The 54,556-nt window shown below is 69.0% G+C and carries 56 protein-coding genes; 37 read left to right on the forward strand and 19 right to left on the reverse strand.

Translation table 11 applies throughout. The annotated features are described in order from the left end of the window. From FHX60_RS27125 to FHX60_RS27190, 14 genes are all read left to right on the forward strand, one after another. Positions 1-243, forward strand: a 243-nt coding sequence (locus FHX60_RS27125; protein ID WP_311731108.1) for a carboxyl transferase domain-containing protein, incomplete at its 5' end; no start/stop codon positions are given. A 40-nt stretch (positions 244-283) separates the two neighbouring features. Continuing rightward, entirely contained in the window at positions 284-1,180 is an 897-nt protein-coding gene (locus FHX60_RS27130) for a dienelactone hydrolase family protein (protein WP_183285157.1), read from the forward strand. Positions 1,181-1,232: 52 nt separating this feature from the next. Continuing rightward, positions 1,233-2,021 (forward strand): enoyl-CoA hydratase/isomerase family protein, encoded by a 789-nt coding sequence (locus FHX60_RS27135; RefSeq protein ID WP_112777479.1) that lies wholly within the window; start codon positions 1,233-1,235, stop codon positions 2,019-2,021. 322 nt (positions 2,022-2,343) lie between these two features. Further along, a complete protein-coding gene (bioA, locus tag FHX60_RS27140; RefSeq protein WP_183285158.1) occupies positions 2,344-3,762 on the forward strand; it encodes an adenosylmethionine--8-amino-7-oxononanoate transaminase in 1,419 nt (472 codons plus the stop codon). Then, entirely contained in the window at positions 3,752-4,966 is a 1,215-nt protein-coding gene (gene bioF, locus FHX60_RS27145; protein WP_112777481.1) for an 8-amino-7-oxononanoate synthase, read from the forward strand. The genes bioA and bioF overlap by 11 nt, the downstream gene beginning before the upstream one ends. Then, positions 4,963-5,727, forward strand: a complete 765-nt coding sequence (gene bioD, locus FHX60_RS27150; protein ID WP_183285159.1) for a dethiobiotin synthase — start codon at positions 4,963-4,965, stop codon at positions 5,725-5,727. The genes bioF and bioD overlap by 4 nt, the downstream gene beginning before the upstream one ends. A gap of 18 nt (positions 5,728-5,745) precedes the next feature. Continuing rightward, entirely contained in the window at positions 5,746-6,768 is a 1,023-nt protein-coding gene (gene bioB / locus FHX60_RS27155; protein WP_092318330.1) for a biotin synthase BioB, read from the forward strand. 82 nt (positions 6,769-6,850) lie between these two features. Next, complete coding sequence (locus FHX60_RS27160) at positions 6,851-8,893, forward strand: acetyl/propionyl/methylcrotonyl-CoA carboxylase subunit alpha (RefSeq protein WP_183285160.1); 2,043 nt, start codon at positions 6,851-6,853, stop codon at positions 8,891-8,893. Positions 8,894-9,020: 127 nt separating this feature from the next. Continuing rightward, positions 9,021-9,962: a 2-hydroxyacid dehydrogenase gene (locus FHX60_RS27165; protein WP_116603125.1), complete on the forward strand. Its 942-nt coding sequence runs from the start codon at positions 9,021-9,023 to the stop codon at positions 9,960-9,962. A gap of 64 nt (positions 9,963-10,026) precedes the next feature. Beyond that, positions 10,027-10,962 (forward strand): hydroxymethylglutaryl-CoA lyase, encoded by a 936-nt coding sequence (locus FHX60_RS27170; RefSeq protein ID WP_116335878.1) that lies wholly within the window; start codon positions 10,027-10,029, stop codon positions 10,960-10,962. Between the two features lie 26 nt (positions 10,963-10,988). After that, entirely contained in the window at positions 10,989-11,507 is a 519-nt protein-coding gene (locus FHX60_RS27175) for a YbaK/EbsC family protein (protein ID WP_183285161.1), read from the forward strand. Beyond that, positions 11,504-11,932, forward strand: coding sequence for a thioesterase family protein (locus tag FHX60_RS27180; protein ID WP_112777357.1), 429 nt, complete (start codon positions 11,504-11,506; stop codon positions 11,930-11,932). Before FHX60_RS27175 ends, FHX60_RS27180 begins: the two co-directional genes overlap by 4 nt. Positions 11,933-11,942: 10 nt before the next feature. Continuing rightward, complete coding sequence (locus FHX60_RS27185; RefSeq protein ID WP_112777356.1) at positions 11,943-12,203, forward strand: DUF1289 domain-containing protein; 261 nt, start codon at positions 11,943-11,945, stop codon at positions 12,201-12,203. Continuing rightward, a complete protein-coding gene (locus tag FHX60_RS27190) occupies positions 12,173-13,129 on the forward strand; it encodes an MBL fold metallo-hydrolase (protein ID WP_183285162.1) in 957 nt (318 codons plus the stop codon). Before FHX60_RS27185 ends, FHX60_RS27190 begins: the two co-directional genes overlap by 31 nt. A 76-nt stretch (positions 13,130-13,205) precedes the next feature. On the opposite strand, the gene FHX60_RS27195 is transcribed toward FHX60_RS27190, so the two are convergent. The 6 genes from FHX60_RS27195 to FHX60_RS27220 form a co-directional block, all read right to left on the reverse strand. Further along, a complete protein-coding gene (locus FHX60_RS27195) occupies positions 13,206-15,413 on the reverse strand; it encodes a TonB-dependent receptor (protein ID WP_183285163.1) in 2,208 nt (735 codons plus the stop codon). 160 nt (positions 15,414-15,573) lie between these two features. Next, a complete protein-coding gene (locus tag FHX60_RS27200) occupies positions 15,574-15,972 on the reverse strand; it encodes a hypothetical protein (protein ID WP_183285164.1) in 399 nt (132 codons plus the stop codon). Continuing rightward, positions 15,962-17,257 (reverse strand): GTP-binding protein, encoded by a 1,296-nt coding sequence (locus tag FHX60_RS27205; RefSeq protein ID WP_112777353.1) that lies wholly within the window; start codon positions 17,255-17,257, stop codon positions 15,962-15,964. Before FHX60_RS27205 ends, FHX60_RS27200 begins: the two co-directional genes overlap by 11 nt. A 236-nt stretch (positions 17,258-17,493) precedes the next feature. Further along, the gene (dksA, locus tag FHX60_RS27210) at positions 17,494-17,913 is read right to left on the reverse strand and encodes an RNA polymerase-binding protein DksA (protein WP_010813282.1); all 420 of its coding nucleotides are present in this window, start codon (positions 17,911-17,913) and stop codon (positions 17,494-17,496) included. A 610-nt stretch (positions 17,914-18,523) separates the two neighbouring features. Then, a complete protein-coding gene (locus FHX60_RS27215) occupies positions 18,524-19,615 on the reverse strand; it encodes a CobW family GTP-binding protein (RefSeq protein WP_183285165.1) in 1,092 nt (363 codons plus the stop codon). A gap of 28 nt (positions 19,616-19,643) precedes the next feature. Beyond that, positions 19,644-20,165: a Fur family transcriptional regulator gene (locus FHX60_RS27220; protein ID WP_183285166.1), complete on the reverse strand. Its 522-nt coding sequence runs from the start codon at positions 20,163-20,165 to the stop codon at positions 19,644-19,646. Between the two features lie 105 nt (positions 20,166-20,270). Here FHX60_RS27220 and FHX60_RS27225 point away from each other — a divergent pair, with 105 nt between their 5' ends. The 5 genes from FHX60_RS27225 (at position 20,271) to FHX60_RS27245 (ending at position 25,104) form a co-directional block, all read left to right on the forward strand. Continuing rightward, positions 20,271-21,170 (forward strand): alpha/beta fold hydrolase, encoded by a 900-nt coding sequence (locus tag FHX60_RS27225; RefSeq protein ID WP_183285167.1) that lies wholly within the window; start codon positions 20,271-20,273, stop codon positions 21,168-21,170. 285 nt (positions 21,171-21,455) lie between these two features. Further along, complete coding sequence (locus FHX60_RS27230) at positions 21,456-22,442, forward strand: tripartite tricarboxylate transporter substrate-binding protein (protein ID WP_092317866.1); 987 nt, start codon at positions 21,456-21,458, stop codon at positions 22,440-22,442. 235 nt (positions 22,443-22,677) lie between these two features. After that, positions 22,678-23,214, forward strand: coding sequence for an ATP-dependent protease subunit HslV (gene hslV / locus FHX60_RS27235; protein WP_183285168.1), 537 nt, complete (start codon positions 22,678-22,680; stop codon positions 23,212-23,214). A gap of 55 nt (positions 23,215-23,269) precedes the next feature. Beyond that, the gene (gene hslU, locus FHX60_RS27240; RefSeq protein WP_012351484.1) at positions 23,270-24,601 is read left to right on the forward strand and encodes an ATP-dependent protease ATPase subunit HslU; all 1,332 of its coding nucleotides are present in this window, start codon (positions 23,270-23,272) and stop codon (positions 24,599-24,601) included. A gap of 209 nt (positions 24,602-24,810) precedes the next feature. Next, positions 24,811-25,104, forward strand: coding sequence for a hypothetical protein (locus FHX60_RS27245; protein ID WP_092317863.1), 294 nt, complete (start codon positions 24,811-24,813; stop codon positions 25,102-25,104). Between the two features lie 84 nt (positions 25,105-25,188). On the opposite strand, the gene FHX60_RS27250 is transcribed toward FHX60_RS27245, so the two are convergent. Beyond that, positions 25,189-25,800: a response regulator transcription factor gene (locus FHX60_RS27250; RefSeq protein WP_183285169.1), complete on the reverse strand. Its 612-nt coding sequence runs from the start codon at positions 25,798-25,800 to the stop codon at positions 25,189-25,191. Continuing rightward, a complete protein-coding gene (locus FHX60_RS27255; RefSeq protein WP_183285170.1) occupies positions 25,797-27,191 on the reverse strand; it encodes an ATP-binding protein in 1,395 nt (464 codons plus the stop codon). The genes FHX60_RS27250 and FHX60_RS27255 overlap by 4 nt, the downstream gene beginning before the upstream one ends. A 186-nt stretch (positions 27,192-27,377) precedes the next feature. Here FHX60_RS27255 and FHX60_RS27260 point away from each other — a divergent pair, with 186 nt between their 5' ends. Further along, the gene (locus FHX60_RS27260) at positions 27,378-27,866 is read left to right on the forward strand and encodes a copper chaperone PCu(A)C (RefSeq protein WP_092317854.1); all 489 of its coding nucleotides are present in this window, start codon (positions 27,378-27,380) and stop codon (positions 27,864-27,866) included. A 38-nt stretch (positions 27,867-27,904) separates the two neighbouring features. On the opposite strand, the gene FHX60_RS27265 is transcribed toward FHX60_RS27260, so the two are convergent. After that, entirely contained in the window at positions 27,905-28,840 is a 936-nt protein-coding gene (locus tag FHX60_RS27265) for a LysR family transcriptional regulator (RefSeq protein ID WP_112777345.1), read from the reverse strand. A 93-nt stretch (positions 28,841-28,933) separates the two neighbouring features. Between FHX60_RS27265 and FHX60_RS27270 the strand changes: the two genes are divergently transcribed. Next, positions 28,934-29,500 carry a DMT family transporter gene (locus tag FHX60_RS27270; protein WP_183285171.1) on the forward strand — a complete coding sequence of 189 codons (567 nt, stop codon included), beginning with the start codon at positions 28,934-28,936 and terminating at the stop codon, positions 29,498-29,500. Here FHX60_RS27270 and FHX60_RS27275 read toward each other — a convergent pair. Next, entirely contained in the window at positions 29,437-29,703 is a 267-nt protein-coding gene (locus FHX60_RS27275) for a cysteine-rich CWC family protein (protein WP_183285172.1), read from the reverse strand. The genes FHX60_RS27270 and FHX60_RS27275 overlap by 64 nt on opposite strands. 394 nt (positions 29,704-30,097) lie before the next feature. On the opposite strand from FHX60_RS27275, the gene argB reads away from it, so the two are divergent. The 5 genes from argB (at position 30,098) to metW (ending at position 34,762) form a co-directional block, all read left to right on the forward strand. Continuing rightward, a complete protein-coding gene (argB, locus tag FHX60_RS27280) occupies positions 30,098-31,015 on the forward strand; it encodes an acetylglutamate kinase (RefSeq protein ID WP_039008462.1) in 918 nt (305 codons plus the stop codon). Positions 31,016-31,087: 72 nt separating this feature from the next. Beyond that, positions 31,088-32,038: a pyrimidine 5'-nucleotidase gene (locus FHX60_RS27285; protein ID WP_183285173.1), complete on the forward strand. Its 951-nt coding sequence runs from the start codon at positions 31,088-31,090 to the stop codon at positions 32,036-32,038. Further along, positions 32,035-32,697: a nucleoid occlusion factor SlmA gene (gene slmA, locus FHX60_RS27290; protein ID WP_112777343.1), complete on the forward strand. Its 663-nt coding sequence runs from the start codon at positions 32,035-32,037 to the stop codon at positions 32,695-32,697. Before FHX60_RS27285 ends, slmA begins: the two co-directional genes overlap by 4 nt. 275 nt (positions 32,698-32,972) lie before the next feature. Continuing rightward, positions 32,973-34,154, forward strand: coding sequence for a homoserine O-succinyltransferase MetX (gene metX / locus FHX60_RS27295; protein ID WP_183285174.1), 1,182 nt, complete (start codon positions 32,973-32,975; stop codon positions 34,152-34,154). Next, on the forward strand, positions 34,151-34,762 hold the full coding sequence (gene metW / locus FHX60_RS27300; RefSeq protein WP_116308494.1) for a methionine biosynthesis protein MetW: 612 nt from the start codon (positions 34,151-34,153) through the stop codon (positions 34,760-34,762). The genes metX and metW overlap by 4 nt, the downstream gene beginning before the upstream one ends. Positions 34,763-34,793: 31 nt before the next feature. On the opposite strand, the gene FHX60_RS27305 is transcribed toward metW, so the two are convergent. Beyond that, on the reverse strand, positions 34,794-35,222 hold the full coding sequence (locus FHX60_RS27305) for a VOC family protein (RefSeq protein WP_183285175.1): 429 nt from the start codon (positions 35,220-35,222) through the stop codon (positions 34,794-34,796). An 85-nt stretch (positions 35,223-35,307) separates the two neighbouring features. Between FHX60_RS27305 and FHX60_RS27310 the strand changes: the two genes are divergently transcribed. Beyond that, positions 35,308-35,874: a TetR/AcrR family transcriptional regulator gene (locus FHX60_RS27310; protein WP_512698857.1), complete on the forward strand. Its 567-nt coding sequence runs from the start codon at positions 35,308-35,310 to the stop codon at positions 35,872-35,874. Positions 35,875-35,896: 22 nt separating this feature from the next. On the opposite strand, the gene FHX60_RS27315 is transcribed toward FHX60_RS27310, so the two are convergent. Further along, positions 35,897-36,811, reverse strand: a complete 915-nt coding sequence (locus FHX60_RS27315; protein ID WP_112777339.1) for a LysR family transcriptional regulator — start codon at positions 36,809-36,811, stop codon at positions 35,897-35,899. Positions 36,812-36,922: 111 nt separating this feature from the next. Between FHX60_RS27315 and FHX60_RS27320 the strand changes: the two genes are divergently transcribed. Beyond that, entirely contained in the window at positions 36,923-37,810 is an 888-nt protein-coding gene (locus FHX60_RS27320; protein ID WP_112777338.1) for a DMT family transporter, read from the forward strand. A gap of 122 nt (positions 37,811-37,932) precedes the next feature. Next, a complete protein-coding gene (locus FHX60_RS27325) occupies positions 37,933-38,781 on the forward strand; it encodes an acyl-CoA thioesterase (RefSeq protein ID WP_183285177.1) in 849 nt (282 codons plus the stop codon). Positions 38,782-38,791: 10 nt separating this feature from the next. Here FHX60_RS27325 and FHX60_RS27330 read toward each other — a convergent pair whose 3' ends face one another. Then, positions 38,792-40,051, reverse strand: a complete 1,260-nt coding sequence (locus FHX60_RS27330; RefSeq protein ID WP_092317819.1) for a muropeptide transporter — start codon at positions 40,049-40,051, stop codon at positions 38,792-38,794. Between the two features lie 98 nt (positions 40,052-40,149). Here FHX60_RS27330 and FHX60_RS27335 point away from each other — a divergent pair, with 98 nt between their 5' ends. Both FHX60_RS27335 and FHX60_RS27340 read left to right on the forward strand, forming a co-directional pair. After that, entirely contained in the window at positions 40,150-41,118 is a 969-nt protein-coding gene (locus tag FHX60_RS27335) for a M48 family metallopeptidase (protein ID WP_112777336.1), read from the forward strand. Between the two features lie 92 nt (positions 41,119-41,210). Next, positions 41,211-43,289, forward strand: a complete 2,079-nt coding sequence (locus tag FHX60_RS27340; RefSeq protein ID WP_183285178.1) for a S8 family peptidase — start codon at positions 41,211-41,213, stop codon at positions 43,287-43,289. A gap of 70 nt (positions 43,290-43,359) precedes the next feature. Here FHX60_RS27340 and argC read toward each other — a convergent pair whose 3' ends face one another. Continuing rightward, positions 43,360-44,307, reverse strand: coding sequence for an N-acetyl-gamma-glutamyl-phosphate reductase (argC, locus tag FHX60_RS27345; RefSeq protein ID WP_183285179.1), 948 nt, complete (start codon positions 44,305-44,307; stop codon positions 43,360-43,362). A 171-nt stretch (positions 44,308-44,478) separates the two neighbouring features. On the opposite strand from argC, the gene FHX60_RS27350 reads away from it, so the two are divergent. Next, positions 44,479-44,775 (forward strand): type II toxin-antitoxin system MqsR family toxin, encoded by a 297-nt coding sequence (locus tag FHX60_RS27350; protein WP_183285180.1) that lies wholly within the window; start codon positions 44,479-44,481, stop codon positions 44,773-44,775. Positions 44,776-44,788: 13 nt separating this feature from the next. Further along, on the forward strand, positions 44,789-45,190 hold the full coding sequence (locus FHX60_RS27355) for a type II TA system antitoxin MqsA family protein (RefSeq protein WP_183285181.1): 402 nt from the start codon (positions 44,789-44,791) through the stop codon (positions 45,188-45,190). 11 nt (positions 45,191-45,201) lie between these two features. Here FHX60_RS27355 and FHX60_RS27360 read toward each other — a convergent pair whose 3' ends face one another. Beyond that, positions 45,202-45,978: an exodeoxyribonuclease III gene (locus tag FHX60_RS27360; protein WP_092317801.1), complete on the reverse strand. Its 777-nt coding sequence runs from the start codon at positions 45,976-45,978 to the stop codon at positions 45,202-45,204. 27 nt (positions 45,979-46,005) lie between these two features. On the opposite strand from FHX60_RS27360, the gene pyrE reads away from it, so the two are divergent. Both pyrE and FHX60_RS27370 read left to right on the forward strand, forming a co-directional pair. Then, positions 46,006-46,710 carry an orotate phosphoribosyltransferase gene (gene pyrE, locus FHX60_RS27365; RefSeq protein WP_183285182.1) on the forward strand — a complete coding sequence of 235 codons (705 nt, stop codon included), beginning with the start codon at positions 46,006-46,008 and terminating at the stop codon, positions 46,708-46,710. A gap of 89 nt (positions 46,711-46,799) precedes the next feature. Continuing rightward, positions 46,800-48,107, forward strand: coding sequence for a patatin-like phospholipase family protein (locus FHX60_RS27370; RefSeq protein WP_183285183.1), 1,308 nt, complete (start codon positions 46,800-46,802; stop codon positions 48,105-48,107). A gap of 21 nt (positions 48,108-48,128) precedes the next feature. On the opposite strand, the gene FHX60_RS27375 is transcribed toward FHX60_RS27370, so the two are convergent. The 4 genes from FHX60_RS27375 to FHX60_RS27390 all read right to left on the reverse strand — a co-directional run bounded on the left by FHX60_RS27375 (position 48,129) and on the right by FHX60_RS27390 (position 51,751). Next, on the reverse strand, positions 48,129-48,938 hold the full coding sequence (locus FHX60_RS27375; protein WP_183285184.1) for a polyphosphate kinase 2 family protein: 810 nt from the start codon (positions 48,936-48,938) through the stop codon (positions 48,129-48,131). A gap of 99 nt (positions 48,939-49,037) precedes the next feature. Next, positions 49,038-49,904, reverse strand: a complete 867-nt coding sequence (dapF, locus tag FHX60_RS27380) for a diaminopimelate epimerase (RefSeq protein ID WP_183285185.1) — start codon at positions 49,902-49,904, stop codon at positions 49,038-49,040. A 42-nt stretch (positions 49,905-49,946) separates the two neighbouring features. Continuing rightward, complete coding sequence (locus FHX60_RS27385) at positions 49,947-50,840, reverse strand: lipid A biosynthesis lauroyl acyltransferase (RefSeq protein WP_112777328.1); 894 nt, start codon at positions 50,838-50,840, stop codon at positions 49,947-49,949. After that, positions 50,837-51,751, reverse strand: a complete 915-nt coding sequence (locus FHX60_RS27390) for a lysophospholipid acyltransferase family protein (RefSeq protein WP_112777327.1) — start codon at positions 51,749-51,751, stop codon at positions 50,837-50,839. The genes FHX60_RS27385 and FHX60_RS27390 overlap by 4 nt, the downstream gene beginning before the upstream one ends. A 278-nt stretch (positions 51,752-52,029) precedes the next feature. Here FHX60_RS27390 and metK point away from each other — a divergent pair, with 278 nt between their 5' ends. Both metK and FHX60_RS27400 read left to right on the forward strand, forming a co-directional pair. Next, positions 52,030-53,193 carry a methionine adenosyltransferase gene (gene metK, locus FHX60_RS27395; protein ID WP_183285186.1) on the forward strand — a complete coding sequence of 388 codons (1,164 nt, stop codon included), beginning with the start codon at positions 52,030-52,032 and terminating at the stop codon, positions 53,191-53,193. A gap of 866 nt (positions 53,194-54,059) precedes the next feature. Further along, the coding region (locus tag FHX60_RS27400) for a transposase (protein ID WP_183285187.1) at positions 54,060-54,556 on the forward strand (497 nt) is incomplete at its 3' end.

Raw genomic sequence — 54,556 nt, forward strand, 5'->3', positions numbered from 1 at the left:
ACGGTGCGCCGGGATGGCATCGAAGCCAGGGGCGGCCAGTGGAGCGCGCAGGAGGAAGACGCCTTCAAGCAGCCGATCCGCGACCAGTACGAGCACCAGGGCCACCCGTACTACGCCAGCGCGCGGCTGTGGGACGACGGCGTGATCGATCCCGCGCAGACGCGCACGGTGCTGGGCCTGGGCTTGTCGGCCAGCCTCAATGCGCCGATCGACGAGATGAAGTTCGGCGTGTTCCGCATGTAAGCATGTCTGTCTCCGCCGACCTGTTATTGCCTGCCTGCTGATGCGCCGCACCCCCCGCCTGTTTCACCGCCTTGCCCTGGCCACGGTGCTTGCCGTGCTGGCACCGCTGTGCGGCCATGCGCAGATGGCGAACGGCAACGGCCAGTCGGCGGCGCGCGTGCGCTTCCAGGAACAGGTGGTGATGCTGCCCAAGGCCGCGATCCCGTCGCGCATCGACCTGGAAGCGACGGTGTTCAAGCCGGCCGGCGCCGGGCCGTTCCCGCTGGTGGTGATCAACCACGGCAAGGCGCCGGGCCGGCCCGGCATGCAGGGGCGCGCGCGCTTTCCGGCGCAGAGCGTGGAGTTCCTGCGCCGCGGCTACGTGGTGGTGCTGCCGATGCGGCAGGGCTTTGCGCGCTCGGGCGGTGCCTATATCGGCGGCAGCTGCGACATCGAGACCAACGGCATGTTGCAGGCCGACGATGTCGTCGCCACGCTCGACTACATGGCGACGCAGCCCTATGTCGACATGGAACGCATCGTCGTGATCGGGCAGTCGCACGGTGGGCTGACCACCATGGCGTTCAGCACCATCGCCTATCCCGGCGTGCGCGGCGTGGTCAACTTTGCCGGCGGGTTGCGCAACCTGAACTGCCCCGACTGGGAAGAGCGCCTGGTCGATGCCTTCGCCGCCTACGGCAGTGTGGCGCGCTACCCCTCGCTGTGGGTCTATGGCGAGAACGACAGCTACTGGCCGGTGCCCTTGCCCGGCCGTATGTTCAACGCCTTCAAGGCGCGCGCCAGCGGGCCCGCGGCGCAGGCCCGGCTGGTCGACGTGGGCGAGTTCGGCGCCGACTCGCACCGCCTGTTCAGCGTGCGCGAAGGCATCCCGGCGTGGCTGCCCGAGGTGGGCGAGTTCTTCCGCTCGCTGGGGCTGCCCTTCGATCCGGACACCTGAGCCGCATCATCCCTATCCCCACTATCCGCCAAATCCGCCAACGGAGCGAACCATGGAATTCACTGCCCTGACCGTCAATATCGCCAACCACGTCGCCACCGTCACGCTGAACCGCCCCGACGTGCGCAACGCCTTCAACGAGACCGTGATCGCCGAGCTGACCGGCGCCTTCCGCGCGCTGGGCGACATGGACGAGGTGCGCGCCATCGTGCTGGCCGGCAGCGGCCCGGCCTTCTGCGCCGGCGCCGACCTGAACTGGATGAAGAAGATGGCGGGCTATTCCGACGACCAGAACCGCGCCGATGCGCTGACGCTGGCGCAGATGCTGCATACCATCTGGTCGTGCCCGCGCCCGGTGATCGCGCGCATCCAGGGCGACACCTATGCCGGCGGCATGGGCCTGGTGGCCGCGTGCGATATCGCGGTGGCGGCCGAGCATGCGCATTTCTGCCTGTCCGAGGCGCGCCTGGGCCTGCTGCCCGCGACCATCAGCCCGTACGTGATCCGCGCCATGGGCGAGCAGGCCGCGCGCCGCTACTTCATCACCGCCGAGCGCTTCGACGCGGCCGAGGCGCTGCGCCTGGGCCTGCTGCACGCGGTGGTGCCGGCCGAGGCGCTCGACGCCAAGGTCGCCGAACTGACCGCCGCGCTGGTGGCCAACAGCCCCAACGCCGTGCGCGAGAGCAAGCGGCTGGTGCAGGATATCGCCGGGCGCGTGATCGACAACGACCTGCTGGCCGACACGGCCGACCGCATCGCGAAGATCCGCGCGTCGGAAGAGGGGCGGGAAGGGGTGAAGTCGTTCCTGGAGAAGCGCGCGCCGTCGTGGCGGCCGGCTTGAGTTCAACGCAGCATGCTGGTCTGCTTCTCTCTCCCGCGCTCGGGACAGGGAAGTGCGGTCGCGGCATGGGAAAGCGCGACCCCGATAAATAAAGACTGCGTGCGATTGCGTGGAGATGGCGGCACGCTGGCCACAAGCGCGGCGCTTCTTGCCGGCAACGTTCGCCAAATCCCGTCAAAGCTGCGCTAACGGGAAAAATCCTGGGGCATTGCCAAGCCCCGGAAGTCCTCCCTACCATGACCCTCCCAATCCGTCCGCCACCATCGCGCCGACCGGCCCTGCCGGGGGCGCCAGCGCGGGCGGCCAACCAAGGAGGGCTATCTTGGACCACCTGTCCCTTTCCCCAGGCAGCGGTGCACCCGGCCTCGGCCAGCGCAGCCGCGCCGCCGTCTGGCATCCGTGCACGCGCCTGCGTCCTGACGATGACGCCGTGCCGCTGGCGATCGTGCGCGGCGAAGGCCCGTGGCTGCACGATGCCGACGGCCAGCGCTACTTCGACGCCACCAGTTCCTGGTGGGTCAACCTGTTCGGCCATGCCAACCCGCGCATCAATGCCGCGCTGGCAAGCCAGCTGGAGACGCTCGAGCACGTGATGCTCGCGGGCTGCACGCACGCGCCCGCGGTGGAGCTGGCCGAGCGCCTGTCGGCGCTGACGGGCGGCGCGCTGGGCAATGTGTTCTACGCCTCGGACGGCGCCTCGGCGGTCGAGATCGCGCTGAAGATGAGCTTCCATTACTGGCGCAACACCGGCCTGACGGCCAAGCGCGAGTTCGTCTGCCTGCGCCACGGCTACCACGGCGAAACCGTGGGCGCGCTCGCCGTCACCGACGTGGAGATCTTCCGCGATGCCTACGACGCGCTGATCCGCCGCGCGCATGTGGTGATGTCGCCCGATGCACGGCAGGCCCGGCGCGGCGAGACCGGCGCCGACGTGGCGGCGCGCGCGCTGGCGGAGCTGGAGGCGCTGCTGCGCGAGCGCGCCGGCGCCATTGCCGCGCTGATCGTCGAGCCGCTGGTGCAGGGCGCCGCCGGCATGGCGATGCATGAGCCGTGCTACCTCGATGGCGTGCGCGCGCTGTGCGACCGTTACCGCGTGCACCTGATCGCCGACGAGATCGCGGTGGGTTGCGGGCGCACCGGCACCTTCTTCGCGTGGGAACAGTCGCGCGGCACCGAGGCGGCGCTGCCCGCGCATGCCTGGCCCGATTTCCTGTGCCTGTCCAAGGGCATCAGCGGCGGCTACCTGCCGCTGTCGCTGGTGCTGTCGCGCCCGGAAATCCAGCGCGCCTTCGTCGCCGACGAGCTCGCGCGCAGCTTCCTGCATTCGCACTCGTACACCGGCAACCCGCTCGCCTGCCGCGCGGCGCTGGCCACGCTGGACCTGTTCGCGCAGGACGATGTGCTGGCGCGCAACCGCGACCGCGCGCAGTGGCTGGCCGACGGCATGGCCGCGCTGGCCGCCGACGCGCGCGTGCGGCATGTGCGCCAGCGCGGCCTGATCTGGGCCGCCGATGTGCGCGACGACGTTGCCGGCGCCGACTTCGCCGCGCGCTTCCACCATGCCGCGCGCGCGCGCGAGCTGCTGGTGCGCCCGATCGGCAATACGCTTTATGTGATGCCGCCCTACGTCTTCGACGCCGCGCAGGCGCGCTGGCTGGGCGAACAGATGCTGGCCACGCTCGACGACGTGACCGCGCAAGTGACCGGGACCGCGGGCAAGGAGGTGCGCCATGCTGCTTGAACAACTGAAGCAGGCCGCCGAACAGCGCCATGCGCTGGCGCTGACGCGCCGCCGCCGCATTGCCCACAGCGCGTGCGCGCCGCACCAGGCCGTGGGCGAGGACGGGACCGAGGCTGAATCGCTGCTGACCTTCTGCAGCAACGATTACCTCGGGCTGGCCAACCATCCGCACGTGATCGCCGCGCTGGTGGAAGGCGCGCAGCGCTACGGCGCCGGCAGCGGCGCCTCGCACCTGGTCAGCGGCCATTCGCTCGCGCACGCGCAGCTGGAGGCCGAACTGGCACGCTGGTTTGCGCCGCATATCGCGCAGGCGCGCACGCTGTACTTCTGCACCGGCTACATGGCCAACATGGCGGTGCTGACCGCGCTGGGCGCGGCCGGCGCGACGCTGTTCTGCGAGTCGCTCAACCATGCCTCGCTGATCGACGGCGCACGGCTGGCGCGTGCCGAGGTGCAGCGCTACCCGCATTGCGACACCGCTGCGCTGGAAGCGCTGCTCGCGGCCAGCACCAGCGCACGCAAGCTGATCGTCACCGACAGCGTGTTCAGCATGGACGGCAACGTCGCGCCGCTGCGCCAGCTGCTGGCGCTGGCCGAGCGTTATGACGCGTGGATCGTCGTCGACGATGCCCACGGCTTCGGCGTGCTCGGCGAGCGCGGGCATGGCGTGCTGGAAGCGCTTGGACTGTCGTCAGAACGCTTTGTCTACATCGGCACGCTTGGCAAGGCTGCCGGCGTGGCGGGCGCTTTCGTCGCCGCGCACGAGACCATCATCGAGCATCTGGTCAACACCGCGCGGCCGTATATCTACACCACGGCCGCGCCGCCCGCGGTCGCGCATGCGCTGCTGGCCAGCCTGGCCATCATCGAAGGCGACGAGGGCCAGCAGCGCCGCGCGCAACTGGCGCGCTGCATCGCGCTGCTGCGCCAGGGCCTGGCCCAATTGGCCGCGATCGCGGGCTGGACCCTGGGCGACAGCCAGACCGCGGTGCAGCCGCTGATCGTCGGCGACAACGGTGCCGCGCTGGCGCTGTCGGCCACGCTGGAAGCCGACGGCATCCGCGTCGGCGCGATCCGTCCGCCGACCGTGCCCGAGGGCACGGCGCGGCTGCGCATCACGCTCTCGGCCGCCCACACCGAAGCCGATGTGCGCCGCCTGCTCGATGCGCTGAGCGCCGCGGTGGCGCAGCGGGAGGCCGCATGAACCCGCGCGCGCCCGTGCCTCCCGTGGCTCCCGTGGCTCCCTTTGCCTGCTTCGTCACCGGCACCGATACCGGCATCGGCAAGACCCACGCCAGCGCCACGCTGCTGCATGCGTTCCGTGGCGCCGGCTACCGCACCGCAGGCATGAAGCCGGTGGCCAGCGGCAGCGAATGGCGCGACGGCCACTGGCACAACGACGACGTGGCGCAGCTGCGCGCCGCCAGTTCGGTCGCGGTGCCGCTGGGCCAGACCTGCCCGTTCCTGCTGCGCACGCCGTGCTCGCCACACCTGGCGGCGGCGCAGGAAGGCGTGCGCATCACGCGCGCGCCCATTCGCGACGCCTTCGACGCGCTGCGCCGCCAGGCCGACGCCGTGGTGGTGGAGGGCGTGGGCGGTTTCAACGTGCCGCTCGACGCCGGCGCGGTGCGCTGGAACACTGCCGACCTCGCCGTGATGCTGGGCGTGCCGGTGGTGATGGTGGTCGGCATCCGGCTCGGCTGCCTGAACCACGCCGTGCTGACCGCCGAAGCCATCCGCGCGCGCGGCCTGCCGCTGGCCGGCTGGATCGCCAACCGGGTCGACCCGGACATGCTGCTGGCCGACGAGAACATCGCCACGCTGCACGCGTCGCTCGACGCGCCGTGCCTGGGCGAGCTGCCGTGGCAACTGGCGCCCGCCGCCGCGGCGGACCGGCTCGACCTTGCGCCGCTGTTGACGGCCGCCACCCGATACCAGGCCGAGGCCGCCGGCCTGGCTGCCTGAACAAAAATTCCATTGATCATGACCCAAGCCCACACCGTTACCACCATCTCCGCCGAATCGCTGCGCCAGACCGCGCGCCAGCATGCCTTGCCGGACGACGCCAAATGGCGTGTCGATGACGTCGCCGCGCTGTTCGCGCTGCCGTTCAACGACCTGCTGTTCCGCGCCCAGCAGGTGCACCGCGAACACTTCGATGCCAACACCGTGCAGCTGTCGACGCTGCTGTCGATCAAGACCGGCGGCTGCGAGGAGGATTGCGGCTACTGCCCGCAGAGCGCGCACCACGATGCCGGCGTCAAGGCCGAGAAGCTGATGGCGCTGGAGGAAGTGCTGGATGCCGCGCGCGCGGCCAAGGCCAATGGCGCCACGCGCTTCTGCATGGGCGCCGCCTGGCGCAGCCCCAAGGACCGTCACCTGGAGCCGGTGATGGACATGGTGCGCGAAGTCAAGGCGATGGGCCTTGAGACCTGCGTCACGCTGGGCATGCTCAAGGCCGAGCAGGCGCAGCAGCTCAAGGAAGCCGGCCTGGACTACTACAACCATAACCTCGACACCTCGCCCGAGTTCTACGGCAAGATCATCACCACGCGTACCTACCAGGACCGGCTCGACACCATCGGCCATGTGCGCGATGCCGGCATCAACGTCTGCTGCGGCGGCATCGTCGGCATGGGCGAGTCGCGCGAGGCGCGCGCCGGGCTGATCGCGCAGCTGGCCAATATGGACCCGTATCCGGAGTCGGTGCCGATCAACAACCTGGTCCAGGTCGAGGGCACGCCGCTGGCCGGCACCGAGGCGCTGGACCCGTTCGAGTTCGTCCGCACCATCGCGGTGGCGCGCATCACCATGCCGCAAGCGATGGTGCGGCTGTCGGCCGGCCGCGAGGCCATGGACGAAGCGCTGCAGGCGCTGTGCTTCATGGCCGGCGCCAATTCGATCTTCTACGGCGAAAAGCTGCTGACCACCGGCAACCCGCAGGCCGACCGCGATCGCGCCCTGCTGGCCCGCCTCGACATCCGCGCCGAGGGCTACGCGGGGTAACCCGGGCTACCGCGGCAGGAAAGTGCCCGCTGGACGGCGCGCCGCCGTAATATCCCGTTTACCGGGATAACAAGGAGCGCGCATGTTCAGCAAGATCCTGATTGCCAACCGCGGTGAAATCGCCTGCCGCGTGGCCGCCACCTGCCGCCGGCTGGGCATCCGCACCGTCGCTGTGTATTCCGATGCCGACGCCGAGGCGCGCCACGTCGCCTTCTGCGACGAGGCGGTGCATATCGGCGGCGCCGCCGCGCGCGACAGCTACCTGCGCGCCGACCACATCATCGAGATGGCGAAGGAGAGCGGCGCCCAGGCCATCCACCCGGGCTACGGCTTCCTGTCCGAGAACGAAGCCTTCGCCGAGGCCTGCGCCGCGGCGGGTCTGGTCTTTATCGGGCCGCCGGCGTCGGCGATCCATGCGATGGGCAGCAAGAGCGCGGCCAAGCAGTTGATGGAAAAGGCGTCGGTGCCGCTGGTGCCGGGCTACCACGGCGAGGACCAGGACCCGGCGCTGCTGCGGCGCGAGGCCGACCGCATCGGCTATCCGGTGCTGCTCAAGGCCAGCGCGGGCGGCGGCGGCAAGGGCATGCGCGTGGTCGAGTCCGGCGACGGCTTCGAGGCCGCGCTGGCGTCGGTCAAGCGCGAGGCGTCGGCCAGCTTCGGCGACGACAAGGTGCTGGTGGAGAAGTACCTGACGCGCCCGCGCCATATCGAGATCCAGGTGTTCGCCGACACCCACGGCAATTGCGTCTACCTGTTCGAGCGCGACTGCTCGGTGCAGCGCCGCCACCAGAAGGTGCTGGAGGAAGCGCCGGCGCCGGGCATGACCGAGGAGCGCCGCCGCGCCATGGGGGAAGCGGCGGTGGCCGCGGCAAAAGCCGTCGGCTACGTCGGCGCCGGTACGGTGGAATTTATCGCCGATTATTCCAACGGCGAGGACGGCTCGTTCTACTTCATGGAGATGAACACGCGCCTGCAGGTCGAGCACCCGGTGACCGAGATGATCACCGGGCAGGACCTGGTCGAATGGCAGTTGCGCGTCGCTGCCGGCGAGCCGCTGCCGCTGGCGCAGGAGCAGCTGCGCATCGACGGCCATGCGCTGGAGGCGCGCATCTACGCCGAGAATCCCGACAAGCAGTTCCTGCCGTCCACCGGCACGCTGCGCTTCCTGCGCACGCCGCCGGCGGTGCAGTTCATGCGTGGCGACGGGGTTGACGCAAACCCGCACGGCCCGGCCGGCGTGCGCATCGACGCCGGCGTGCGCGAGGGCGACACCATCAGTCCGTTCTACGACCCGATGATCGCGAAGCTGATCGTCTGGGGCAAGGACCGCGACGAGGCGCTGGCGCGCATGCGCCAGGCGCTGGCGGCGTACCACGTGGTAGGGCTGTCGACCAACGTGGCCTTCCTGCAGCGGCTGGTGAAGTCGGAAGCGTTCCGCACCGCCGACCTCGACACCGGGCTGATCGAGCGCAACGAGGCGGTCCTGTTCCCGCCGCCCGCGCCGGTCGGCATGGAGCTGATCGCGCTGGCGGTGGCGGCGCTGCTGGCGCGCGAAATCCAGCAGCGCCGCATCGACGCCGCTGACCAGCACTCGCCGTGGACCCACGCCGGCGCCTGGCGGCTCAATGGCGGCGTGTCGCGCACGCTGCGCTTCGGCTATGGCGAGCAGGTGCTAGACGTGAAGCTGGACAGCAATGCACGCGGCAGCACGCTGATCTACGCCGACCAGGCCGCGCCCTTTGCCTATACCTGCCAGGCCGGCGATCTCCGCGTCAACCTCGGCACGCGGCGCACGCACGGACAGGTGCATGCCGATGGCGATACCTTCCACGTCTTCTACGCCGGGCGGCATGTGAGCCTGGCCTGGCTCGACCCGCTCGCGCATGCCGGCGAGGCCGAAGGCGAGGGCGGCAAGCTGACCGCGCCGATGCCGGGCAAGGTCATCGCCGTGATGGTCGAGGCCGGCAGCACGGTCGCGCGCGGCGCGCCGCTGCTGGTGATGGAGGCGATGAAGATGGAGCACACCATCAGCGCGCCGGCCGACGGGGTGGTCAGCGAGGTGCTGTACGGGGTCGGCGAGCAGGTCGCCGAAGGGGCGCAACTGCTGGCGTTCGAGAGCAAGTGACGTTGGCAGCCGCAGGCGTCGCTGCCGGGCCGCAAGTCGGGTGCGATCACCGTTGCATCCGCCAGCCGGGGTCCGGTTCCTCTGCCAGAATACGCTTTTACCCCACCAGAATTCTGCTGGAGACAAGATGAAGTTGCAGTTGTACGTGCCCGATGGCCGCTACGACCCGTGGATCGCGGGCTTTGCCGAAGCGCTGCCGGAAGCGCAATGCGTCACGTGGGAGGACAGCCGTGGCGAGCCGGCCGATTACGCCGTGGTCTGGCGCCCGCCCGTCGACATGCTGCGCGGCCGCACCGACCTGAAGGCGGTGTTCAACCTCGGTGCCGGTGTCGACGGCATCCTGCGCCTGCGCGACGAGGATCCGCAGGCACTGCCGGCCGGCGTGCCGATCGTGCGGCTGGACGACGCCGGCATGGCCGCCCAGATGGCCGAGTACGTCACCTCCGCCGTGCTGCGCTATTTCCGCAGGCTGGACGATTACGCCGCCCAGGCACAGGCCGGCAAGTGGAAATTCCTCAAGCCGCACCGCCGCGAAGACTTCACCATCGGCGTGATGGGCATCGGCACGCTGGGCACGCATATCGCGCGCACGCTGGCCGGCTTCGGCTTCCCGGTGCGGGGCTGGAGCCGCACCGCGCGCGCCGTCGAGGGCGTGGTGGGATTCCACGGCGATGCCGGCCGCGCGCCGTTCCTGGACGGCCTGCGGGTGCTGGTCAATGTGCTGCCGCTGACGCCGCAGACCGAGAACATCCTGAATGGCGAACTGTTCGGCAAGCTGGCCCAGGGCGCCTACGTGATCAATGTCGCGCGCGGCCAGCACCTGGTCGAAGCCGACCTGCTCGCGGCGGTGCAGGCCGGCCAGGTCGCGGGCGCCACGCTGGACGTGTTCCGCACCGAGCCGCTGCCCGCCGAGCACCCGTTCTGGCAGGAGCCGCGCATCACCATTACCCCGCATATCTCGGCGCTGACGCTGCGCGAGGACAGCATCGCGCAGATCGCCGGCAAGATCCGCGCGCTGCGCGCCGGCCAGCCGATCGCGGGCGTGGTCGACCTGCAACGCGGCTACTGACCGGCTACACCAGCCCGCCATACGAGCCAACCATACCCCACCGAATAAAGGACAGGAGACAGCCATGACCATGCCGAACTACGTGAAGATCGTTGAAGTGGGTCCGCGCGACGGCCTGCAGAACGAGAAGGCAATGGTGCCGACCGACGTGAAGGTCGCGCTGATCAACCAGCTCACCGACGCCGGCTTCGTCAATATCGAGGCCGCCTCGTTCGTGTCGCCCAAATGGGTGCCGCAGATGGCCGACGGCGCCGACGTGATGGCGCGCATCCAGCGCCGTGCGGGCACGCTGTATTCGGCGCTGACGCCGAACATGAAGGGCTTCGAGGGCGCGATCGCGGCCGGGGCCGACGAGGTGGTGATCTTCGGCGCGGCCAGCGAGGCGTTCTCGCAGAAGAACATCAACTGCTCGATCGCCGAGTCGATCGCGCGCTTTGCGCCGGTGGCGGCCGCGGCCAAGGAGCAGGGCGTGCGCCTGCGCGGCAGCATCTCGTGCGCGCTCGGCTGCCCGTACCAGGGCGAGGTGCCGGTCAGCTCGGTGGTCGACGTGGTGCGCCGCATGCGCGAGCTGGGCTGCGACGAGATCGACATCGCCGATACCATCGGCGTGGGCACGCCGGTGCGCGTGCAGGAAGTGATGCGCGCCGCGGCGGCGGAGTTTGCGCTGGACCGGCTCTCCGGCCATTTCCACGATACCTACGGCCAGGCCCTGTCCAACATCCTGGCCAGCCTGGAAGTGGGCGTCGCGATCTTCCATGCCTCGGTCGCGGGCCTGGGCGGCTGCCCCTATGCCAAGGGCGCCACCGGCAATGTCGCCACCGAAGACGTGCTGTACATGCTGCACGGCATGGGCATCCACACCGGCATCGACCTGGAAGCGGTGGTGCGCGCCGGCGACTACATCTCGCAGGCGATCGGCCGCGCCAACAGTTCGCGCGTGGGCCGCGCCCTGCTGACCAAATGGGCCGCCGCCAGCGACGCGGCACCGGCCTGCGTCTAAGCGCGCGGCCGCAAACAGGAGACTGCATGACGATGCCTGACGAAGCGCTGCCCGAGTCCGCGCAGCGCGTGGCCGACCTGCTGGCGGGGCTGGGCCACGACCGGCCCGTGGTGATGCTGCCCGCCACCGGCAAGACCTCGGCCGAGGCCGCGGCGGGGCTGGGCTGCAGCGTGGCGGAAATCGCCAAGTCCATCATTTTCCGCCGCGTCGCCGACGGCGCGCCGGTGCTGGTGATCGCCAGCGGCAGCAACCGCGTCGACGAGGCCAAGGTGGCCGCGCGCGTGGGCGCGCTGGGCAAGGCCGACGCGCGCTTCGTGCGCGAGAAGACCGGCTATGCCATCGGCGGGGTCTGCCCGATCGGCCATGCGGTGGCGCCGGTGATGCTGCTGGACCAGGACCTGTTCCGCTATGACAGCCTGTGGGCCGCGGCCGGCCATCCGCATGCGGTGTTCAACCTGACGCCGCACCAGCTGCAGCAGATGACCGGGGCCGAAGTGGCCGATGTCGCGATCCCCGCGGCGGGCACCCCCGGAGCCGCGGCATGAGCCCGGACCTGCGCCCCGGCCTGGCGTTCACCTGGCAATACACGGTGCCGCCCAAGGCCACGGTGCCGCGCCTGTATGACGATATCCCGGGCTGCCCCGAGATGCCCGACGTGCTGGCCACCGGCTACCTGGTCGGCATCATGGAGTGCGCCTGCCTGCAGATGCTGCGCGAGCACCTGGACTGGCCGCGCGAGCAGTCGCTCGGCACGCTGGTCAGCTTCTCGCACCTGGCGCCCACGCCGCCGGGCATGACGGTGACGGTCAGGGGCGAGCTGGTCGAGGTCGACGGGCGCCGCCTGCGCTTCCAGTTGAGCGCGTGGGACGGCGAGGACAAGATCTCGGAGGGCGTGCACGAGCGCCACCTGATCGACGCCGGCCGCTTCAACCAGAAGGTCGCGGCCAAGGCCGCGCGCGCGGCCGGCTGAGCGCTGTCCGATGGCCACCATGCCCGCGCCCGTCCCCTCCGCGGCTGAACTGGCGGTGCAAGCCGAGCTCGCGCTGCGCGCGTCGCCGGTGCCTTCGCCATGCCGCAACATCTGCCACATGGACCCGTTCAGCGGCTACTGCGCGGGTTGCCTGCGCACGATCGACGAAATCGCCGGCTGGTCCTCGGCCAGCGACGAAGACAAGCGCCACGTGTGGGCGCAACTGCCGCAGCGCGCAGCATGGCTGGCGGGCGAGGAGGCATCCCCTTGAGTGCAAGCCCGGTCCCGCAGTTGCCGCCATCCATGCGCGTGTTCGAGCGCGGCTGGCTGTCGGCCAACAACATCCTGTTCGCCGACGGCGACGATACGGCGCTGGTCGACACCGGCTACGTCACCCACGCGCCACAGACGGTGGCACTGGTGGCGTCCGCGCTGAAGGGCCGGCCGCTGGCGCGCGTGATCAACACCCATCTGCACTCCGACCACTGCGGCGGCAACGCCGCGCTGCAGGCACGCTGGCAGCCGCGCACCGCGATCCCCGCGGCCGAGGCCGATGCCGTGGCCGCGTGGGACACGGATGCGCTCAGCTACAAGGCCACCGGCCAGCAATGCGACCGCTTTGCCTTCGACAGCGTGCTGAACGACGGCGACACGCTGCGCCTGGGCGGCATCGACTGGCTGGTGGTGGCGGCCCCCGGGCATGACCCGCACGCGGTGATGCTGTTCGCGCCGGCCGAGCGCATCCTGATTTCCGGCGACGCGCTGTGGCAGAACGGTTTCGGCGTGATCTTTCCCGAACTGGAGGGCGAGAGCGGCTTTGCCGAACAGGCGGCGGTGCTGGCGCGCATCGCGCAGCTCGACGTGCGCGTGGTGATCCCGGGCCACGGCAGCGTGTTCACCGACGTCGCCGCGGCGGTCGAGCGCGCGCAGGGACGCCTGGCGTACCTGAGCGCCGACCCGGCGCGCAATGCCGCCCATGCGGTCAAGGTGCTGGTGAAATTCAAGCTGCTCGAGGCGCAGCGGATGACGCTGGCGGCGTTGGCCGCCTGGATGGAAGCGGCGCCGTTGATGGCCCACATGCGTGAGCGCTTTATGCCGGGGCAGCAGATGGCGGAGCTGTGCGCGCAGACGGTGGGGGCGCTGGCGCGCGTCGGGGCGGCGCAGGTCGAGGGGGAATGGGTGGTGAATCGGGATTGAATGCCGTGGCCGCTGGTTTGCGCCCCTCTCCCGCAAGCGGAAGAGGGAGCACACAATTGGCGCTTGCAGGCTAGCCTCAGAACGACGTCCTGAACCCCACCTTCACACTCCTGCCCGCCAGCGGCGCGATATCCCGCAGGATCGATGCCGCGTTGCGCGCGTCCTGGTTGGTCAGGTTGTCCCCGCGCAGGTACACCAGGGTTTGCGTGCCCGCCACCTTGAACTTGTAGGTCAGCGCCAGGCTCAGCAGCGTATAGGCATCGGTCGGCGTGTCGTTGTTGGGCACGCGCGTCTGCTTGGCCGCATACGTGACATCCACGCGCGCACCCCACGGCCCGGCCCCGTACACCAGCGCGCCGCCAAGGCGCAGCGGCGCCAGCCGCGGCAGCGGCTCGCCGGTGTCGCGGTTTTCCCCGCGCACGTAGTCGGCGCGCGCCTCGAAGTCCAGCGTGTCGCTGCTGGTCAGCATCTTCTGCAGCAGGCGCGTCTTGCCTTCGGCCTCGAAGCCGTACAGCGTCGCCGGCACGCCCAGGTACTGGAACTCGGGCAGCGCGTCCGGGCTGCCGACGGCGACCACGTCGCCGGCTTCGTCGCGCGCGCGGCCGGTGGCGCTGAGCGCGAGGTAGTTGGCGAAGCGGCTGTAGTAGCCCGACACGCTGGCGCTGTGCGCGCCTGACTTGAAGCGCACGCCCAGGTCGATCGAGGTGGCGCGCTCCTTGTTGGCGTTGGGATCGCCGACTTCCCAGGCACCGGTGGCGACGTGGGGGCCGTTGGCGTACAGCTCGTAGAAGGTGGGCGCGCGTTCCGTGTAGGACACGTTGCTGGTCAGCGACCACGCCGGGTTCATCTTGTACAGCAGGCCGGCCGAGGCGCTGGTGGCGTTGAAGCTGCGGCTGGCATCGGCGAAGCGGTCGTTGCCGTTGGCGCTGGCCTTGACGCTGCTGTGGTCGAGCCGGCCGCCGAAGTTCAGCTTCAGGTCGCCGCCGGCGGTCAGCGGCATTTCCTCGAACAGGAACAGCGCGGCGTTGTCGGTGTTGGTGCTGGGCACGAAGGCCTCTTCGCCCAGCGCCGAGAAGTTGGTATGCCCGAACTGCGTGCCGATCACGCCGGTCAGGTTGCCGATCTTCGCGTGTCTGGCCTCGAAGCGCGCGTCCCAGCCGCGGTTCTTGAAGATGGTGCCGGTCTCGCCGTCCTCGATTTCGCGGTGCTCGTAGTCGGTGAAGCTGACCTTGCCCTTGACCGACTCGAACCAGCCGCCGGTGTTGCCGGCCAGGTTGCGCGCCTCGCCTTCCAGCGCGAAGCGGTCCTGCTTCATCTTCAGCCGCACCGCGTCCTCGGCGGGCGTGCCGTAGTCGTTGCGGTAGGCGCTGTAGTTGGCGCCGAGGAAGCCGTCGGCCCAGGTGTAGGAGCCGCCCAGCGAGCCGCCCTGCTGGTCGGCGCTGGTATTGGGCAGGCGCCCGTAGGGTTCGGCCTCGCCTTCGGGCAGCGGCTCGGCGTTGCGCAGGCGGTCGCTGCGCGCGTAGCCGGGGATGCGCAGGTCGCTGGTCTTGCGCGCGAAGGCATCGGCGTGGACGGCAAACCTGCCGTTGCCGGCCTCGATCAGCGCGCTGGCGTTGCGTGCCTGGTCGCCGCCGGCGGTGGCGCTGGCATCGACCGCGCCGCCGACGCCTTCGATCGGCTCCTTGGGGATGCGGTTGTCGATCACGTTGACCACGCCGCCGATGGCATTGCCGCCGTACATCAGCGCCGCCGGGCCGCGCACGACTTCGATGCGCTCGGCCACCAGCGGGTCCACCGGCACGGCGTGGTCATAGGACAGCGTCGAGGCGTCGACCGTGGTGCCGCCGTTCTGCAGCACCTTGATGCGGTCGCCGTCGAGGCCGCGGATCACCGGCCGGCTGGCGTTGGGGCCGAAGTATGTGGACGACACCCCGGGCAGCTTGTCCAGGGTCTCGCCCAGCGTGCTGGCCTGGCGCACCGCCAGCGCGTCGCCGCCCAGCGTGGAGACCGGCGCCACCATCTCGTTCAGGTCGCTGCCCAGCGGGTTGGCGGTGACCACGACTTCGCGCAGCGTGGCGCCGGCCGGGGTGGCTGGAGCGGCAGCAGGGACGGCGGCGGGGGCGGCTTCGGCGGCCGGCGCCGTGGCGGTCTGCGCCAGTGCGGCGGGCGCCACCAGGGCGGTGGCCAGCGTGGCGGTCAGGGAGGCGGCAAGTGCTGCCAGCGGAGTCAGGCGCGGGGTGGCAGGCTGGGTGTGACGGCGGGCGGTGTAACGGTTCTTCGACATGGCGCGCGGAGCAAGGCAGTGGCAATCGGCCCGGCTGGCACGGCGGTGTCCGGCCAGGCGCGGCACGCCCGTGATGGGCATGGCAGCGCGGCCGGCAGGGCGCGTGTTCAGCTCGGAATGCGTAAGACGGCGGGGGCGCGGCGCTGGCCGCGTTCCCGGATCAGGCGAGGGCGATGGCCGGCGCCGGCGGGGCGCGCGATTGGAAGGGCTGGGCTGAGGGCAGGTCGGGCCAGCGCCAGGCCAGGCTGGCGGGCTTGACCGGCTTGCCGAAGGCAAGCTGCAGCGGTGGCAGCTTGCCGCAATGCGTGTCGGCGACGGTGGCGCCATCGAACAGCACGCACGAGTGCCCGCTGAAGGCCTGCGACAGCGGGTGCGGGTCATTGTCGGACGCGGCGGCGTTTGCCGCCGCGGGGGCACTGGCCGGCGCCGGCAGGCCGCCGTGGACGATGCGGTGGGTCAGCCCGGCATGCTGCGCCAGCAGCAGGCACAGCGCCAGCCACAGCGCGGACCAGAGGCCCGGGCCGTGCGCGCGCAGGCGGGCGAACCCGTCAGTGCGCATGGGGGTGGCCACCCTGGCGGCCGTGATTGTGATCGTGGCCGGGATCGCCGCAGCCGCAGTCGTCGCCATGGTCGTGGTCGTGGCCATGGGCGTGATCGTGGTCGTCGTCGAAATCGTCGACCCAGGTCGGGAACGGGTCCGGACAGGCGGCCCAGGCTTCCACGCCGGCGGCCATCTCGGCATCGCTCAGCAGGCAGGCGTCGAGACGGGCCTGCAGCGCGGCATGGTCCAGGTCCAGGCCGATCAGCACCAGTTCCTGGCGGCGGTCGCCGAACGGCGCCGGGGCGCCGGCGTCGTGCATGTCGGCTTCGACTTCCGCGCGTTCGGCGGCGTCGGCCGGCCATTGCGCCGGGTCCAGCGCCGCCCACCAGGCGCCGGCGCCGCCATGGCGGCAGACGCCGCCGGACTGGTTCCAGTCGCCCGCGGTCTCCATCCGGCTCGCCAGCCAGAACAGGCCTTTGGAGCGCAGCACGCTGCCATGCTCGCGCAGCCATTCGGTATGAATCAGGTCGGCGAAGCGTTGCGGGTCGAACGGACGGCGGCGGCGGTAGACCAGCGTGGACACACCGCTGGCGGCGTCCGCCGCGGGCGCCTCGCCACGCAGCGCGGCAAGCCAGCCGGCGCCATTGGCGGCGGCTTCGAAATCAAAGCGGCCGGTGCCCTGCACGCGCCCGGGCGGCACCTCGCCGAAACGGGCTTCGACGATGTCGGCGCGCGGGTTCAGCGCCTGCAGCGCCGCGCGCAGCCGCGCCAGCTCGGCGGCGCCGACGAGGTCGGCCTTGTTCAGCACGATCACGTCGCAGCCTTCGATCTGCGCGACCAGCACTTCGGCCACGGTGCGGTCGTCGTCCTGGCCCTGCGCCAGGCCACGGTCGGCCAGGAACTCGGCTTCGTTGAGGTCGCGCAGCACGGTGGCGGCATCGACCACGGTCACCAGCGTGTCGGGCTGCACGGCCGCGACGGGCCCCGCGCCATGCTCGGCCTCGAACAGGAAGCCTTCGGCAATCGCCAGCGGCTCGTCCAGGCCGTCGGCTTCCACCAGCAGCGCGTCGAAACGGCCGGTGGCGGCCAGCCTTGCGGCTTCGGCGAGCAGCGGCTCGCCCGAGGGCAGCAGCGCGGCCTCGCAACCGGGCGGCAAGGGCGCCAGCGCTTGCCCGTCCTGCGCGCCGCAGACCAGCACGCCGACACGCCCGCGCGCGCCATGCGCGAGCAGGTGGTTCAGCAGCGTGGTCTTGCCGGCGCCGGGAAAACCGGACAGCACGGTGACGGGCAGGCGATCAGCCATGGCAGCAGCAGGGAAAGTGGAGGGGGCAACGCAGCGCGCAAGGGTCGCGGGCGCGCTGTTGCAACAAGGTTGCGAATTTACCAGAAAGGCCGCGGCGGCAACAGCCGGATGATTCTCAATGGTAGGCCGTGGCCATGGCGCGACAAGGGCCCGGGGTGGGGCCCAAAAAACAAACGGCCCGGGTACCCGGGCCGTCATGTTGCGCAGGCTGCGCCGGCTGGCCGGCGCGCCGTGCTTCAGTCGCCGAACAGCTTCTGGCGCAGTTCGCGGCGTTGCTGCGCTTCCAGCGACAGCGTCGCGGTGGGCCGTGCCAGCAGGCGCGGCACGCCGATCGGCTCGCCGGTTTCCTCGCACCAGCCGTAGTCGCCGGACTCGATGCGCTGCAGCGACTGCTCGACCTTCTTCAGCAGCTTGCGCTCGCGGTCGCGCGTGCGCAGTTCCAGCGCGTGTTCTTCCTCGATGGTGGCGCGGTCGGCCGGATCCGGCACGATCACGGTTTCGCGCAGGTGTTCCGTGGTCTGGTCAGCGTTCTTCAGGATTTCGTCGCGCAGCTGTTCAAGGCGGTGCTTGAAGAAAGCGAGCTGCGCTTCGTTCATGTAATCCTTGTCGCTCATCTTCAGGATTTCAGCTTCAGTCAGAAGTTTGTTGCTGCTCATGGTTGCTGCTGATTCTCTTGTTGATGCGGCCGGCGGCGTCTCAGTCCGCGCGGGTGCGCTGTCCGCGCGCTTGCGCGCCACGGTTGTTTCACTCTGGCTGGCTGCAGTCTTGCTGCTTCGCGGGCCTCCCTTCCTTGCGCCCGCTTCGGCGTTCGCCGTACTGCCGCGGGGAGCGGGCGCGGCCTTCACAGGCTGCGCCTTGAGCGTCTCTGCCGCTGCACTACCAGTCTTGCTGCGGCTTTCTTTGGTCTTCGTTGCGGCTGTCATGGGGACACCTCTCTCTCGCGTCAGTCAGTGACGGCGCGCGTCGGGGTACCCCAAGCGGAACAGGCGGTCTCCGCACGAAGCACTGCGACCGCACCTGCTGGCGGCCTGCCTCATGCTGACGACAACCGCCGCCCTGCAAGTCCACCGGCGAGCGGTGGACCGGACACCGGCGGCGGGAAAAAGGTGCGCCACCGGTATCAAATCCGGCCTATTGTACTTGAACAAATTTTTCGGAGATATGGGGAAAACCGGCTGGCGCTTCGGTATTTCCCCGGTACCCCGAACGGGGGGCAGCCGCGCGGCGGTGTCGGAAGGGATGCCGCCCATGAGACGGCAGGCGCACTCAGGCCAGGCAGTTCTCCAGGCCCTTGAGGATGGCGTCGCGGGGCAGGTCCACGCCGATGAACACCATGCGCGTGCCCGGGGTCTCGTCTTCCCACTTGGCACCGATGTCGCTGCCCATCAGCTGGTGAACGCCCTGGAACACCACTTTGCGGTCCACCCCCTCCATATATAGTACGCCCTTGTAGCGCAACAGTTTTTCCCCGTAGACCGCCAGGATCCCGGACAGGAATTCTTCCAGCTTGCCGTAGTGGAACGGCTTGTCGCTGCGGAAGACGAACGACGCGATGCGGTCGGTATGGTGGTGGTGGTGATGGTGGTCGTGCGCATGGCCATGTCCATGGCCGTGATCGTGATCGTGGTCGTGGCCACAGTCGGCGCCGCAATGGTCGCCGTGTTCATGGTCGTGGTCGTGCGCGTGGTCGTGTTCCTCGGCGCGCAGGAATTCCGGGTCGATCTCGAGCTTGGCGTTCAGGTTGAAGCCGCGCAAGTCGAAGATGGTGTCGATCGGGGCCTCGCCGAAATTGACCAGGCGGATCGGCGCGCGCGGGTTCATGTGCAGCAGGCGGTGACGCAGCTCGGCCACATCGGCTTCGCTTACCAGGTCGGACTTGGTGATGAAGATGGCGTCGGCAAAGCCGACCTGGCGCTGCGCCTCTTCCTGCTTGTCCAGCTGCAGGTGGGCGTGCTTGGCGTCGACCAGCGTGATCACCGCGTCGAGCAGGTAGCGCGAGGCGATTTCCTCGTCCATGAAGAAGGTCTGCGCCACCGGGCCGGGGTTGGCCACGCCGGTGGTTTCGATCACCACGCAGTCGAAGTCGATCTCGCCGGCGTCGCGGCGCGTCAGCAGCGTCGACAGCGCCTGCACCAGGTCGCCGCGGATGGTGCAGCAGATGCAGCCGTTGCTCATCTGCACGATCTGCTCGCGGCCATCCTGCACCAGGATCTCGTTGTCGATGTTCTCTTCGCCGAACTCGTTCTCGATCACGGCGATCTTCATGCCGTGCTGCTCGTTCAGGATGCGCTTGAGCAGGGTGGTCTTGCCGCTGCCGAGAAAGCCGGTCAGGATCGTGACCGGGATCAGTTTGGACATTGTTGGTTCTCCGGGAAATGAGTGCCGGTCAGTGGGCGGCGCGCGCACGCTTGCCGCATTCGGCGCAGACGCCGTTCACGGTCAGTTCGACATGTTCGATGGCAAAGCCGCTGGGCACGCGCGGCGCGGCCGGCTGCGCCGGGGCGGCGGCATCGTCCAGGCAGAAGGTGCGGTCGCAGCGGGTGCAGTGGAAATGGCTGTGCTGGCGATGCTCCTGCGCGCGCGCGGCCTCGTGCTCGACCAGGCTGAAGCGGAACACGCGGTCGTTGCCGGCGCGCTTCTGCGCCACGCCCTGGTCCACCAGCCAGTCCAGCACACGGTAGACGGTGACACGGTCGATGGTCTCGCCGGCCTCGGGCAGCCGGTCGATCACGGCCTGGTGCGTCAGCGCCTCGTCGCTGCCGATCAGGCAGGCCAGGATGCACAGCCGCGGCTGGGTCACGCGCGCGCCCAGCCGGCGCAGGCGTTCATGGGCGGCCTCCAGGGCCGCCGGGGTCGGGATTGCCGGTTCCGGCGCCAGGGCCGGCCGGTCCGGACTGGGACGGGTCATGGCCGGATTTAACCATAGCCCTACGGTTGTTGCAATTCAGTTGCGTCAGCCGCGACGGCGGATTGCGCCTATGATCGGCACAGGACCACCTGAGCGGAGACCCCCATGCTGAATGACGCGAGCGCCCTGCTGTTCCCGAATTTCGAACCGTTCCGGCAACAGGTCGGCGAGGTCGAGATCGCCGGGGTGCGGGGCGGCTCGGGGCCGCCGCTGCTGCTGTTGCACGGCCACCCGCAAAGCCACCTGATCTGGCACCGGGTGGCGCCCGCGCTGGCCGACCACTTCACCGTGATCGCCACCGATCTGCGCGGCTACGGCAGCAGTGCGGCGCCGCCCGGCAATGCCGGTCACGAGCGCTACAGCAAGCGCACCATGGCGCAGGACCAGGTGGCGCTGATGGCGGCGCTCGGTTTCCATCGCTTTGCGCTGTGCGGCCATGACCGCGGCGCGCGCGTCTCGCACCGGCTGTGCCTGGACCATCCCGAGGCGGTCAGCCGTGCCATGCTGCTCGACATCGCGCCCACGCTGGCCATGTACGAGCGCACCAGCATGGCGTTTGCCGCCGCCTACTGGCACTGGTTCTTCCTGATCCAGCCGGCGCCGTTCCCCGAGACCCTGATCAACGCCGAGCCGGATTTCTACATCCAGAAGCTGATGGGGCTGCGCCACGCCGGCCTGGCCGCGTTCGCCCCCGACGCCATGGCCGCCTACACCGCGGCGATGCGCGACCCGGCCCGCGTGCACGCCATGTGCGAGGACTACCGCGCCGCCGCCACCATCGACCTCGAGCACGACCGCGCCGAGCGCGAGGCCGGGCGCCGCCTGGCGCTGCCGCTGCGCGTGCTGTGGGGCGAGCACGGCGTGGTGGCACGCTGCTTCGAGCCGCTGGCGCTGTGGCAGGAAGTGGCCGCGGACGTAAGCGGGCGCGCGCTGCCCTGCGGCCATTACATCCCCGAGGAAGCCCCTGAGCCGCTGCTGGAGGAAATGCTCGGCTTCTTCCGCTAGCCCGGCCAGGGTGTCGCCAACGCAGCCTTTATGGGCGATTGCTGCCATATCTTCCCCGTTTCCCGCCATATGCCGCGGATTGCAGGCGGGTTAGCCCCTATACCTGCCTATTGTCTGCTGTTGTTAACATCAAGATCCGCCCTTGCCGTTTACGGTGGGGCAGCGCTGTCAGCCGGCATGGTCCAAGCGCGGCCAGCGAGACCGCGCGGGTGCGCCCGCAAGCGGGCGCCGGGCCGGCGGCAGCGCATTGCAGACGGGTATCACCGGGAACCAGGAGAAGAGAGCATGAAACGAGTGGCAAAGATGGTCGCGGCCGCTATGGCAGTCAGCGCGATGGGTGTGGCGACGGGCGCGTACGCCCAGGAATATCCGGGCAGCAAGCCGGTGACGGCGGTGGTGCCGTTTGCCGCGGGCGGCCCGACCGACAAGGTCTCGCGCGAACTGACCATGATCATGTCCAAGCACCTGGGCGCGACCATCGTGATCGAGAACCTCGGCGGTGCCGGCGGCACCATCGGCGCCAAGAAGGTGGTCCAGGCCAAGAACGATGGCCACACTGTGCTGATCCACCATATCGGCATGTCCACGGCCCCGGCGCTGTATCGCAACCTCGGCTTCGATCCGCTCAAGGACTTTGAAATGGTCGGCGAGATCGCCGACGTGCCGATGGTGCTGGTGGGCAACAAGTCGCTGCCGCCCAACACCTTCAAGGAGCTGCTGCCGTATATCAAGGCCAACGCCAGCAAGCTGTCGCTGGCCAATGCCGGCATCGGCTCGGCCTCGCACCTGTGCGGCCTGCTGTTCCAGAGCGCGATCCAGACTGAGCTGACCACGGTGCCGTACAAGGGCACGGCGCCGGCACTGACCGACATCCTGGGCGGCCAGGTCAACCTGATGTGCGACCAGACCACCAATATCGCCGGCCAGCTCAAGGCGGGCGCGCTCAAGCCGTACGCGGCCATGCAGTCGCGCCGCGTGGAAGCCTTCAAGGACATTCCGACCGCCGCCGAGCAGGGCCTGCCGGGCGTCGAAGTGAAGATCTGGCACGCCATGTACGCACCCAAGGGCACGCCCAAGCCGGTGATCGACAAGCTGTCGGCGGCGCTGCAGAAGTCGGTGGCAGACCCGGCCTTCCGCGCCAAGATGGCCGAGCTGGGCGCCGAGGCCGTGCCGGCGCAGCGCGCCACGCCGGATTCGCTGCGCACCTTCCTGGGCGCCGAGATCAACAAGTGGACCCCGGTCATCAAGAAGGCCGGCGTGTACGCGGACTGATCTAGCGGACTGCTCTGAAGGAGTGATTGATGCGGCGCGCCGGCCTGCTGGCCGGTGCGTCCCGCCCGAGGGCCATGCGTTGCGCATGGCCCTTTTTGTTTCCGGATCGCCGCGACCAGCGAGGGCGGGCATCCTATATTGGTCAGACTGCCGCCGCCGGCGAGGTGCGCGACAGGCCTTGAAACCGTGCGGGGGCGTCGCCAACTACGGTCCTGACATATTCACGGAAGCCACCATGGAACAGTATCACGGCACTACCATCGTCAGCGTCCGCCGCGGCAATCAGGTCGCGCTGGGCGGTGATGGTCAGGTCACGCTCGGCAATATCGTGATGAAGGGCACCGCGCGCAAGGTGCGCCGCATCTACAACGGCAAGGTACTGGTCGGGTTTGCCGGCAGCACCGCCGACGCCTTCTCGCTGCTGGACCGCTTCGAGGCCAAGCTCGAGAAATACCAGGGCAACCTGACGCGCGCCGCGGTCGATCTCGCCAAGGACTGGCGCTCGGATCGCGCGCTGCGCCGACTGGAGGCCATGCTGATCACCGCCGACCGCGACACCACGCTGGTCATCACCGGCAACGGCGACGTGCTGGATCCCGAAGGCGGCATCGCCGCGATCGGCTCGGGCGGCGCGTATGCGCAGTCGGCGGCCAAGGCGCTGATGGAGAACACCGAGATGGCGCCGAAGGCCGTGGTGGAGAAGGCGCTGACCATCGCCGGCGAGCTCTGCATCTACACCAACACCAATTTCGTCATCGAGACGCTGGAATAAGCCGCCGGCACCCGCGGGGGCCGCCCCCGCACCGCGCCCCAACTGAACGGATACCATGTCGCACACCATGACCCCGTCGGAAATCGTTTCCGAACTCGACAAGCACATCATCGGCCAGAACAAGGCCAAGAAGGCCGTGGCGGTGGCGCTGCGCAACCGCTGGCGCCGCCAGCAGGTGGCCGAGCCGCTGCGCCAGGAAATCACCCCCAAGAATATCCTGATGATCGGTCCGACCGGCGTCGGCAAGACCGAGATCGCACGGCGCCTGGCCAAGCTGGCCGACGCGCCCTTTATCAAGATCGAGGCGACCAAGTTCACCGAGGTTGGCTATGTCGGCCGCGACGTCGACACCATCGTGCGCGACCTCGCCGAGATGGCGATCAAGCAGACGCGCGAATCCGAGATGAAGAAGGTGCGCACCAAGGCCGAGGACGCCGCCGAGGACCGGCTGCTCGACGTGCTGCTGCCGCCGCCGCGCGATATCGGCTTCTCGCAGCCGGAAGAGAAGGATTCCAACACGCGCCAGGTGTTTCGCAAGAAGCTGCGCGAAGGCCAGCTCGACGACAAGGACATCGAGCTTGAAGTCTCCGCCGGCATGCCCAGCATGGACATCATGGGCCCGCCGGGCATGGAAGACATGACCGAGCAGATCCGCACCATGTTCGCCGGCCTGGGCCAGGGCAAGAAGGCGCGCCGCAAGATGAAGGTCAAGGAAGCGTTCAAGCTGCTGATCGACGAAGAGGCCGCCAAGCTGGTCAACGACGAGGAGCTCAAGCACAAGGCCATCGCCAACGTCGAGCAGAACGGCATCGTGTTCCTGGACGAGATCGACAAGATCGCCAGCCGCAGCGATATCGGCGGCGGCGAGGTGTCGCGCCAGGGCGTGCAGCGCGACCTGCTGCCGCTGGTCGAGGGCACCACGGTGAACACCAAGTACGGCATGATCAAGACCGACCACATCCTGTTCATCGCCTCGGGCGCGTTCCACCTGTCCAAGCCGAGCGACCTGATCCCCGAGCTGCAGGGCCGCTTCCCGATCCGCGTGGAACTGGAATCGCTGTCGGTGCAGGACTTCGAGGCCATCCTGACGCAGACCGATGCCAGTCTGACCAAGCAGTACCAGGCGCTGCTGAACACCGAAGAGGTCAACCTGGTGTTCGCGCCTGACGGCATCCGCCGGCTCGCCGAGATCGCGTTCTCGGTCAACGAGAAGGTCGAGAACATCGGCGCGCGCCGGCTCTATACGGTGATGGAGCGGCTGCTGGAAGACCTGTCGTTCCACGCCAGCAAGTCGTCCGGCGAGACCGTGACCATCGACGCGGCGTACGTGGAAGAACGGCTGGGCGACCTCGCCGGCAACGAGGACCTGTCGCGCTACGTGCTGTAAAGCCCGCAGCCGGCCCAATGAAGGCGCACCGCGGTGCGCCTTTTTTCATGTCCGTGCGTTTCCAGCTGCCACATCCCGGTAAGGCTCGTAAGCATTGGTAAGCCCGCTGGCCGGCGCTGGCGGGCGATGCGACCCTTGCGCACCTTGACGGTCGATTGACCGGTGCGGGAGCCACCGCATCCCCCTCAACCACTGGCAGGAGAAATCACATGGTCCATTACAAGACCCGCCGGGTCGTGCTTGCCACGGGCGGCCTGCTGGCCGCGCTGGCCGCCGCCACGGCCTTCCTGTGCGTCCGTCCGGCGATCCCGGCGGCCGAAGCCGCGCAATCGGGCACCCTGGGCGCGGCCGCCGCCGCGGCGGCAACGCTGGCGCTGGATTCGGGCGCGCTGTTCACGCTGGCGGACCGCCATGCCGGCGATGCCATGCGCATCGCCGACAGCGGCGCGCCGCCGGACGGCGCCGAGGGCCTGGACTGGGACTACGTCCAGCTGCGCCTGTAAGGGCGGCGTCATGCCACGCCATGCAAAAGGCCGCGCACGTGCGCGGCCTTTTGCATGCTGGGTCGGTTCAGCGCTTGCGCGTCTTCAGCGAGATACCGGCCGCTTGCCGAGCTTGCGCTGCAAGGTGCGCCGGTGCATGTTCAGCGCCCGCGCGGTGGCGGAGATATTGCCGCCGTGCTCGGCCAGCACGCGCTGGATATGCTCCCACTCCAGCCGCGCCACCGACAGCGGCACCGGTTCTTCCAGCGCGGCCTGCGCCGCGTCTTCCGACACGCCCGCCATCAGCGCGGTCAGGATCGAATCGACATTGGCCGGCTTGGCCAGGTATTCGTCGGCGCCCTGCTTGACCGCTGCCACCGCCGTGGCGATGCTGGCGTAGCCGGTCAGGATCAGGATGCGCGCGTCGGGCAGGGCCTGGCGCAGCGGCGCCACCAGCTGCAGCCCGGACTCGGCGGGGGCGGTGCTGCCGGCTTCGGGCGGTGGCTCCAGGTGCAGGTCCAGCGTGACGTAGGCAAAGTCGGTGCGCGCCGCCAGCGCCAGCGCGGTGCGGCCGTCATGCGCCACCGCCACGGCATAGCCGCGGCGCGTCAGCGCGCGCGCCAGCGCGCCGGCAAAGACTTCGTCGTCGTCGATCACCAGGAAGGGCGTGCCGGCCGGCGCGGTGGCTTCGGGTACCGGGGTGAAGGGTTCGGTCATAAGGCAGAAGGCACGGTGGCGGCGGCAGCCGCCGAGCTGGAAAGCGTGGAGAGCGCGGGCAGGCGCAGTTCGGCGACGGTGCCGCCGCCCGGGCGGTCATGCCAGGCGAGTTCGCCGCCCATCTGCCGGGCGGCGCTTTGCGCCAGGTACAGCCCGATGCCCTGGCCGCCGTGCTGGCTGGCCACCGGGGTCTCGCCGAGCTGGCCGCGCAGCGCTTCGGGGATGCCGTCGCCATGGTCGGCGACGCGGAACGACAGCCACGGCGCGGTGTTGCCCGGGGCCATGGCGATCTGCAACTGCAGCGGCTGCGCGCCGCGCCCGGCGGCCTGCTGGCTGCGCGCGGCGTTGTCGAGCAGGATGGTCAGGATCTGGCCCACGCGCGCGGTTTCCACCTCCTGCGCGCCTGCGCCCGGCGTGGCCACGGCCTGCAGGCTGGCATTGGGATGGCGCAACTGCCAGCGTTCGGCAAAGGCCGGCAGCCAGCCGTCGATGCGCTGCGGCGCCAGCGTGGCCGGGTCTTCGCGTAGCCGCGCCAGGGTCGAGCGGCACAGCGCCAGCTGCTGCTCCATGGTCTGCAGGTCGGGCAGGTAGCCGCTGATGGCGGCGGCGCCGCGACCGGCGTCGGAGGCATCGGCGCGCAGCTCGCCGGCAATCACCGCCAGCGTCGCCAGCGGCGTGCCGATTTCATGCGCGACCGCGGCGGCCTGGCCGTTCAGGTCTTCGACGCGCGCTTCGCGCAGCAGTTGCTCGCGCGCCAGGTTCAGTTGTGCCTCGCGCTGGCGCAGCACCCCCGACAGGCGCGCCACGAACAGCGCGATCATCACCGCGCTGGCGACAAAGTTCAGCCACATGCCGGCCAGGTGGTAGGTCACCGCGTTGTCCGGGTTGTGCAGGTCCAGCGGCACGTATTCGATCAGCAGCACCGTGTAGCAGGCCAGCGCGTACAGCGCCAGTGCAATCACCTGGCGCCACGGCAGGATGGCGGCGGCGATGGCCAGTCCCGGCAGGTAGAACGAGACGAACGGGTTGGTGGCGCCGCCGGTATAGAACAGGATCGCCGACAGCGCGGTCAGGTCCACCAGCAACTGGCCCATCAGCTCGGCCTCGCCGGGCGCGCTGTTGCGCCGCGTGTGCTGGCGCAGCCGCAGGCCGGTGAGCAGGTTGAACAGCGCCTGCAGCCCCAGCACCACCAGCAGCGGCGTGTAGGGCAGGCGGATGCCGGCAATCGGCTCGCACACCAGCACGGTCAGCGCCTGTCCGCCCAGCAGCGCCCAGCGCAGCCAGAACAGCCGGCGCAGCGTCACCTGGCCGTGGCGCGCCGAACTGCCGGCCGGCAGGGGCGACAGGAACGGGAATTCAGGCAGGCGGGTCACGGCTGGGGCGGGGCGCATGGCGCGAGTGTATCAATGCCGCCGCGGGGCGCCGGCGCGTGCGACACCTTGCCGCATTGGCGGGCCGCCGCGGCGGCTGCCAGACTGGCTGGTTGCGCGGTCGAGCGCGCGTGGCCGGCGGCCACGCCGGCCTCAGGCAGGGCCGTCCTCGCCATGGTCTAATGTCTGCTTTCAGGAGAGCCTTTGATGCAAGCCAAGTTCCGCCCGGCCACGCTGGCCGCTTCCTTCGCCCTGGCCGCCACGCTGGCATCGGGCGCCGCGCTGGCCCAGGTCGATGTCAGCAACGCCTGGGTGCGCGGCACGGTGCCGACCCAGACCGCCTCCGGCGCCTTCATGGTGCTGCACGCGCACCAGGACGCGAAGCTGGTCGGCGTGTCGTCGCCGGTGGCGGCGGCCGAGCTGCACGAGATGAAGATGGAAGGCAACGTGATGCGCATGCGCCAGATCAAGTCGCTGGACCTGCCCAAGATGCAGAACGTCGAACTGAAGCCGGGCGGCTACCACGTGATGCTGATGGACCTGAAGGCCCAGCTCAAGCCCGGCGACACCGTGCCCATCACGCTGAAGATCGAGCAGGGCGGCAAGGTGGTCGAGCAGAAGGTCACGGCCGAAGTGCGCAGCATGGTGCCGGCTGCCGCCGGCGGCCACGCCGGCCACGGCGACCACAAGCACTGAGCAACAACTGACGCGGCGGGGCGGCTGGCTCCGCGCCGTCAGCCGCGCAGGCTGATCGGCTCGTCCGCCTCCGGGCTCGACGCCGCCGCCAGCACGCGCTCGCGCAGCCAGGCGTGGGCGGGATCGGCCTCGGTGCGCTCGTGCCAGATCATGCTGAAGGTGAAGTCGTCGAGCGCGAACGGCGGCGCGAACACGGCGTAGCGCGGGTCGTCCTCGAGCGCTGCCAGGCTGCGCCGGGCGGTGGTCAGCACCAGGTTGGTCCCGGCGATCAGCGCCGGCGCCACGCTCCAGTGCGGCACCACGCAGGCGATCTTGCGCCGCCCCCCCAGTTTGGCCACGGCCGTGTCGATGGCATCCATGCGTTCGCTGTGCGTGGCGACCAGCACGTGCGAGCGCGCCAGGTAGGCCACCTGGTCGAGCCGGCCGGTATCGCGCACGGTCGCGGCATCGACCGCGCAGGCATAGCTTTCGCGAAACAGCTCGGCCGACTGCACGCCTTCGGGCTGGTGGCTGAACACCCCCAGCGCCATGTCGATCTCGCCATCGGACACCTGCGCGGTCATGCCTTCGCGGCTGGCCTGCGACACCACCAGGTCGATATTGGGCGCGGCCTTGCGCACCGCGCGCAGCAGCCGCGGCAGCACCACCAGCGCGCCGTAGTCGGACATCGCCAGCCGGAAGCTGCGCCGCGCGGTCGCCGGCTGGAAGCCGCTCGGCCCCAGCAGGATGCGTACCTGCGCCAGCGCCTCGGCCAGCGGCCCCGACAGCTCGTGCGCGCGCGCGCTCAGCACCAGACCGCCCTTGCCGCGCACCAGGATCGGATCATCGAGCAGTTGCCGCAGGCGCCCGAGCGCATGGCTGACCGCCGGCTGGCTCAGGTGCAGCCGCAGCGCGGCGCGGGAGATATGGCGCTCCGCCAGCAGCGCTTCCAGCACCACCAGCAGGTTGAGGTCGATTCCGCGTAGGCTATTCATTCGGCGAATATTAAACGTACGAAAGCAGAATTGGAAATTCGCAAAGCGATATTTCAAACTGCTGGCATCGCATCTTGCCCTATGGAGCGCGCCATGTCAGGCACCCAGCTGTCGTTTTCGATCCCGTCATCGCTCTGGCTGCCGCTTGGCACCGCCGTGCTGGCCGGTGCCGCGATCCCGTTCCAGGCCGGAGCCAACGCCACGCTCGGGCGCATGCTCGGCCATCCGCTGTCGGCGACGCTGGTGTCGCTGGTGGTCAGCCTGGTGGCCCTGCTGCCGGTGCTGTGGCTGATGCGGGTGCCGCTGCCGTCGCCGGCGGCAGTGGCCCAGGCGCCGGCCTGGCTGTGGAGCGGCGGGGTGCTGGGGGTGTTCTATATCTCGGCCGCGCTGATCATGGCGCCCCGGCTGGGCGCCGCCGGCTTTATCGCCGCGGTGGTGGCCGGGCAGGTGCTGGCGGCACTGCTGGTGGACCAGTTCGGCCTGGCCGGGTTTGCGGTGCGCGCGCTGACGCCGGCGCGGGTGGCCGGGGCCGCGCTGATCGTGGCCGGGATGCTGGCGATGCAGTGGGACAGCGGGGCGGCAGCCGGGCCGGCGCGTCAGCCGGCCGCCGGATCGGGAGCGGAATCGGGCGCGGAATCGGGGGTGGAATCCGGCGCCTGAGCCGCCTGTCGCCGGGCCGCCAGGCAGGCCGGACACAGGCAGTGCTGGCCCGGCACGATCTGCCGCGCCGGCAGCAGCGGCTGGCTGGCGCACCAGCACTCGGGCAGCCCCGCCACGTAGCCGCAGACGAAGCCGGCGCCGCAGCGGCTGCAATGTTCGACCGGGCGCAACTGCCCGGTCAGCACCGCGGCGGCGTCGCTCATGGCTGCCTCCGCGGTGCTGGCGGGATGGACAGATTTCGGTCAGGCGAGCGGCGGATGACGGCGGACATGATGGCAAGGATTCGGGAACACTGCGCCGCGGCACCGGCCAAATCGCTGAGAGGTGGCCGGGAAGCGGGCAAGGAAGCGAGCCGGGAACGCGGCGCGCCTGTTGCATGGACGGAACGCGCTGGTGCCCCGCAGGCCGCTTGCGGCCGGTTCGCCGCGCCCCGTTGGGCCGGCGCGCTTTCGCCCCGCGCGGTTTCTTGTAAAATCGGCGCCTGCCGTGGCCGGATGGCGCACTTTCGGGCGATCCCCGGGGGCGATCCGTCGGGCTTCCCCCCCGGGGACGCAGCGGCTTAGCCATCATACCTGTTGATACTCACGGATGTCCCCCATGAACGCCGACAACCCTGGGCCTGCCGCGACCGCGGTGGCCGCCATCGCTCCCGCACTGAAGGCCGAGATCCTCGCCGAGGCCCTGCCGTATATCCGCAAGTTCCACGGCAAGACCATCGTGGTCAAGTACGGCGGCAATGCCATGACCGAAGAGAAGCTCAAGCACGGCTTCGCGCGCGACGTGATCCTGCTGAAGCTGGTCGGCATGAACCCGGTGGTGGTGCACGGCGGCGGCCCGCAGATCGACGAGGCGCTGAAGAAGGTCGGCAAGGTCGGCACCTTCGTGCAGGGCATGCGCGTCACCGACGAAGAGACCATGGAAGTGGTCGAGTGGGTGCTGGGCGGTGAAGTCCAGCAGGACATCGTGATGCTGATCAACCAGTACGGCGGCCAGGCCGTGGGCCTGACCGGCAAGGACGGCGGCCTGATCCGCGCCAAGCGCCTGCAGATGCCCGACCGCGAAAACCCGGGCGCGTTCATCGACATCGGCTACGTCGGCGATATCGAGGCGATCAACCCGGCGGTGGTCAAGGCGCTGCAGGACGACGCCTTTATCCCGGTGATCTCGCCGATCGGCTTCTCCGACGACGGCCAGGCCTACAACATCAACGCCGACGTGGTCGCCGGCAAGATGGCCGAGATCCTCAAGGCCGAGAAGCTGGTGATGATGACCAACATCCCGGGCGTGATGGACAAGAAGGGCAACCTGCTGACCGACCTGTCCGCGCGCGAGATCGAGGAACTGTTCGCCGACGGCACCATCTCGGGCGGCATGCTGCCGAAGATTTCGTCGGCGCTGGACGCGGCCAAGAGCGGCGTGCATTCGGTGCACATCATCGACGGCCGCATCGAGCATTCGCTGCTGCTGGAAATCCTGACCGAGCAGGCCTTCGGCACCATGATCCGCTCGCACTGAGCGGACCCCCGCAGCGGCGCCGGCCCCGGCCGGCCGCTCCGGCATATCCCACCACCCTCCGAGCTGCCCGGCGTGCCTTCCAGTCTTCCCTCACCGCGCCGTGTCCGCGCTCGCCTCCGCCGCCGTCCCGCGGGCGATACCTCGGGCGGCACGGTCTGGCTGTTCGATCTCGACAATACGCTGCACGACGCCTCGCACGCGATCTTCCCGGCGATCAACCGGCTGATGACCGCCTACGTGGCGCGCGTGCTCGGCTGCGACGAGGCCACCGCCAGCCGCGTGCGCGTGGACTACTGGCAGCGCTACGGCGCCACGCTGCTCGGCATGATCCGCCACCACGGCGTCGACCCGGCGGATTTCCTGCGCGCCGCGCATGAATTCCCGGCGCTGGCCGAGATGGTGCGGGTACGGCGCGGACTGGCCACGCACCTGCGGCGCCTGCCCGGGCGCAAGATCCTGGTCACCAACGCACCGCAGGACTATGCGCGCGCGGTGCTGGAGATCGCGGGCATCCGGCACTGCTTCGAGCGCGTGGTGGCGATCGAGCAGATGTGGGTGCACGGCCACCTGCGGCCCAAGCCGGACCGCCGCATGCTGCGCCGGCTGCTGGCGCAGGCGCGCATCGCGCCGCATCGCGCGGTGTTGGTGGAAGACACCGTGTCGCATCTCAAGCGCTACGCCGGCACCGGCATCCGCACCGCGTGGGTGACCGGCTACCTGCGCACGGTCGCGCCTTCGCGTCCCCATGTGGTGCCCGCCGCGCCCGCCGCCGCACATGACGACGGCAGCCGCCGCGACGCCGCGGTGCGCTCGACGCTGCAGGCCGAGGACCGCCGCCATGCCGGCCACGCGGTGCAGGAGCGCTCGGTAACGCTGGTGGCGGCCGAGACCCAGGCGCCGCAGGCGCAGCCCGGCAACGTGCCGCGCGTGCGCGCGCGCGTGCCGAACCGGCCGGCCTATGTGGACATAAAAGTACAATCGATGCATCAACTCCAACGACGAATGCGGAGAACCGGGTCATGACGCAAAGCAACGGGCGCGAACCAGAGGCGGTCATCACGGGCAGCGCGCAGGACGCCGACCAGCAGCCGGCGCTGCCGGCGCGCAAGCGTCCGCGCCCCGGCGAGCGCCGCGTGCAGATCCTGCAGACGCTGGCCACCATGCTGGAGCACCCGCGCGGGGAGAAGATCACCACCGCCGCGCTGGCCGCGCGCCTGAGCGTGTCCGAGGCCGCGCTGTACCGGCATTTCGCCAGCAAGGCGCAGATGTACGAGGGGCTGATCGGCTTTATCGAGCAGACCGTGTTCGGCCTGATCAACCAGATCACCGACAAGGAAGAGCACGGCCTGCGCCAGGCGCACGCGATCGTGCGCATGCTGCTGTCGTTCGCGGAAAAGAACCCCGGCATGACGCGCGTGCTGACCGGCGAAGCCCTGGTGGGCGAGCACGAACGGCTGCAGGAGCGCATCAACCAGGTGGTGGACCGCATCGAGGCCTCGCTGCGCCAGTGCCTGAAAGTGGCCGTGACCCAGGCCGCGTTTCCCGCGGATGCCGATATTCCCGCGCGCGCCGCGCTGATCATGGCGGCGGTGCAGGGCCAGTGGCACCGCTATGCCAAGAGCGGTTTCCGCAAGTCGCCGTCGGACCATGCCGAGGCGCATCTGCGCGTGCTGCTGGGCTGAATGCAACCTGCCGTGCCGATTGCTCTATAATTGCCCGGTCGCGCCGATTTGATGACTGGCTTGCGGGCGCGCGGCAGCCAAGGACAGGGTCCGATGGCTTGCCACTATAAATGCGGCTAAAGAGGTTGGGTCGGCGCCCCATGCCACCACGGCAGTGGATGGCGCCGGCACGCGGAATCCCTCAAGGAATCCAGCGAATCCCGACTTGGCTGCGACGCTTGATACGCAAATGCCGGTCGGGTTTTTTTATGCCCGTTCGCCACGGGCCGGATTCCATGACTGATGTCGCCCTGCCGACCGCCGCGCCTGCCGCGTTCGACCTGCCGCCGGATTCGGTCGGCGTGGTCGCGCCGCAGCGCATGCACTTTGCCGAGCCGCTGAAGCTGCGCAACGGCTCGTCCATCGCCGGCTACGACCTGATGGTCGAGACCTACGGCACGCTCAACGCGGAGCGCTCCAACGCCGTGCTGGTCTGCCACGCGCTCAACGCCTCGCACCATGTCGCCGGCGTCTATGCCGAAGACCGGCGCGACGTGGGCTGGTGGGACAACATGGTCGGTCCCGGCAAGCCGCTCGATACCAACCGCTTCTTCGTCATCGGCGTCAACAACCTGGGCTCGTGCTTCGGCTCGACCGGGCCGATGAGCCTGAACCCGGCCACCGGCGCGCCCTATGGCGCGGCCTTTCCGGTGGTTACGGTGGAAGACTGGGTCAATGCGCAGGCGCGCGTGGCCGACGCCTTCGGCATCACGCAGTTTGCCGCGGTGATGGGCGGCAGCCTGGGCGGCATGCAGGCGGTGGCCTGGAGCCTGATGTACCCGGAGCGCCTGCGCCACTGCATCGTGATCGCCTCCACGCCCAAGCTGTCGGCGCAGAACATCGCCTTTAACGAAGTGGCGCGCAGCGCGATCCTGTCGGACCCGGACTTCCACGGCGGCAACTACTACGCGCACGGGGTCAAGCCCAAGCGCGGCCTGCGCGTGGCACGCATGATCGGCCATATCACCTACCTGTCGGACGAGGACATGGCCGAGAAATTCGGCCGCGAGCTCAAGAGCGAGGACATCCGCTTCTCGTTCGACGTCGAGTTCCAGGTGGAAAGCTACCTGCGCTACCAGGGCGACAAGTTCGCCGAGTACTTCGACGCCAACACCTACCTGCTGATCACGCGCGCGCTCGACTACTTCGATCCCGCGCTGGCCCATGGCGGCGACCTGACGCGCGCGATGGCGCAGACGCAGGCCAGCTTCCTGGTGGCCAGCTTCGGCACCGACTGGCGTTTCGCGCCCAGCCGCAGCCGCGAGCTGGTCAAGGCGCTGCTGGACAACAAGCGCCCGGTCTCGTACGCCGAGATCGACGCGCCGCACGGCCACGACGCCTTCCTGCTCGACGACCCGCGCTATCACAACCTGATGCGCGCCTACTACGACCGCATCGCCCAGGAGATCGGCGCATGAACGCCCTGGCCAATCCCAATATCCTGGCGCTGCGCCCCGACTTCCGCGCCATTGCGCGCTGGATCGAACCCAATTCCACCGTGCTCGACCTCGGCTGCGGCGACGGCAGCCTGCTGCGCGTGCTGCAGGACGAGCTCGAGGTGCAGGCCTACGGCATCGAGATCCGCGACGAAGGCGTGCTGGCCTGCGCGCAGAAGGGCGTGCATGTCATCCAGCAGAACCTGGAAGGCGGGCTGGCGCTGTTCGAGGACAAGAGCTTCGACACGGTGATCCTGTCGCAGACGCTGCAGACCATCCACAACACCGCGCAGGTGCTGCGCGACACGTTGCGGGTGGGGCGCGAGTGCATCGTCTCGTTCCCGAACTTCGGCTACTGGCCGCACCGGCTGTCGGTGTTCCGCGGCCGCATGCCGGTGTCGGAATCGCTGCCTTACCAGTGGTACAACACCCCCAACGTGCGCGTGCTGACCATCAGCGACTTCGAAGCGCTGGCCCCCAAGGTTGGCCTGCGCGTGATCGACCGCGTCGTGATGCACGAGGGCGTGACCGTCAACTGGGGCGTCAACTGGCGCGGCAGCCTGGCGGTGTACCGGGTCTGCGCCGCCTGAGCCGGGTGAGCGGGGCGAGCGGAGTGAGCGCCTAGCCCGGCAGCGCGCCGGCCTGGTATTGCGCCGCGAACTCCGCCGACGGCGGGATCGGCTTGATGATGTCGATCAGCACGCCGTTGGGATCGGCGGTGATGAAATGCCGCTGGCCGAAGGCCTCGTCGCGCAGCGGCTGCAGGATCGGCAGCCCGGCCGCGTGCAGCCGCTCATGGACGGCATCCGGGTCCTCCACCTCGAAGTTCAGCAGCAGTCCCTGCGCGCGCTGGCCGCGGGCGGGCGCGGGTATGGTCTGGTGGCTGCCGTCGAGCACGGCGAGGTTGACCGACGGTTCGTCCGCCCGCTGCAGGTGGACGTACCAGTCGCTGGCGAACAAGGCCGTGAAGCCGAAATGCTGCTGGTAGAACGCGGCCGTCCCGGCCACGTCGGCGGTCATGATGACCGGGTAATAGCTGGTGACTTTCATGCGGGGCTCCTGGTCAAAAAATACATGCAGACTGTATGTAAATCGATATTAAGATACAGGCTGCATGTTTGCAAGGAACCCGAACGTGGCCCGCACCAACCGTGAACGCACCGAAGCCACGCGCCAGGCCCTGGCGGATGCCGCCCGCGCCCTGTTCATCAGCCGCGGCTACGCCGAGACCTCGACGCCCGACGTCTGCGCCGCCGCCGGCATCACGCGCGGCGCGCTGTACCACCATTTCGCCGACAAGCGCGACCTGTTCCGCCACGTGCTGGCCGCGGAAGCCGCGGCTGTCGCCGCCGATATCGAAGCCGCCACACCGCCGGGACGGGATCCTGCCGAGGCGCTGCTCGGCGGGGCGCAAGCCTATCTGCAGGCGATGACGGTGCCCGGACGTACCCGCCTGCTGCTGGTGGAGGGGCCGGCGGTGCTGGGATTGCGCGAGATGCTGGCCCTCGACGAGGCCAACGCGGCCCGCACCTTGCGCGAGGGGCTGGAGGCGGCGGGCGTGGACGCCGGCGGCGTGGCGCCGCTGCTGTCGGCGGCCTTCGACCGCGCCGCGCTGGAGATCGAGGCCGGCGCCGATGCCGGCCGCGTGCGCGACGCGATGCTGTGGCTGCTGCAGCGGGTGCTAGGGCAGGCAGAGAGGTAGCACCCCGCGCACCAGCGGATCCTCAACGCGGCGCGTCGCCGGCGCTGGCAGCCAGGTGGTCGACAAAGGCCCGCACCTTGGGCGGGACGTGCCGCGTCGGCGTGTACACCGCGTACGCCGTGCCGATGTAGGGTTCGAGGATGTCCCAGTCGCCCAGCACGGTGACGACCCGGCCCCGCTCCAGCGCATCGCCCAGCGAGAAATCCGGCACCAGCCCGATGCCGGCATCGCGCTCGACCATGCTCATGATCGCCAGGCTGTTGTTCAGGGTCAGGCGCGGCGGGATGCGGACCTCCACCTTGTCGCCGCCGGCGTGGTGGCGCAGCGTCCAGCGCTCGCCGAAGTTGCCGTAGCCGAGGTAAAGGCAGCGCGCGGCGGGCAGCTCGGCCGGCGTGGCCGGCGCGCCATGGCGCGCCAGATAGCCGGGCGAGGCCACCAGCCGGTAGCGCACCTCGCGCAGCGGGCGCGCCGCCAGGCCGGGGGCCAGTTCGCGCGCGATGCGCACGGCCACGTCGAGACCCTCTTCGACCAGGTCGACCATGCGGTCGGCCAGCGTCAGCTGCAGGTCCAGCCCCGGGTATTTCGCCAGCAACGGCGGCAGCCGCGGCGCCAGCCAGGCTTGCCCGAACGACACCGGCGCGCTCACGCGCAGCACGCCGTGCGGCGCGCCGCCGTGTTCGCCGGCGAGCGCGGTGACTTCGCGCGCGGCGGCGCTCATGCGCGCGCAGGCGGCGTAGACCGACTGGCCCAGCTCGGTCAGCGCGAACGCGCGCGTGGTCCGCTGCAGCAGGCTCGCGCCAAGCCGGGCCTCGAGCCGGGAGACATGGCGGCTGACCGCCGACGGCGTCATGCCAAGATCCTGCGCGGCAGCCGAGAAGCTGCCGCACTCGACCACGCGCGCAAACACCGCCATCGCATTGAGTGGCGCATCCAGCATGCCGTATCTCCTGTCTTTGACCTGTCGTCAAATACTAATTGAGTTGCCGCCACATTGTTGACTTCCGTGACGAGTGGAACAATGCGGCCATTGGCTAAACCGGAGTTCCTCATGCATTCGCAACAATCCAAGCCGGGTGGCACCTGGCGCATGGCCGCCGCCATGGTGCTGTCGGGCACCATCGGCTGGTTCGTGGTGACCAGCGGCCAGCCGCCGCTGGATGTGGTGTTCTTCCGCTGCCTGTTCGGCGGCGCCGCGCTGCTGGGCGTGCTGACCTTGCAGCGCGGCTGGGTGCGGATGTCCCGTGCCCAGGCCGGCTGGCTGGTGCTGGGCGGCATCACGCTGGTGCTCAACTGGCTGGCGCTGTTCTCGGCGTACGCGTACAGCGGCATTGCCATCGCCACGGTGGTCTACCACACCCAGCCGTTCTTCCTGCTGCTGCTGACGTCGGTGCTGCAGCGCGAGCCGTTCCCGTTCGCGCGGCTGCCATGGCTGGTGCTGGCCTTTGCCGGCGTCATGCTGATCACCGGGCTGGAGCCCGGCGCCGGCGGCGCGTCGATGCTGGCCGGCATCGGCCTGGGCCTGCTGGCAGCATTGCTGTACGCCGTGACGACGCTGGCCACGCGGCGGCTGCAGGCAATCCCGCCGGGACAGATCGCCGGGCTGCAGATGGTGCTGGGGGTGCTGATGCTGGCGCCGCTGGCGCATCCGGCGGCGGGCAGCTATGGCGGCGCCACCTGGGCAGCGCTGCTGGCGCTCGGGCTGGTGCATACCGGCGTGATGTACACGCTGCTGTATGGCGCCTTCCAGCGGCTGTCGGTGGTGTCGATCGCCACGCTGTCGTTTATCTACCCGCTGGTGGCGATCGTCATCGACGTGATGGTGTTCGGGGTGGTGCTGGGGCCGCTGCAGGTGGCCGGCATGGCGCTGGTGCTGCTGGGCGTGGTTGCCAACCAGCTCGGCTGGGCGCTGCCGTTGCGGCGGCGGGCGCAGGGATGACGCGAGGCATGGTCGGGCACGGCCGGGCACACGGCTGCGCTTGACCGGAGTGCTGACTACGGTTAGTGTAGGCAGCTAGCGAACGATCGTTCTATTCCAACGAGACCAGCCCTGCTTCCGCCATGTCCACTGCGCCCCAGATCCACGCCTGCGCTGCCGCCAGCCAGCTCCATCCCTTCGACGACGCGCTGGCGCTGGTGCCGGCCGGCGAGCACCGTTTCCAGGGCCGCACCACGCCGGCGTACTGGAACATGATCGGCCCGTTTGGCGGCATCACGGCCGCCACGCTGCTGCAGGCGGCGATGGACCACCCGCAGCGCCTGGGCGAGCCGGTCTCGCTGACCGTCAACTTTGCCGGCCCCATTGCCGAGGGGCCGTTCGAGATCGAGGCGCGTCCGGTCCGCACCAACCGCTCGACCCAGCACTGGACCCTGGAACTGCGCCAGGGCGATGCCGTGGCCACCACCGCCACCGCGATGTTCGCGGTGCGGCGCGACACCTGGGCCTGCGGCGAAGCCGTGATGCCGGAGGTGCCGGCCGCCGACGCGCTGCCGGCCATGGGCGGGTTTGCGCCGGTGCGCTGGCTCAAGGCCTACGACATGCGGCCGGTGCGCGGCGCCAAGCCCATCGCCGAGGCCGGCACCGAACACCCGGACAGCCTGACCCAGTTCTGGCTGCGCGACGCGCCGGCGCGCACGCCGGACTTTGCCGCGGTGGCGGCGTGGGCCGACAGCTTCTACCCGCGCATCTTCCTCAAGCGCGCGGGCTTCGTGCCGGCCGGCACGGTGTCGATGACCACGTATTTCCATGCCGATGCGGCCACGCTGGCAGCGCTGGGCGACAGCCATGTGCTGGCCAGCGCGCAGGCGCAGGTGTTCCGCCATGGTTTCTTCGACCAGCGCGCGCAGCTGTGGAGCGCCGCGGGCGAGCTGATCGCCAGCTCGCACCAGGTCGTCTACTACAAGGAATAAGTCAGGCCGCTCAGGCCACCGCTTCGCGCGCCTGCGCCTCGTAGCGGTGCACGGTGTGGCGCATGGCCCAGAGCAGCATCACGCCGGGCAGCGCCACCGCCACGGTGCCGAGATAGAACGGCGCCCAGCCCCAGGCCTCGACCATATAGCCCGACGTCGGCCCCACGTAGACCCGGCCCACCGACGCCAGCGCCGACAGCAGCGCGTACTGCGTGGCCGAGAACGAGCGGTTGCACAGCGTCATCAGCAGCGCGACGAAGGCCGCCGTGCCCATGCCGCCGCACAGGTTCTCGACCGCGATGGTCGCGCCCATGGTCCACAGGTGCGGCGGGGTTACCGCCAGGATCCAGTAGCCCAGGTTCGACACGGCCTGCAGCACGCCGAACAGCATCAGCGAGCGGTACAGGCCCAGCCGCACCATCAGCGTGCCGCCGAACAGCGCGCCGAGGATGGTGGCGGCCAGCCCCAGGGTCTTGTTGACGATGCCGACCTCGCCCGCCGAGAAGCCCGCGCCGCGGATCAGGAAGGTGGTCGACAGGCTGCCGGCGAAGGCATCGCCAAGCTTGTACAGCACGATCAGCAGCAATAGCCACCAGGCGCCCGGGCGCGCGAAGAAGTCGCGCAGCGGGCCCACCACCGCCTCTTCCAGCGAGCGCGGCGCGCGCGCGGGCACGTCGGGTTCCGGCGCCCACAGCAGCGTCAGGATGCCCACGCCCATCAGCGCCGCCATCAGCAGGTAGGTCTGCTGCCAGCCCAGCACGCGGTCCGCCAGCCACAGCGCCAGGCCGCCCGAGACCAGCATCGCCAGCCGGTAGCCCAGCACCTTGACCGCGGCGCCGGCGCCGCGCTCGGCCGGGCGCAGCACGTCGGTGCTGTAGGCGTCGAAGACGATGTCCTGCGAGGCCGACAGGAACGCCACCAGCGTGGCCAGTGCCGCCAGCATCCACAGTGCCTGCTGCGGCGGGCAGAACGCCATGCCCGCGATGCCCAGCACCAGCCCGACCTGCGTCACCAGCAGCCAGCCGCGCCGGCGCCCCATCAGCGGCGGCGTGTAGCGGTCCATCAGCGGTGCCCACAGGAACTTGAAGATATAGGCCTGGCCCACCAGCGAGAAAAAGCCGATGGTCTTGATATCCAGCCCTTCGACCGTCATCCACGCCTGCAGGGTGCCGGAGGTCAGCGCCAGCGGCAGGCCGGAGGCGAAGCCCAGCATCAGCATGGCGCCGATGCGGCGGTTGCGGAAGATATCGAGATAGGTCTGGAAATTCATGGATGGGGCGGCCGTGTGCCGCCCGCGCGGCTGCGCGGGCGCCGTGTATTATTGCACCACCTGTTTGCCACTCTCCGATTGCGCCCAAGGAATCGTCCATGCGTCGCCGCCTGCAAGGTGTTCAAGGTCCCTCCCGACTGCGGCTGGCCCGTGCGCTGGCGCTGGCCGCGGTCGTGCTGCCGCTCGGCTGGAGCGCACCGGCGCCGGCGCAGCCGCAGGACGGCAGTGCCGGCGGCATCCGGCTGAACCCAGGCGGCTCGGCGGTGCGCAACATCGTACCGGCCGAGGTGATCGAGCAGCAGGCGGTGCAGGAGTACGATCAGCTCAAGCAGGAGGCCATCGCCAAGCGCGCCCTCGCGCCCGATAACCACCCGCAGCTGGTGCGCCTGCGCGCCATCGGCAAGCGGCTGCTGCCGCAGACCGCACGGTGGAATGAACGGGCGCGCCAATGGCAGTGGGAGATCAACCTGATCGGCTCGAAGCAGGTCAACGCCTTCTGCATGCCGGGCGGCAAGATCGCCGTCTATACCGGGCTGCTCGACCAGCTCAAGCTGACCGACGACGAAGTCGCCATGGTGATGGGGCACGAGATCGCCCACGCGCTGCAGGAGCATGCGCGCGAGCGCGCCGCCAAGTCCGAGATCACCAACCTGGGCGCGAACGTGATCTCGCAGCTGTTCGGCTTCGGCAACCTCGGCAATATGGCGTTGGGCACGGGGGCGCACCTGCTGACGCTGCGCTTCTCACGCTCGGACGAGTCCGAGGCGGACCTGATCGGCATGGACGTGGCCGCGCGCGCCGGGTACGACCCGCGCGCGGCGGTGTCGCTGTGGCAGAAGATGGGCAAGGTCTCGCAGTCCGGGGCCGAGTTCCTGTCGACCCATCCGTCCGGGCGCAGCCGCATCGCCGACCTGGAGAAGCATCTGCCCGAGGTGCTGCCGCTGTACGCGCGCGCGATCCACACCACGGTCGACAAGCTGCCGCCTTACCGCCCCAATATGGCGGGGCTGGGCGATGCGCCGGTGGATGCCGGCGACGAGGACCGGCAAAAGCCGCTGAAGCGCTGAACGGCGTTTTGGCGCCCCGCGCCGCCTTCGGGGCATCGCCCTGATGGCTTGAAACCGGCGCCGGGACAATGCGACAACCTTAGGGGACCCGCATGAGCCTGAACCGCATGAGCCCGTCGGAGCAGCGGGCCGCGTATATGCTGATCTTCGCCGGCTGCGAGGCCGAGCCGGACCGCTTTACCAGCGACCTGCCGGTCAGCTCCGAAGTCTGGCTGCTGTATGCGTCCGGCGAATCGTTCGAGGTGCCGCGCGGCCTGCTGCTGACCCCGCACCACGGCGCCGGCATTGCCGCGCTGCGCGCCGCGGTGCTGCGGCGCCTGCCGGCGCTGGCCGATCCGGCAGCGGACGAAGCTGGTGCGCGCTTCCTTGCCGCCAATGAATCCCACCTGCTGGCGCAGATCGATTTCTTCGACATGCTGCGCCTGCTGCCGCTCACCGCCTGGTGGCAACGCGAGGTGCGCGTGCCGATGGCCGCCATCAGGTGGACACCGGCCGCGCGCAGCGCGCTGGCGCTGAGCCTGACCGGCGATGCGCTGGTGCGCTGGCTGGGCGAGTCGGTGCTGGCCCATGTCGGCAGCGAGGCGGCGCTGGCGCGCTTCAAGGACATCGGCTACACCGCGGCGCGTACCCGCTTCGGCGGCCTCGCCGCGCCGGCCGGGCAGGCGCTGGGACGGCTGGTCAATGTCGCCGCGCAGTACGTCGCGCTGACGCTGCTGGGCCTGCGCGACGACAGCTTCCCGCCCGGGGGCCTGACGCGGCGCGTCACGCAGGCCAGCCGCCAGGTGCTGGAGACGCTGTGGGACTGCCTGCGGCAGGATCATGCGGAGGCCGCCACGCCAGCTGCAGGCATCGCCGCAGGAATGGCTGCCGGGGATGTCGCCGATGCCGCCGCCATCGCCCCGCTATGGCGCATCTCAGTCAACCGGCCGGCCGAGCATGCGGTGTTCGCCTCGCGCAAGACCGTAAAGGCCGATGCGGCCATCCGCGTGTTCGATATCGGCGGGCAGGGCGTGCGCTGGGCGGTGATCGATTCCGGCATCGATGCGCGCCATCCGGCCTTCTTCGATCCGCTAAAGCTGGACGGGCCGCTGCCGGTGCGCGACGGGCTGATCGCGCCGCGCCTGTCGCGCGTGGTCAGAACCCTGGATTTCACGCGCCTGTCGGCGATCACCAGTGGCCGCCTGCCACCCATGCCCAAGGGCAAGCGCGGCCCCGGCGAGGCCGAGCTGCGGCAGCGTGTCGCCGCGATTGCCGAGGACCTGGCCCATGGCCGCATCATCGACTGGTCGGTGATCGAGCCCCTGCTCGAAATCAGCCACGATGACCCGGCCCAGTATGTGGCGCCCGGCGGCAGCCACGGCACGCATGTGGCCGGCATCATCGGCGCCGGCTGGCCGTCGTCGGCCTACCTGGTGCGGCCGGACCCGATGCCGCTGCCGCCCGAGCTGGTGGAGGCCGGCGAGGTCAGCGGCATCTGCCCGCGCATCGAACTGCTCGACCTGCGCATTTTCGACGCGCAGGGCCGGGGCGACGAGTTCGGCATCCTGGGTGCGCTGCAGTACGTGCGCTGGCTCAACCAGAGCCGCGACCGGCAGTCGGTGCACGGCATCAACCTGAGCGTGGCGCTGCGCCACGACGTACGCAGCTACGCCTGCGGCAGCACGCCCGTGTGCGTCGAGTGCGACCGCCTGGTGGCCAGCGGCGTGATCGTGGTGGCGGCGGCGGGCAACTACGGCTACGACGAGGCCTTCGCCGCCGAACACATGGGCGCCGGCTTCCGTGGCCAGACCATCACCGATCCCGGCAATGCGCGCGCCGTGATCACGGTGGGCGCGACCCACCGCACCGATCCCTACCGCTTCGGCATCTCCTACTTTTCCAGCCACGGCCCTACCGGCGATGGCCGCATCAAGCCCGACCTGGTCGCGCCGGGGGAGAAGATCACCTCGACCGTGCCCGGCGGCACGCTGGCGTCGATGGACGGCACCAGCATGGCGGCGCCCCATGTGTCCGGCGTCGCGGCACTGCTGCTGTCGCGCAACAATGAACTGATGGGCCAGCCCGAGACCGTCAAGACCATCCTGTGCGCCGCCGCCACCGACCTGGGGCGCGAGCGCGCCTTCCAGGGGGCCGGGCTGGTCGACGCGCTGCGCGCGCTGCAGCGCGTGTAAGCGGCGGCCGCGAGGTCCAACAAAAAAGCCGGCAGTGCCGGCTTTTTTTGACGTGCGGGAACGGCAGGCTTCAGGCGCGCAGTCCGCTGGCCTCGTCGGCGCCCACATGCACGTTCATGCATTGCACCGCCGCGCCGGCCGCGCCCTTGCCCAGGTTGTCCAGGCGCGCCACCAGGTTCAGGCGCTCGGCATTGCCGAACACGAACAGGTCGACGCGGTTGGTGTCGTTGTTGGCCTGTACATCGAAGAAACCGCCGTCGAGGTTGTCGGCGCTGTTGTACGGCATCACGCGCACGAACTGCTCGCCTTCGTAGTGCTGGCGATAGATCTCGACGATCTGCTCGGCGCTGACCTTGCGCGCCAGACGCTCGGTGAACACGGGCACCGTCACCGCCAGGCCCTTCAGGAAATTGCCGACGATGGGGTTGAAGATCGGCGCCTGCGTGAGGCCAGCCTGCACGCGCATTTCCGGCAGGTGCTTGTGCTCCAGGCCCAGTGCGTACGGGCGCGGGCTGTCCAGCTTCGGGTTACCGCCGGCTTCGAACTCGGCAATCATCGACTTGCCGCCGCCGCTGTAGCCGGTCAGCGAGAACGCCGAAAGCGGGTAGTCGGCCGGCAGCACGCCGGCATCCACCAGCGGACGCACCGCCAGCACGAAGGCGCTGGCATGGCAGCCCGGCACCGCGATGCGCTTGCTGGCGCGGATCTTGTCGCGCTGGCCACGCGCCAGTTCGGGCAGGCCGTAGGCCCAGTTGTCGGCGGTGCGGAATGCCGTGCTGGCGTCGATCACGCAGGTGTTGGGGTTGGTCACCAGCGACACCGCCTCGCGCGAGGCCACGTCGGGCAGGCACAGGAAAGCGACGTCGGCGGCGTTCAGGAAGCGTGCTCGTTCGGCCGGGTCCTTGCGCTTGTCTTCGGCAATGCGCAGCAGTTCCACGTCGGCACGACCGGAAAGATAGTCAAGCAGCCGGAGACCGGTGGTGCCTTCCTGACCATCGACGAACACTTTGAAAACCATGGCTGACTCGCTCTTTGAAATGCGGGAATGCGAAACCTCTCCTGCCAGGCGCAGGGGCGAACCCGCATTGTAGCGGGGATGGGGGCCTGTCGCAGGGGTTTGTACCGATTGGAGTCCTGCGCTTTGGCACAGTTCGCGGCTTGCGGGATTTAACCTAGTAGGTTAGTTTACATGGAGAAGGGGACGGCGCATTACCCGCTGAGGCGGAGTCGGGAGCTTCTGGCGGCACGCCGCGTCAGGTTCACGCACAGCGCGCGTGGCGGAGCCACGGCGATCGGACTGGATATGGCCGGTATGGTCGACGTGATTGCTGCGTTGTGTCCGGCCGACTTCTACAAGAGCATGACGACATACGCTGACCACACCGTCTGGCAGGACGTCTACCGTCCAGTCACTCGGCATGGCGGGCTGTATCTGAAGCTGACGGTAACCGAAGACCTGCTGGTCGTGTCATTCAAGGCCAGATGAAAGGACCTTTGCGATGAAATGTCCCGAGTGCGGTGCGGCCGAACTGGTAGCAGATGTGCGCGATATCCCTTACACGTATCGCGGCGAAACCACCATGCTGGAGAAGGTGCGCGGCGATTTTTGCCCGGTTTGCGGCGAGTCGTTGACGGACTGGGCAGAAAGCGACCGTGTGATGAAGCTGATGAATGCGTTCAACCGCGACGTCAATGCCGCCTTTGTCGATCCGGCCTATATCACCGGCGTGCGCAAGAAGCTCTGCCTCGACCAGCGCGAAGCCGCCGAGATCTTTGGCGGAGGCGTCAATGCATTCTCCCGCTACGAAACCGGCAAGACCAAGCCGCCGCTGGCCCTGATCAAGCTACTGAAGCTGCTTGACCGCCACCCTGAACTGCTCGATGAAGTCCGGGCGGCGTGAGCGCCCTCCGCTCACAGCGGAAAGTTATAGTCGATCGACAGCGGCGCGTGGTCGCTGAATTTCTCGTCCTTGTAGATCGAGCATAGCTGCGCCGTGTCGGCGATCTTCGGCGTGGCCAGGTGGTAGTCGATGCGCCACCCGACGTTCTTGGCATAGGCCTGGCCCCGGTTGCTCCACCAGGTGTACTGGTCCGGCCGTGGGTCCAGCTTGCGGAACACGTCGACATAGCCGTGCACGTCGAACAGCTCGCCGATCCAGGCGCGCTCTTCCGGCAGGAAGCCTGAGTTCTTCAGGTTGCCCTTCCAGTTCTTGATGTCGATTTCCTTGTGCGCGATGTTGACGTCGCCGCACAGCACGATCTCGCGCCCGCTCGCCTTCAGCTGAAGAAGGTGCGGCAGGAACGCTTCCATGAAGCGGAACTTGGCCAGTTGGCGTTCCTCGCCGCTCGAGCCGGAAGGCACGTACACCGAAATCACCGCCAGGTGCGGATACTGCACTTCCACATAGCGGCCCTCGCTATCGAATTCGGCATTGCCGAAGCCGGTGAGGACCCGCTCGGGCTTATGGCGCGTGTAGAGCCCGACACCGCTGTAGCCCTTCTTCTCGGCGTAATGGAAGAAGCCGTGATAGCCATGTGGCGCCAGGAACGCTTCCGTCATGTCGGCGGCCTGCGCCTTCAGTTCCTGCACGCAGACCATGTCTGCGTCCTGCTTGCCCATCCAGTCGAAAAAGCCCTTCTTCGACGCGGAGCGGATGCCGTTGAGGTTGGCGCTGATAATCCGTAACATTCGGGGAAATTTTGAATTCAGAGAGAAATGATGACGCAGCAGAACTCGCCCGCCCTTAGTGCAGATAACGCTGGCAATGACCTCAGCCAGACCTTTATTCGCTTTGCGCTCGACGCGGGCGTGCTGTCGTTCGGCGAGTTCGTCACCAAGGCCGGCCGCAAGTCGCCTTACTTCTTCAATGCCGGCCTGTTTAACCAGGGCGGCATGCTGGGCCAGGTGGCGCAATTCTATGCGAAAACCCTGCTGGCCTCGGGCGTGCAGTTCGACGTGCTGTTCGGGCCGGCGTACAAGGGCATCACCCTGGCGTCGGCGACGGCGGTGGCGCTGGCCGGCATGGGACGTGATGTCGGCTTCGCCTACAACCGCAAGGAAGCCAAGGACCATGGCGAGGGCGGCACGCTGGTCGGGGCGAAGCTGCAGGGCAAGGTGGTGATCGTCGACGACGTGATCTCCGCCGGCACCTCGGTACGTGAGTCGGTGAACCTGATTCGCGCGGCCGGCGCCGAGCCCGCCGCGGTGCTGATCGCGCTGGACCGCATGGAAAAGAGCGGCACCGCCGAGCAGGTCGGCACCCATTCGGCGGTGCAGGACGTGCAGCGCGAATTCGGCATCCCGGTGATCGCCATCGCCAGCCTGAAGGACCTGCTGGCCTATCTCGATGCCTCGCAGGATCCGGCGCTGGGCGCCTCGCGCGAGGCGGTGGCGACCTATCGTCAGCGCTACGGCGTCTGAAACCGTTGTAGAGGTCTGGTGCGGCAGGCAGCGCCAGACACTTGGCCGGTAGGCACACGGCTGACTTTCTGACTGGGAGGGAGCGCGGCGTGGCGGCAAAGGAGCGGCAGGAACGGGCAGTGCGGCAGGCGGCAACGCCGTCCCCAACGGCGGATTCCGCCGACAACGGCGAGTCGCTGGCCGAGCGCGGAGCCCAGGTGCGGCCGCGCAAGCCGGTGCGCCAGGCCGCCAAGGCCCCCGACCGGCCCGCGCACGAGGCCTACGCCGTGCGTGCGCTGGTGCTGCAGGGCGGCGGTGCATTGGGCGCCTACCAGGCCGGCGTGTACCAGGGTCTCGCCGACGGCGGCATCTTTCCCAACTGGGTCGCCGGCATTTCGATCGGTGCGTTGAACGCGGCCATCATCGCCGGCAACCCGCCGCAGCGCCGGGTGGAGCAGCTGCGGGCGTTCTGGGAACACATCTGCGCGCAGCCGTGGCTGCCCAGCCTGTCCTACACCTGGTTTGCCGACGAAGCGGCAAGCTGGCCCGAGCCGATGCGGATCTGGTTCGACGGCCTGCACGCGGCGCGGGCCATGCTGGAGGGCCAGCGCGGCTTCTTCCAGCCGCGCAGCTGGCCGGCGCTGATGTCGCGCTACTCGGACCCCACCCATGCCAGCTTCTACGACACCAAGCCGCTGAAGGCCACGCTGGAGCGCTTTGCCGACTTCGACCTGATCAACCATCGCCCCGACCTGATGCGGGTCTCGGTGGGCGCGGTCAACGTGCGCACCGGCAACTTCGCCTACTTCGACAATACCCGCGACAAGCTCTGCCCCGAGCATTTCATGGCCTCGGGCGCGCTGCCGCCGGGGTTTCCGGCGGTGGAGATCGATGGCGAATACTACTGGGACGGGGGGCTGGTCTCGAATACGCCGCTGGCCGAGGTGCTGACCGCGCAGCCGCGGCGCGACGCGCTGATCTTCCAGGTCGACCTGTGGAGCGCGCGCGGCAAGCTGCCGCACGACCTGATCGATGTGGCCGAGCGCCAGAAGGACATCCAGTATTCCAGCCGCACCCGGGCCATCACCGACTATATGCGCGAGCAGCAGAACCTGCGCCGCATGCTCAACGAGGTGATGGCGCTGGTGCCGCAATCCAGGCGCGACAACGACTGGTACCGCCGCGCGGCCGAGCAGTCGTGCGATGCGCGCCGCAACGTGATCCAGCTGATCTACCGCGACAAGTCGTTCGAGAACCTGGCCAAGGACTACCAGTTCGGCCCGCTGACCATGCATGAGCACTGGACCAGCGGGCTGGAAGATATCCGCCAGACGCTGCGCCATCCGCAATGGCTGGCCATGCCCAGCCGCGAGCAGCCCTTCGTCACGCACGACGTGCATCGCGGCAACGGCGGCTGAGCCCGGCCGGCGCGCGCCGGCTCAGTCGACCTTGATGCCGGCCAGTTCCGGACGCGCCGGCGGATAAGCCGGCTTCAGGTCCTCGAAGACTTTGGTCATGATCTCGGCCACCATCAGGTTGCGGTGCGTCTTGGAATCGGCCGGCACCACGTACCAGGGGCACTGGGGCGTGCTGGTGGCCATGATCGCGGCCTCGTAGGCGTCCATGTAGGCCTTCCAGTGCTTGCGCTCGGCAAGGTCCTTGGTATCGAACTTCCAGTGCTTCTCCGGGTCCGCCAGGCGTGCCTCGAGCCGTGACTTCTGCTCGTCGCGCGAAATATGCAGGAAGCACTTGATGATGGTGGTGCCGGTCTCGGTCAGCATCGACTCGAATTCGCGGATCTGGCGGTAGCGCCGTTCGCATTCGGCGGCGTCGATCCAGTGGTGCACGCGCGAGACCAGCACGTCTTCGTAGTGGCTGCGGTTGAACACCACGATCTCGCCCGACTTCGGCACCTGCAGGTGGATGCGCCACAGGAAATCGCGCGCCAGCTCCTCGGGTGACGGCGCCTTGAAGCCCACCACGCGGATGCCCAGCGGATCGAAGCTGCGGAACACGCCGCGCACGGTGCCGTCCTTGCCGCTGGTATCCATGCCCTGCAGCACCACCAGCAGCTTGCGGCGGTGCTCGGCATAGAAGATGTCCTGCTGCGCGTCGAGCGCGTTGCTCAGCTCGATGATGCGGGCCAGGTCTTCCTCTTTCTTGCCGCATGACAGCGGCTTGCTGCCCGGGTCGAAGTCGGCAAGGCGGAATCGCTTGCCCGAGGTGATGCGGAAATCGTCCAGCGGCATGGGCGCTCCATTCGCGATGATCTGCGGGATCAGGGAATCGGGCGCCCCGGGACTGCGCTGCAACGCGGGATGGGCAAAAGGGGCGCGCAGCCCCTATGGTCAGGCCGGCAGGGCCGCCAGGTCAATGCTGCCTTCGAACACGGTGGTGGCGGGGCCGGTCATGCGCACCGGTTCCGCGCCGCCGCCCCAGGCAATGGTCAGCTCGCCGCCATGGGTGTGGACCCGCACCGGCGAATCCAGCAGGCCGCGCCGGATCCCGGCCACCACCGCCGCGCAGGCGCCGGTGCCGCAGGCCAGGGTCTCGCCGGCGCCGCGCTCGTAGACGCGCAGGCGGATGGCGTGGCGGTCAACCACCTGCATGAAGCCGGCGTTGACGCGGTTCGGGAAGGCCGGGTGGTGCTCGATCACCGGGCCGTCCTGCAGCACCGGGAAGTTCTCGACGTCGTCCACCACCTGCACCGCGTGCGGGTTGCCCATCGACACCGCCGAGATCCATTCGGTGCGGCCGTTGACCTCGAGGCCGTACAGCGTGTCGGCGCCCTCGGCATGCGTGGGCAGGCCGTGGGCGAGGAACGGCACGCGCGCCGGTTCCAGCTCGGGCGCGCCCATGTCGACCGTGACCTGGCCATCGTCCTGCAGCGTCAGCGTGATCACGCCGTTCATCACCTCGACGCGCACCGAACGCTTGTCGGTCATGCCCTGCTCGGTGACAAAGCGCACGAAGCAGCGCGCGCCATTGCCGCAGTGCTCGACCTCGCTGCCATCGGCATTGACGATGCGGTAGCGGAAATCGACGTCGGGGCGCGTCGGCTTCTCGACGATCAAAATCTGGTCCGCGCCCACGCCGAAATGCCGGCTGGCCAGCGCGCGCCACTGCGCCGGGGTCAGGTCGATGTGCTGGTGGATGCCGTCGAGCACGACAAAGTCGTTGCCCGCGCCATGCATCTTGGTGAACTTGAGTTTCATGGTGGGGATTGTAGCGGCGCGGCGCCGGACGTGCCGGCGCGCTCAGTAGATCTCGGGCTCGCCCGGCAGGCGGTGCTTGAAGCGCTTGTGGACCCAATAGTACTCAGGCACGCGCGGGCGGATGCAGTCCTCGAAGAAGGCGTTCATGCGGCGCGTGTCGTCGGTCACGCTGGCGCCCGGATAGTCCTCCCACGCCGGCAGCACGCGCAGCACGTAGCCCTGGTAGTCGGGCAGCATCTCGGTGTAGATCGGCACCACCCTGGCGCCGGTCAGGCGCGCCAGCCGCGAGACAGAGGTCAGCGTCAGCGCCTGCACGCCGAAGAACGGCACGAACTCGGAATCGCGCTCGCCGAAGTCCATGTCGGCGATCAGCTGCAGCGCCTCGCCCTTCTTGAGGCAACGCAGGATGTCGCGCGCGCTGTCGTTGCGCGAGATCATGTTGGCGCCGAAGCGCCCGCGCGCCTGCTTGAGGAAGCCGTCGAACAGGGCGTTCTTCTGCTTGGTATAGAGCGATGCGCCGGAGCGGCCGACATGCTCGCGCAGGTGGATGGTGAGCCGGATCGCGCCGGCTTCCACGCCCGCCAGGTGCATTGTCACCAGGATGTGCGGCGTGCCGTCGAGTCCGACCAGCCCGGCCTGGTCGTCGATCTGCACCCAGCGGCGCATCTGCGCCTCGCTGCCGGTCCAGAAGATGCCGCGCTCGGCAAAGCTGCGGAACAGCAGGCGGAAGCTCTGGCGCGAGAGCGCGTCGATCTCGGCCTCGGTCCGGTCCGGAAAGCACAGGCGCAGGTTGGCCTGCACCACCTTGCGCCGCTCGCTCGGGATCCGGTACAGCAGGCTGCCCAGCGCCTCGCCGAAGCGCGCGACGAAGGGATAGGGCAGTTTGCCCAGCACGGTCAGCAGGCCAATGCCGAGCCACGTGAACACACGGCTCATGAAGTCGATCGATCAGTCGCCGGCTCGGAATCCGTGCCCTCGGTAGCCGGCGTGTCCGGGGTGCCAGGGGTGCCCGCTCCGGCGGGTTGTTTGTAGCGGTTGTAGCCCCACAGGTATTGCGTCGGGCACAGGGCCACCAGTTCTTCGATGGTGCGGTTGATGACCGCGGCGGCGGCGGCGGGATCGTCCGGCAGCATGCCGCCGTCTTCGATCACGCGCAGATGGCCGCGGTAGCCGGCGCCGCGCGGCAGGCGCTCGGCGAAGATCGCCACCACCGGCGCGCCGGTCAGTTGCTGCAGCCGGTGCACCAGTGCCATGGTGTAGGCGGGCTTGCCGAAGAACGGTGCCCAGTTGCCTTCGCCGCCGCTGGGCACCTGGTCGGGCAGGATGCCCACCGCCTGGCCGCGCTTGAGCGCCTTCACCAGCATGCGCACGCCGCGCGGCGTGGCCGGCGCCATGTGCATGCCGGGCCGGGTGCGCATCTTTTCGATCCAGTCGCGCAGCCACGGCTGGTGCGGCGGCTTGAACAGCGCGGTCACGGGGCGATGCAGCGCGTGGGATTGCGGCAGCACCTCGAAGCAGCCCAGGTGCGGGGTCAGGATGATGATGCCCTTGCCGCGCGCCTGCAGCCGGGCGAGTTCAGGCCACAGGTGGTCGTCGAAGCCGTACAGCTTCGCGCCGATCCGCGAGCGGCTCCAGAAGTAGGGCATCTCGATGATCATGCGCCCGGCCGAACGGGCGGCCTCGTCGATCATCGCTTCGGTGGCGTCGGGGAAGGCGAGCCGGAAGTTCTCCCGCAGGCGCTGGCCATAGCGGCCAGGCAAACGTGCGATCAGCAGGCCCAGCGCGCCGCCCGCGGCCTGCAGCAGCCGCAGCGGAAAACGGGAGATCAGCCAGAATAAAAAAGTCATCAGGCGCGGAAAAAGGGTCCAGGCAAGTCCGCCGCCGGGTCTGTGCCGGGATCAGGCGGGCAGGCAGGCGTTGGTCCGGCATGCCGGCAAGGTGTCGTACCGCACGCCTGTGGCGCTGCAACGACGCCTGCAGGCGCGTATAATAGCGTGTATCGCCGAGTTAACTGACAACTTGCGGGGCGATGCGGCTCTAACCGGGCTGCCTGAAATACCGCTAAAGCGTCGCCGCCATGAACCGAACAGGCTGGCACGCAATAGCCAACCTGGAGAATAAGTTCGTGGCAAACGACTTCCTTTTTACTTCGGAATCCGTCTCCGAAGGCCATCCCGACAAGGTCGCCGACCAGATTTCCGACGCCGTCCTCGACGCCATCCTGGCGCAGGACAAGTATGCGCGTGTGGCAGCTGAGACGCTTTGCAACACCGGTCTGGTGGTGCTGGCCGGGGAAATCACCACGACCGCCAACGTCGACTACATCCAGATTGCGCGCGACACCATCAAGCGCATCGGGTACGACAACACCGATTACGGCATCGACTACAAGGGCTGCGCGGTACTGGTGGCCTATGACAAGCAGTCGCCCGACATCGCCCAGGGCGTCGACCGCGCCTCCGACGACTACCTGAACCAGGGTGCCGGCGACCAGGGCCTGATGTTCGGCTACGCCTGCGACGAGACCCCGGAACTGATGCCGTTCCCGATCTACTACGCGCACCGCCTGGTCGAGCGCCAGTCGCAGCTGCGCCGCGACGGCCGCCTGCCCTGGCTGCGCCCTGACGCCAAGTCGCAGGTCACGGTGCGCTATGTCGACGGCAAGCCGCACAGCGTGGACACCGTGGTGCTCTCGACCCAGCATGCCCCGGACATCACCCAGGCGCAGATCCGCGAGGCCGTGATCGAGGAAATCATCAAGCCGGTGCTGCCGGCGGAGATGCTCAAGGAAACCAAGTACCTGGTGAACCCGACCGGGCGCTTCGTGATCGGCGGACCGCAGGGCGACTGCGGCCTGACCGGGCGCAAGATCATCGTCGACACCTACGGCGGCGCCTCGCCGCATGGCGGCGGCGCGTTCTCGGGCAAGGACCCGTCCAAGGTCGATCGCTCGGCCGCCTACGCGGCGCGCTACGTGGCCAAGAACGTGGTGGCCTCGGGCCTGGCGCGGCAGTGCCAGGTGCAGGTCAGCTACGCCATCGGCGTGGCGCGGCCGATCAATGTGACGGTCTATACCGAAGGCACCGGCAAGATTCCGGACGCCAAGATCGCGGAGCTGGTGCAGGAGCATTTCGACCTGCGGCCGAAGGGCATCGTGCAGATGCTGGACCTGCTGCGGCCGATCTATGAGAAGACGGCGGCTTATGGGCACTTCGGGCGTGAAGAGCCGGAGTTCTCTTGGGAGGCTACGGACAAGGTGGCGGCGTTGCGGGCTGCGGCGGGGTTGTAAGAGGATAATTCCGGGGTTCGGGCGCTGGTTTTGGCGCTTTTGGCTTCGGTATGCCCCACTGGCTCGGGAGGGTTGGTGGGGTTGTTTTTTGGGGGGCCGTCGCTGTTGGTGACATGCTGTCGGCTGTTGAACCGTGTGGTTCCGCCCTCCTGGGCGGGTCACTTTTTGGCCGAGCGCCAAAAAGTAACCAAAAAGCGCGTTTACTGCCCTGCGGGCGGCATGTCTTATCGTAGTGTGCCTGGGGGTTTTCGTACGGGGCTTGGCTTCCTCACATAGCGGGACTGCCTGCCGCGGTGGTGCGCGACGGTGGCAGGGGCGTTGGAGTGGTGATTGAACGAGCCCAGAGCGCTCGGTGGCCGCCTGCTGCGGGCCTTGTCGTAGGAACGCCTACGGCTGCTGCGCCGTCAGTATCGCAGGGCGTCGGCCCTGGCACGGTACGCGTCGCTGCGCTCGCTTGGCGCTTTCGGTGCGTGCGCGCGATTCGCTTCGCTTCCGTGTACGCGCCACGACAGCGCGTGCGAGCGCAGCGATGCACTCCGTGTCAGAGCAGCTGACCTACGATAGGGAGCGCGCGCAGCGCAGCCGTAGGCGTCCCACCAATAACGTCGTTAGCAGGCTGCCACCGACCTAAAGTCGGGTTCGTCCATCCGACCTTGAACGCCAGGCACATCCAGGTAGCGTCAGCAGGGTGGAACCACCATCCGCCTGACCGTGAGTCACCACCGCGGGAACCACCAACGCCGCCTTAGCCAGCCGCTTAGGCGACGCGTTTTTTGGTTACTTTTTGGCGCTTCCCTCCATGTCAGGATAGATGTCGCCCCGCCGCCTTTCGATGAAGGACAATGGAGGGCGGTAACGATTGGAAGATGAAACGTTATCCGGCGGAGTACAAGGAATGGGTGGTTGAGCAGATGATGCCGCCCGTGAACCGATCGGTCGTGGAGTTGGCCAGGGAAACGGGTGTCACGACGGTGAGCCTGCGCACCTGGCGCAACGAGGCACGAGAGCAAGGACGAGTTGTGCCAGGCAACTGCAAACAGAGCGATAAGTGGTCCAGCGCGGACAAGTTCCGGGTGGTACTGGAGACGGCGCCCCTGAGTGAAGCGGAGCTGTCCGAATACTGCCGCAGCAAGGGCATTCAGCCAGAACAGATCCGGCAGTGGCGTGCTGCCTGTGAGCAGGCGAATGCGAAGAAGCCACCCATGGCTGACATGGCACAGCTGCGCGAGGAAGCAACCGCGAAGAAGCGAATCCGGAACCTGGAGCGTGAACTGAAGCGCAAGGACGCCGCGCTGGCGGAAACCGCAGCGCTGCTGGTGCTAAGAAAAAAAGCCGAGGCGATCTGGGGAAGGGACGAGGAGGA

This window comes from Cupriavidus alkaliphilus (assembly GCF_014191175.1).
Classification (GTDB): Bacteria; Pseudomonadota; Gammaproteobacteria; order Burkholderiales; family Burkholderiaceae; genus Cupriavidus; species Cupriavidus alkaliphilus.

What these genes read in the sequence shown, in the direction of transcription:
- FHX60_RS27340 (WP_183285178.1), top strand. Translation starts at nt 41,211, where the DNA reads ATGAGCCTGAACCGCATGAGCCCGTCGGAGCAGCGGGCCGCGTATATG.
- dapF (WP_183285185.1), bottom strand. Translation starts at nt 49,904, where the DNA reads ATGAAACTCAAGTTCACCAAGATGCATGGCGCGGGCAACGACTTTGTC.
- FHX60_RS27330 (WP_092317819.1), bottom strand. Translation starts at nt 40,051, where the DNA reads ATGAATTTCCAGACCTATCTCGATATCTTCCGCAACCGCCGCATCGGC.
- FHX60_RS27215 (WP_183285165.1), bottom strand. Translation starts at nt 19,615, where the DNA reads ATGTCCAAACTGATCCCGGTCACGATCCTGACCGGCTTTCTCGGCAGC.
- bioF (WP_112777481.1), top strand. Translation starts at nt 3,752, where the DNA reads ATGCTGCTTGAACAACTGAAGCAGGCCGCCGAACAGCGCCATGCGCTG.
- FHX60_RS27225 (WP_183285167.1), top strand. Translation starts at nt 20,271, where the DNA reads ATGCTGAATGACGCGAGCGCCCTGCTGTTCCCGAATTTCGAACCGTTC.
- metW (WP_116308494.1), top strand. Translation starts at nt 34,151, where the DNA reads ATGAACGCCCTGGCCAATCCCAATATCCTGGCGCTGCGCCCCGACTTC.
- FHX60_RS27325 (WP_183285177.1), top strand. Translation starts at nt 37,933, where the DNA reads ATGTCCACTGCGCCCCAGATCCACGCCTGCGCTGCCGCCAGCCAGCTC.
- bioD (WP_183285159.1), top strand. Translation starts at nt 4,963, where the DNA reads ATGAACCCGCGCGCGCCCGTGCCTCCCGTGGCTCCCGTGGCTCCCTTT.
- FHX60_RS27185 (WP_112777356.1), top strand. Translation starts at nt 11,943, where the DNA reads ATGGCCACCATGCCCGCGCCCGTCCCCTCCGCGGCTGAACTGGCGGTG.
- pyrE (WP_183285182.1), top strand. Translation starts at nt 46,006, where the DNA reads ATGATGACGCAGCAGAACTCGCCCGCCCTTAGTGCAGATAACGCTGGC.
- FHX60_RS27195 (WP_183285163.1), bottom strand. Translation starts at nt 15,413, where the DNA reads ATGTCGAAGAACCGTTACACCGCCCGCCGTCACACCCAGCCTGCCACC.
- FHX60_RS27205 (WP_112777353.1), bottom strand. Translation starts at nt 17,257, where the DNA reads ATGGCTGATCGCCTGCCCGTCACCGTGCTGTCCGGTTTTCCCGGCGCC.
- FHX60_RS27180 (WP_112777357.1), top strand. Translation starts at nt 11,504, where the DNA reads ATGAGCCCGGACCTGCGCCCCGGCCTGGCGTTCACCTGGCAATACACG.
- FHX60_RS27200 (WP_183285164.1), bottom strand. Translation starts at nt 15,972, where the DNA reads ATGCGCACTGACGGGTTCGCCCGCCTGCGCGCGCACGGCCCGGGCCTC.
- FHX60_RS27160 (WP_183285160.1), top strand. Translation starts at nt 6,851, where the DNA reads ATGTTCAGCAAGATCCTGATTGCCAACCGCGGTGAAATCGCCTGCCGC.
- FHX60_RS27175 (WP_183285161.1), top strand. Translation starts at nt 10,989, where the DNA reads ATGACGATGCCTGACGAAGCGCTGCCCGAGTCCGCGCAGCGCGTGGCC.
- FHX60_RS27335 (WP_112777336.1), top strand. Translation starts at nt 40,150, where the DNA reads ATGCGTCGCCGCCTGCAAGGTGTTCAAGGTCCCTCCCGACTGCGGCTG.
- dksA (WP_010813282.1), bottom strand. Translation starts at nt 17,913, where the DNA reads ATGAGCAGCAACAAACTTCTGACTGAAGCTGAAATCCTGAAGATGAGC.
- FHX60_RS27165 (WP_116603125.1), top strand. Translation starts at nt 9,021, where the DNA reads ATGAAGTTGCAGTTGTACGTGCCCGATGGCCGCTACGACCCGTGGATC.
- FHX60_RS27275 (WP_183285172.1), bottom strand. Translation starts at nt 29,703, where the DNA reads ATGAGCGACGCCGCCGCGGTGCTGACCGGGCAGTTGCGCCCGGTCGAA.
- FHX60_RS27220 (WP_183285166.1), bottom strand. Translation starts at nt 20,165, where the DNA reads ATGACCCGTCCCAGTCCGGACCGGCCGGCCCTGGCGCCGGAACCGGCA.
- FHX60_RS27305 (WP_183285175.1), bottom strand. Translation starts at nt 35,222, where the DNA reads ATGAAAGTCACCAGCTATTACCCGGTCATCATGACCGCCGACGTGGCC.
- FHX60_RS27315 (WP_112777339.1), bottom strand. Translation starts at nt 36,811, where the DNA reads ATGCTGGATGCGCCACTCAATGCGATGGCGGTGTTTGCGCGCGTGGTC.
- metX (WP_183285174.1), top strand. Translation starts at nt 32,973, where the DNA reads ATGACTGATGTCGCCCTGCCGACCGCCGCGCCTGCCGCGTTCGACCTG.
- FHX60_RS27260 (WP_092317854.1), top strand. Translation starts at nt 27,378, where the DNA reads ATGCAAGCCAAGTTCCGCCCGGCCACGCTGGCCGCTTCCTTCGCCCTG.
- FHX60_RS27170 (WP_116335878.1), top strand. Translation starts at nt 10,027, where the DNA reads ATGACCATGCCGAACTACGTGAAGATCGTTGAAGTGGGTCCGCGCGAC.
- hslU (WP_012351484.1), top strand. Translation starts at nt 23,270, where the DNA reads ATGTCGCACACCATGACCCCGTCGGAAATCGTTTCCGAACTCGACAAG.
- FHX60_RS27350 (WP_183285180.1), top strand. Translation starts at nt 44,479, where the DNA reads ATGGAGAAGGGGACGGCGCATTACCCGCTGAGGCGGAGTCGGGAGCTT.
- bioB (WP_092318330.1), top strand. Translation starts at nt 5,746, where the DNA reads ATGACCCAAGCCCACACCGTTACCACCATCTCCGCCGAATCGCTGCGC.
- FHX60_RS27320 (WP_112777338.1), top strand. Translation starts at nt 36,923, where the DNA reads ATGCATTCGCAACAATCCAAGCCGGGTGGCACCTGGCGCATGGCCGCC.
- FHX60_RS27385 (WP_112777328.1), bottom strand. Translation starts at nt 50,840, where the DNA reads ATGAGCCGTGTGTTCACGTGGCTCGGCATTGGCCTGCTGACCGTGCTG.
- FHX60_RS27355 (WP_183285181.1), top strand. Translation starts at nt 44,789, where the DNA reads ATGAAATGTCCCGAGTGCGGTGCGGCCGAACTGGTAGCAGATGTGCGC.
- FHX60_RS27250 (WP_183285169.1), bottom strand. Translation starts at nt 25,800, where the DNA reads ATGACCGAACCCTTCACCCCGGTACCCGAAGCCACCGCGCCGGCCGGC.
- hslV (WP_183285168.1), top strand. Translation starts at nt 22,678, where the DNA reads ATGGAACAGTATCACGGCACTACCATCGTCAGCGTCCGCCGCGGCAAT.
- slmA (WP_112777343.1), top strand. Translation starts at nt 32,035, where the DNA reads ATGACGCAAAGCAACGGGCGCGAACCAGAGGCGGTCATCACGGGCAGC.
- FHX60_RS27255 (WP_183285170.1), bottom strand. Translation starts at nt 27,191, where the DNA reads ATGCGCCCCGCCCCAGCCGTGACCCGCCTGCCTGAATTCCCGTTCCTG.
- argC (WP_183285179.1), bottom strand. Translation starts at nt 44,307, where the DNA reads ATGGTTTTCAAAGTGTTCGTCGATGGTCAGGAAGGCACCACCGGTCTC.
- FHX60_RS27190 (WP_183285162.1), top strand. Translation starts at nt 12,173, where the DNA reads ATGGCTGGCGGGCGAGGAGGCATCCCCTTGAGTGCAAGCCCGGTCCCG.
- FHX60_RS27135 (WP_112777479.1), top strand. Translation starts at nt 1,233, where the DNA reads ATGGAATTCACTGCCCTGACCGTCAATATCGCCAACCACGTCGCCACC.
- FHX60_RS27360 (WP_092317801.1), bottom strand. Translation starts at nt 45,978, where the DNA reads ATGTTACGGATTATCAGCGCCAACCTCAACGGCATCCGCTCCGCGTCG.
- FHX60_RS27375 (WP_183285184.1), bottom strand. Translation starts at nt 48,938, where the DNA reads ATGCCGCTGGACGATTTCCGCATCACCTCGGGCAAGCGATTCCGCCTT.
- FHX60_RS27270 (WP_183285171.1), top strand. Translation starts at nt 28,934, where the DNA reads ATGTCAGGCACCCAGCTGTCGTTTTCGATCCCGTCATCGCTCTGGCTG.
- FHX60_RS27390 (WP_112777327.1), bottom strand. Translation starts at nt 51,751, where the DNA reads ATGACTTTTTTATTCTGGCTGATCTCCCGTTTTCCGCTGCGGCTGCTG.
- FHX60_RS27130 (WP_183285157.1), top strand. Translation starts at nt 284, where the DNA reads ATGCGCCGCACCCCCCGCCTGTTTCACCGCCTTGCCCTGGCCACGGTG.
- FHX60_RS27230 (WP_092317866.1), top strand. Translation starts at nt 21,456, where the DNA reads ATGAAACGAGTGGCAAAGATGGTCGCGGCCGCTATGGCAGTCAGCGCG.
- FHX60_RS27245 (WP_092317863.1), top strand. Translation starts at nt 24,811, where the DNA reads ATGGTCCATTACAAGACCCGCCGGGTCGTGCTTGCCACGGGCGGCCTG.
- FHX60_RS27265 (WP_112777345.1), bottom strand. Translation starts at nt 28,840, where the DNA reads ATGAATAGCCTACGCGGAATCGACCTCAACCTGCTGGTGGTGCTGGAA.
- argB (WP_039008462.1), top strand. Translation starts at nt 30,098, where the DNA reads ATGAACGCCGACAACCCTGGGCCTGCCGCGACCGCGGTGGCCGCCATC.